Below are 56,841 nucleotides of genomic sequence, written 5' to 3'. Positions count from 1 at the left end.
CGCATCGCGCTGCTGCTGGACAAGGGCAGCTTCACCGAGGTCGAGCAGCTGCGCAGGCACCGCGCCACCGGCTTCGGCCTGGAGGACAAGCGCCCGTACACCGACGGTGTCGTCACCGGCTGGGGCACGGTCGAGGGCCGTACGGTCTTCGTCTACGCGCACGACTTCCGGATCTTCGGCGGCGCGCTGGGCGAGGCCCACGCCGCCAAGATCCACAAGATCATGGACATGGCGATGGCGGCCGGTGCCCCGCTGGTCTCCCTGAACGACGGCGCGGGCGCCCGGATCCAGGAGGGCGTCTCCGCCCTCGCCGGCTACGGCGGCATCTTCCAGCGCAACACCCGTGCCTCCGGTGTCATCCCGCAGATCTCGGTGATGCTCGGCCCGTGCGCCGGCGGCGCGGCCTACAGCCCCGCCCTGACCGACTTCATCTTCATGGTCCGGGACATCTCGCAGATGTTCATCACCGGACCGGACGTCGTCAAGGCCGTCACCGGTGAGGAGATCTCCCAGAACGGCCTCGGCGGCGCCGACGCGCACGCCGGTACGTCCGGGGTGGCCCACTTCGTCTACGACGACGAGGAGACCTGCCTCGCCGAGGTCCGCTACCTGCTGTCGCTGCTGCCCGCCAACAACCGGGAGCTGCCTCCGGCGGTGCGCTCCGGCGACCCGGCCGACCGGCTGGGCGAGGCCCTGCTCGACCTGGTGCCGGCCGACGGCAACCGCTCGTACGACATCCGGGCGGTGATCGAGGAGATCGTCGACGACGGCGAGCTGATGGAGGTGCACGCGGCCTTCGCCCCGAACATCGTCGTCGGCTTCGCCCGGGTCGACGGCCACGTCGTCGGCATCGTCGCCAACCAGCCCTCCGCCATGGCCGGGGTGCTGGACATCAAGGCCAGTGAGAAGGGCGCGCGGTTCGTCCAGTTCTGCGACTCCTTCAACATCCCGCTGGTCACCCTCGTCGACGTGCCCGGCTTCCTGCCGGGCGTCGACCAGGAGCACGAGGGCATCATCCGGCGCGGCGCCAAGCTGCTGTACGCGTACTGCAACGCCACCGTGCCGCGGATCTCGCTGATCCTGCGCAAGGCCTACGGCGGCGCGTACATCGTCATGGACTCCCGTTCCATCGGCGCCGACATCGCGCTCGCCTGGCCGACGAACGAGATCGCCGTGATGGGCGCCGAGGGCGCGGCCAACGTCGTCTTCCGCCGGGAGATCGCCGCGGCCGAGGACCCCGAGGCGATGCGCGCCCAGAAGATCGAGCAGTACAAGCGTGAGCTGGTGCACCCCTATTACGCGGCGGAGCGCGGACTCGTCGACGACGTCATCGACCCGCGGGAGACCCGCTCGGTGCTCAGCCGTTCCCTGGCGATGCTGGCCGGCAAGCACGCCGACCTCCCGCGCCGCAAGCACGGCAACCCACCCCAGTGAGCCGAGGAGAGACCGTGAACCGATCCGACCTTCCGCACCTGCTGCGCGTCGAGAAGGGCGACCCGTCCCCGGAGGAGATGGCGGCGCTGACCGCGGTGCTCCTCGCGCGCACGCTGACCGCGGGCGCCGAGCCGGACGATCTCGCCCGCCGCCAGCGGGCGGCCGCCCGCTGGCGGCGCCCCGAGCGGGTGACCGGCTTCGAGGGCGCGCGCACCTGGCAGCGCACCGCCTCCGGCGCCGCCTGACCCCACCCGGGCCCCGCGCCCGTACCCGCCGCCCCACCGGCCCCCCGCGCCCCGCGCCCGTACCCGCCCCCGCGCCCGGACCCGCCGCCCCACCGGCCCCCCACCGGCCCGGGCCGCCCCCGCACCACCAGCCCCTCCCACCCCTACCGACAGGAACCCGCATGTCCCTCACCGCCACCACCGACGACCTCGCGGTCCTCAGCCGCCGGGTCGCGGAGCTGACCGACCGCGTCGAGATCGCCGAGCTGTGCGACCGCTACACCGCGAACCTCGACAAGAACCGGGGCAGCGACGACTGGCTGCCCTCCGTCTTCACCGAGGACGCCCATCTGACCTTCCCGATGGGCGAGTACAAGGGGCTGGCCGGCCTCGCCGCGTTCCAGCAGATGGCCCGTACCACCTTCGAGCGGACCCACCACATCAGCGCCAACTACGCCATCCGCCTGGACGGCGACCGGGCCGAGGTCGCGGCCCACCTCACGGCGGTGCACGTACGCCGCCGGGAGGAGCCGGACGGCCACTTCGCCATCGGCGGCCACTACGACGCCGAGGTGGTCCGCACCCCGCAGGGCTGGCGGATCAGCAGGTTCGTCTTCGACCTCGTCTGGCGCGCGGGAGAGCCGCCCGCGGGCAAGGTCTGACCGCACATCCCAGGGGCGGCCGGGACACGGGACAGGGGACGTCCCGGCCGCCCCGCCATCCATCGACGACCGGACACACAAACGGGGGAGCGACACCGAGATGTCCACCACCAGAAGAGAACTCATCAAGCTCATGACCGTCACGGGGGGAGCCCTCGTCGGCGGTGGTGTGATGCTGGGCCGGGCCTACTCCGGCGAAGCGGCCGCGCCCGCCACCGGCGTCGCGGCCGCCACGGCGGACGCGACCTCCGCGGCCGCCGCGCCGGCCCCGATCGCCCCGAAGTTCCAGAAGGCGATGCCGCTTCCGCCCGTGCTGGCGCCGACGTCGACGACCACGACGTCCGACATCTACACCCTCGGCGTCAAACCGGCCACCGTGGAGATCCTCCCGGGACTGCGCACACCCCTGCTCACCTACGGCGGGATCTTCCCGGGTCCGACCATCAAGGCCCGCTCCGGCCGCCGGGTGGTGGTCAACCAGCGCAACACCATCGGCGCCGGCACCTCGATGCACCTTCACGGGGCGGTGGTCGACCCGCAGAACGACGGCGGGCCCATGGACCTGATCGCGCCCGGCGCGAGCCGTACGTACACCTACGACAACCGGCAGGTCGCCGCGACCCTGTGGTACCACGACCACGCGCACCACATGGAGTCGGAGCACGTCTACCGGGGCCTGGCCGGCCTCTACCTGATCACCGACGACAACGAGGCCTCGCTGCCGCTGCCCAGGGGTTCCTACGACGTCCCGCTCGTCATCCGCGACATCGGTCTGAACGCGGACGGCACCCTCCACTACAGCCACGAGTTCTCCTCCCGCTCGCAGCTCCTGGTCAACGGCGTGCCCCAGCCGTACTTCCAGGTGGCGGCGCGCAAGTACCGGCTGCGGGTGGTCAACGCCGCCAACCAGCGTCCCTTCGACTTCAGGCTCTCGGACGGCGGGGAGTTCACCCAGATATCCAGCGACCGGGGTCTGCTCGAGCGGCCGTACGTCACCACGAGCCTGCCGCTCTCCCCGGGGGAGCGGGCGGACATCGTGGTCGACTTCTCCCGCTACCGGGTCGGCACGAGCGTGGTTCTGGAGAACACGATGTTCGCCTCCGAGTCGACCGGGGAGGTGATGCGCTTCGACGTGGTCCGTACCGCCTACGACCCGAGCTCCGTGCCGTCCCGCCTCGCCGTGCTGCCGCCGCTTCAAGAGGCCCGTACGACCAGGGTGTTCACCCTTGACCTGGACGAGACGAACGGCAACAGCACCATCAACGGGCTGCTGTGGGACGAGAACCGCGTCGACACCACCGTGCGGCAGGGCACCACAGAGATCTGGGAGATCAGGAACCTCGACGGGTTCATCCCGCACAACTTCCACATCCACCTGGTGGACTTCAGGGTGCTGGACATCAACGGCGTGCCCCCGCGGCCGGGTGAGGCCGGTCTGAAGGACACGGTGCGGGTGCTGCCCGGCGAGACCGTACGGATCCTGGTGACCTTCGACGCCCCCTACACCGGCCGCTACTACTACCACTGCCATCTGATCGACCACTCGGCGATGGGCATGATGGCCAACCTCGACATCCTCCCCTGACTCGGCCTCACCGGGCCTGACCGTGCCTGACCAGGCATGGAGGATGCTCACGGCAGAAAAATGCAATGAGCGCTTTACTTTAGTGCAGTGCAGGAAGTATTTTACTCGGCATGAGCACTGAGTCGCTGGAACAAGAGGACGGGTCCGCGGACGCCGCCGAACGCACGGCCGGCGGGCGCGGCGGCGCCCTGACCCTGGCCAGTGTGCTGCTCGGTTATCTGGTCGTCCCGATGGCCATGTCCGGCACGAGCGTGGCGCTGCCGCGCATCGCCCAGGACCTCGGCGGCAGCGCCGGCGCGCTTCAGTGGGTGGTGACGGGGTACTTCCTCGCCGCCTCCTGCCTGATGCTCATCGCCGGGTCGCTCGGGGACCTCTTCGGCCGCCGCCGCGTCTTCCGGATCGGCGCCGCCGTCTACGGTCTGAGCACCCTGGGGGCCGCCGTCGCCGGCAACGTACTGGTGGTGGACGTGGCCCGCACCCTGTCGGGGGTGGGCGCGGCCGGCATCATGGCCGGCGGCGGCGCGATCCTGGCGGGCACCTTCCAAGGACCCGCCCGCACCCGGGCGTTCGCCGCCGTCGGCACCACCGTCGGCGTCGGCCTGGCCTTCGGACCGACCTTCTCGGGCTGGCTGGTCAGCGCCTTCGGCTGGCGCGTGATGTTCGTGGCCTTCGCCGTCGCGGGGCTGCTCGTCCTGCTCGGCACCGTCTTCATGACGGAGTCGAAGGCGGAGGTCCGGCCGCGGGTCGACCTGCCCGGCACCTTCGCCTTCATCACCGCCATCGTCGCCCTGATGTACGGCACCAACCAGGTCGCCCAGGCCGGCTGGACACACCCCAAGGTGCTCGGCTGCATCATCGGGGGCCTGGTCATGCTGGTGGTCTTCGTCCGGCTGGAGCGGCGCACCGAACACCCGGTGCTGGATCTGGCCCTGATCAAGAACCGGCCGTTCCTCGGCTGGCTGCTCGCCGCGCTGACCATCGCGGTCGGCACGGTCGGCGTGCTGGTCTACCTGCCGACCTATCTGCAAGGCGCCCAGGGCCTGGACGCCGGCAAGGCGGGCGCGGTCATGCTGGCCATGACCCTGCCGGTCCTCGCCGTACCGCCGCTGGCCGGAAAGCTGGTCAACGGAGGCACCTCGCCCCGCGTCCTGATCGTGTCGGCCATCGGGCTGCTGGCCGCGGGAAACGCCTGGATGACCGTACTGAGCCCGGACGCCACCACCCTGACGCTGCTGGGACCACTGCTGCTGATCGGCATCGGCAACGGCATGGCCGCCGCCCTGATCGACGCACAGGCCATGGAACACGTCGTACCGGAGCGCATCGGCATGGCCTCGGGACTCCTCAACAGCGCGCGCGGCGGGGCGAACGCCCTGGTGCTCGCGGTGTTCGGGGCCGCCCTGATCACCCTGATCCAGTCCGGGGTCGGCAGCCGGGAGCTGGCCGGCAAGGTCGCCGCGGGCAACCTCGAAGGCGGCCCGCACGCCCTGCTCGTGGAGCACTACACCGACGCCTGGCGGGTCGTGCTGTGGGCCGTCGCCGCCCTGTGCGCCGTCGCCGCGGTCACCGTCGCCGGACTCGTCCGCGCGCCGAAGCCGGCGGTCGCGGCGGCGGGCACGGCGGCGGGAACGGTGTGACGATGCGACAGATGACGACGGGGGACGGGCTGACCGTCTCCGCGCAGGGACTGGGCTGCATGCGGATGGGCGACAGCGCCCGTCCGGGCAGCACCGAGGAGGCCGCGGACGTCATCGGCCGGGCCCTCGACCTCGGCGTGACCTTCCTCGACACGGCCGACATGTACGACCGCGGCCACAATGAGGAGGTCGTGGGCAGGGCGCTGCGGGGCCGCCGGGACGAGGCCGTGCTCGGCACCAAGTTCGGTGTCGTGCGCGGCGACGGCGACAGCTTCGCCCTGCGGGGCGACGCGGCCTATGTCCGCCAGGCCTGCGAGGCCAGTCTGCGCCGGCTGGGCGTGGACACCATCGACGTGTACTACCTCCACCGCCGCGACCCCGCCGTGCCGATCGAGGAGACGGTCGCGGCGATGGCGGAGCTGGTGGCCGAGGGAAAGGTCCGGCACCTCGGCCTGTCGGCGGTCACCGGAGCGGAACTGCGGGCCGCCCACGCGGTGCACCCGATCGCGGTCGTCCAGTCCGAATGGTCGCTGTGCAACCGCGAGCTGGAGCGGATGGTGCCCGTCTGCGACGAACTGGGCGTCGGTGTGGTCTCGTACGCTCCGCAGGGCCGGGGGCTGCTGGGCGCCCGCCTCGACAGCGCCGGGGCAAGGCTGGCGGAGCTCGGCCCCCGCTATGCCGAACTGCCTTCCCTGCTACGGAAGATGGCCGACCGGCGAGGCGTAAGGCCCGGTCAGATCGCTCTGGCCTGGGTCCACCGGCAGACCGAGGTCTGGGGTCTGCCCGTCGTCCCGATCCCCGGCACCACCCGGCCGGAACACCTGGCGGAGAACGTCGCCGCCGCCGGCATCGAACTTGACGCCGAGGAGCTCGCGCTCCTCGACCTGGGCGTCACCGGCGCAGAGTCCGGCCAGCCGGCCCTGCGCAGTCATGGATGAGAAAGAACAGTCAAGGAGCCTTGCCATGTCTGATCAGAAGCTGAAGCTGGCCGTCATAGTCGGCAGTGTCCGCGAGGGCCGCTTCGGCCCGGTCGTCTCCCAGTGGTTCACCGAGCAGGCCACGCAGTACGGGCAGTTCGACGTCGAGGTCATCGACGTGGCCGAGCAGCCGCTGCCCCTGGTCCTCGGACCGGTCCCGCCGGCCATGGCGGCGCCCGAGGACCGTCCGGCCGAGCTGCTCCCGCTCGCCGCCAAACTGGAGGAGGCGGACGCGTTCGTGGTCGTCACCCCCGAGTACAACCACAGCTTCCCGGCGTCGCTGAAGAACCTCATCGACTGGCACTTCACCCAGTGGCGTGCCAAGCCGGTCGGTTTTGTCTCCTACGGCGGCGGCGCCGGCGGCGCCCGCGCGGTCGAGCAGCTGCGCCAGGTCTTCGCGGAGCTGCACGCCGTCACGGTCCGGGACTCGCTCGCCTTCTCCAACTACTGGGAGCAGTTCGGTGAGGACGGCTCGTGGCAGGCGGCGGAGGGCGCCGACGGTGCGGCCAAGATCCTGCTGGACCAGCTGAACTGGTGGGGCCAGGCCCTGCACGACGCGCGGGCCAAGGTGCCGTACGCGGCGGAGTGACCTCGCGGGAGGAATGAGCGACGGCCGGGGCGGATCTTCATGATCCGCCCCGGCCTTCTTTCGTGTTCGTGCCCCTCACGTCAAAAACATGCCAGCCGGTTTACAAGTTTGGTCTAGGCCATTGACGTACCGCCAAGCCGGTTTCTAGCGTCTCGCTTGCTTGTTCATGCGACCGCAACAGAACTGGGGGACACGGGGATGCCCACGACCATGCCGAGGCTCGGCGGAGCGGTGATGGCGCACCCCCGGCGACGGCGCGAGGCCGAGGCCATCGCGGCGCTCGCCCCCGGCGGCTTCCTCCGGGTCGTCCTCGACCCCGACCCGACCGGCCCGCCGACCGCCGTGCGCACCGCGGCCCTCGCCTGGAGCGCCGTCGCCCCCGGGGCGACCCACCACCTGGTGCTCGAGGACGACGTCCGGCTCGACCCGGGCTTCTTCGCGCACGTCCGGCGGGCCGCCCGCGCGTTCCCGGACGCCGCCGTCGCCTTCTACACCAACTGGAACTCGCGCAACGGCGCCGCCGTCCGGATGGCCGCCCTGGCCGGTGCCGACTGGGCCGAGGGCCTGGACGAGTACACCCCGTGCCTGGCCCTGATGCTGCCCGCGCCGGTGGCGCGCGGCTACCGCGCCTACGCCGACACCACGGGCGCCGGCTGGCCGTACGACGTACTGATGCACCGCTACCTCGCCTCGGCGGGTGTGCCTCTGTACCTCTCGGTCCCCAACCCCGTGGAGCACTCCGACATCCCGAGCGTGGCCGGCAACGCCGCCCACGGCCCGCGGCGCTCGGCCTGCTTCGCCGCCCCGGCCGCGACGGTGGGCGTCTCCGCTGCCGTGTCCGCGAACGGCGAGCGGGTCGCCCGGTTCGATGTCGTCCCCTTCTACAAGCACGGCGTCCCGCACTGCGCCGTCCGCCGGGAGAACTCCTGGGAGTACGTGGAGACCGAGCGTCAGCTGCGCCGCTGGGGCCTGGCCGAGTCCGCGTACCGGCCCCGCCTCCCGGCCGGCGAACCGCTCACCGCCGACGCCCGGGACGTCTGGCTCACCGGCTTCGCCATGGGATACGCCCTGCACGACGCGCCGTCCGTCACCGGCCTGTCCCGTCCCCACCTCGCCCTGCGCGCGCTGGAGAGCCTCTGGCCCGGCGGCCGCTGCGACGAACTCACCGCCGAGCGGATCACCGAGGACGGCCCCCGCATGCTCCGCCTCGCGTCCGCGGCCGTGGACGCGGGCCGCTCGTGCGCGCGCCGCCCCCGCCGCCCCGCGCCCCCGCGCCGCACACCGCTGACACTCCTGGCCGCCACCCCCACCCCGTTCACCGTCGCCGTCGCCGGATACCTCGAAGACCTGGGGCACCGCGTCGAGGTGCGCCCGGGCCGCACCGCACTGCCCCACGTCGCGGACGCCACCCACGTCGTCCACCTGACCGTCGACCCCGGCACCCCCGACGACCCCGCCCTCTTCGTCGAACTCCTCGCCGCCGCCGAGAAGTCGGGCGTCCGACACGTCGTCCTCGCCGGTACGGCGGAGCTCCGCGCCGGAGCGTCGGCGGTCCGTGGCGCCCGTAGCTCCACCGCCCCGGACCTGCACGTGCTGCGCATCGCCCAGCCCGTCGGTCCGCACGCCCCGGCCGACAGCCTCGTGGCCCGCTGGATCCGGCGGGCCTGGCGATCCCAGCCGCTGACCCTCCGGCCCGGGCGCGTCCACCGGCTCACCGACATCCGGGACATCGCCGCGGCGATCGACGAGGTGCTGCGCCTGCGGCCGCGCCCACCCGTCCTCGACATCGCCTCCGCCACCTACGGGGAGAGCGAACTCGCCGACCTGGTCTGCGCCGTGACCCGTCAGGTGCCGCGCACCGTCCGCTCTGTCCGCGACGTCCGCGAGGTCCGCGACGCCCGCGACGTCCGCACCGTCCGCGCCGACGCGGCGACCACCCCGGCGACATCCGCCCCGACCACCCCGCTCGCCCAGCGTGCACCCAGCCGGAAGGAATCGATATCCGTGGAGGACGGTATGCGGGCCTTCGCCCAGTACCTGGCGTACGACGGGGGGTGGCGCGCGTGAGGATCCTCATCGCGAGCCCGGAGCCCGACACCAGCGACTACGGCAACGGCGTCACCGCCCGGCGCTGGGCCCGGATCCTGACCGGCCTGGGCCACGAGGTCCGCGTCAGCCTCGCGTACGACGAGGCGCCGTACGACCTCCTTGTCGCCCTGCACGCCGGCAAGAGCGCCGAGTGCGTCCGGCTGTTCGCCGCCCGCCGGCCCGGCCTGCCCATCGTCATCGGCCTCACCGGCACCGACCTCTACCCCGACTTCGAGACCAGCGGGGTCGACCGCGCCGTCCTGGACCTGGCCTTCCGGTTCGTCACCCTGCAGGAGCTCGGCGCCCTCCAGCTTCCGCCGGAACTGCGGCACCGCGCCCGGGTCATCACCCAGTCCCTCCCCCCGGCCGTCGCCCCGGACGCCGCCTCCACCCCCCGTACCGACTGCTTCGAGATCGCCGTCCTGGCGCACGCCAGGCCGGTGAAGGACCCGCTGCTGCCGGCCCAGGCCGTACGCATGCTCCCGGCCGCCTCCCGCATCCGGCTCAGTCACGCCGGCGGCGCCCGCGACGACGGCATGCTCCGGCAGCTCACCGAGGAGTCCGCCGCCAACCCGCGCTACACCTGGCTCGGCCCGCTGCCCCGAGGCGAGGCGCTGTCCCTCCTCGCCCGCAGCCGGCTGCTCGTGCTCTCGTCCCGCCACGAGGGCGGGGCGAACGTCGTCACCGAGGCGCTCGCCCTCGGCGTCCCCGTCCTCTCCACCCGTATCCCCGGCTCGACCGGACTGCTCGGCGCGGACTACCCCGGCTACTACCCGGTGGGGGACGCGGCCGCCCTGGCCGCCGCGCTCACCGCCGCCGAGGAGAACCGGGACGGCTTCCTCGACCGGCTGCGCGCCCACTGCCGGGACCTGGCCTTCCTCGCCGACCCCGACCGGGAGCGGGACGCCTGGGCCGACCTGCTGGCCGAACTGCGGGCCGAGGTCCCGCCCGCGGCCGTCACCGCCTCCTGAACAACCTCCCAGCCCCTTCCGTACGAAAGGCGATCCGTGAAACTCAGAAACTCGGTACCGAAGGTCAACGGCAGCGGCGTCCACCGCGAGTTCACCGCGGCCCAGACCTTCGAGCGGGTACAGCCGCACCTGCGGCGCGCCGGCATCACGCGCGTGGCGGAGGTGACCTGGCTGGACCGGGTCGGCATCCCCGTCTACAACGCCATCGCCCCCCGCTCCAACGACATCATCTCCGTCTACAACGGCAAGGGCCTGACGCCCATCGACGCCAAGACGTCCGCCGTGATGGAGGCCATCGAGCGGTTCTCCGCCGGCCTCCCGATGCGCCCCGCCGTCATCGCCTCGTACGAGGAACTCCTCAAGGAGGGACGGGCGGTGATGAACCCGCGCGACAACCTCGTCGCCCTGTCGGCGCACTACCGCGACGACGCCCCGATCTCCTGGGTCGAGGCGTACGACCTGATCGGCGAGGAGACCGTCCTCATCCCGCAGGACTGCGCCGTCTACTCCCTCAGCTCCCACGAGATGCCCGCCTACGAGGTCAGCACCACCAACGGCCTGGCCTCCGGCAACAACTTCGAGGAGGCCGTCTGCCACGCGCTGACCGAGCTGATCGAGCGGGACTCGATGACCAACGCGGAGCTGGTCAGCAACCAGCTGTGCCAGATCCTGGAGAAGGGCCTGCTGTGCGAGGCCCAGCCGGAGGAGGTCACCCGCCACCTCAAGGAGCTGCACCCGCACGTCGACCCGGCCACGCTTCCCCCGCTCGCCCGCGAGCTGGTGGCGAAGTTCGCCGACGCCGACCTCGACATGCGGATCGTCCACATCACCTCGGACCTCGGCATCCCGAGCTTCCTGGCCGCCACGCACGAGGAGATCGGCCCCACGACCTCCAAGGGCCACGGCGGGTTCGGCACCCACCCCGACGCGGGCGTGGCCGTCATCCGCGCCATCACCGAATGCGCGCAGAGCCGGGCCGTCGACATCCAGGCCATGCGCGAGGACATCCGGCTGCCGGACGAGGAGGTGACGAAGTACCAGAAGCACGTCCAGCGGTCGTCCACCATCGACAAGGGCGCCTGGGCCTGGCGGCCCATGCACAAGCTGGTGAGCTTCGAGGACATCCCCTCCTGGCAGACCGCCGACGTCATGGACGACGTACGGCTCATCCTGGACCGCCTGCGCCGGCGCGGGATCGACCGCGCCTACGCCATCGACCTGTCACCGCCCGGCATCCCGGTCAAGGTCGTCCGGGTGATGGTCCCGCAGCTGGAGTCCTGGGCCGTGGACCACTGCAAGATCGGCGCCCGGGGGGCCGCCGCCTGGAACGAGGCGCTGGCCGAGCTGACGCGGCTCAAGCGCCACACACCGATCCGTACCGACGACCGTGAGGCGGTTTCCGCATGAGCAGCGCAGTGGTCTTCATCGGCCCCAGCATCAGCACGGAGGCGGCGGGCCTCGAACTCGACGCGGAGTTCGCGCCCCCGGTGCAGCGCGGCGACATCGGCCGGCTGCTGGCTCGCGAGGAGCCGCCCGCCGCGATCGGCATCGTGGACGGCAAGTTCCTGCAGAGCCTGTGCATCTCGCCCAAGGAGGTCCTCGCGGCCATCGACGCGGGCGTGAAGGTCTTCGGCTCCTCCAGCATGGGCGCCCTGCGCGCCGCCGAATGCGCGCCGTTCGGGATGGTCGGCGTGGGCAAGATCTTCGAGGAGTACCACTCCGGCCGGAACGACGACGATGACGACGTCGCCGTCGTCTACGACGAGAAGGGCCTCGGCGCGCTCTCCGAGCCGATGATCAACCTGCGGTTCGCCATCTCCGCGGGCCTTGTCCAGGAGGCGTTCACCCAGGACACCGCGGACCGCTTCCTGCGCATCGCCAAGGGGCTCTACTTCCCCCAGCGCAACACCCGCGCCGCGCTGATGCTGCTGCGCCGGGAGGTCTCGGCCGAGGAGCACGAGCGGATCTGCCGCTTCTTCGCCGAGGACGCCCCGGACACCAAGCGCGACGACGCCCTGGAGCTGCTGGCCCGGATGCGCGAGTACCTCGCGGCCCGCCCCGGCGCGCGCGTCTGACGCCGCCCACCCATCACCCGCGCGTTCCCGACGTACGCGTACGCCGACGCCGACGCCGACGCCGACACCGACACCGACACCGACACCGACACCGACACCGAGAGGAGCGAGCGATGCCGCCCGCCGACACGCTGGACCCGGCCTTCCACCCGCTGGCCTGCCAGAGCCCGGAGCAGCTGCAGGACTTCCTGGACAACGTCAAGGCCGCGACGGGTCAGGAGGTCCTGGGCACCCTGGAGTCCCTGACCATGACCGTCATGACCTCCATCGAGTAACGCCGGATGACGACCGAGATCCGGAGTCCGGGACAGACACCGTCCGCAGCCGAGGACGGCCTCTTCTCGCGCACCTACCTCCACTCCACCATCGGGTTCGCGTGTGTCATGTTCCTGATGGGGTTCGCGGCCCTGGCGCTTGTGACGACCATGCCGGTCGCCGTACGGGAGCTCGACGGACTGCGCTTCTACGCCCTGGTCTTCGGCGGCTTCGTCGCGGCCAGTCTGTTCGGCAGCGTGCTGGCCGGACAGCTCACCGACCGGTACGGTCCGCGCCGGCCGCTCCTGGCCGGCCTGGTCCTCTCCGTGGTGGGCCTGGTGATCGCCGGCAGCGCCACCACGGTGTGGCAGCTGGTCGCCGGCCGCGTCGTCGACGGGCTGGCCGCCAGCACGGTCACCGTGGCGGTCAACGTCACCATCGGTCGCACCTATCCGGCCGGCCTGCGGCCGCGCGCGCTCGCCCTGATGAGCACCTGCTGGATCATCCCCTCGCTGGCAGGACCGCCCGTCGCGGGCCTGGTCACCGAGTGGTACTCCTGGCGCTGGGTGTTCTTCGCCCTGGCCGTCCTCACCGCCGTCCCGGCCTTCTTCGCCTGGCGCGGGGCGCCGGACACCGGCAGCGAGGAGGCCGAGGGCCCCGGCCGGGCCGCCCCGGCGGCGGTGGCCGCCGTCGGGGCCGGTCTGCTGCAGTACGCCGCCTCCGCCTGGGACCTGTGGCATCTGCTCTTCGCCGTGGCCGGCGCGGCCCTCCTCCTCCCGGCCCTGCCCAGGCTCCTGCCCGGCGGCACCCTGCGGGCGGGCCGCGGGATCCCCTCGGTGGTCCTGCTGGGCGGCCTGGCGGCGGGAAGCTACTTCACGCTGGAGTCCTTCCTGCCGCTGATGCTGATCCGCGAACGCGGAGTGTCGGTGACGGCGGCGAGCATCATCTTCACGGCGGCGACCCTCACCTGGGCCGGTGCCTCCTGGCTGCAGGGTCACACCCTGTCGGCGCTGCCCCGCCACCGGCTGGTGGCCGGCGGTGCCGGCGCCGTCACCGCCGCCGCCCTGCTCGCGGTGGCCGGCGCGTCCGGCGGGGCTCCCGTCCTCCTCACCGGCGCCGCCCTGGCGGTCGCGGGCCTCGGCATGGGGGTGCTGCTGCCCAGCCTGACCGTCCTGGTCCTGGAGTACTGCCCCCCACGGGAGCAGGGGCGGTACTCCGCCGCCCTCCAGGTCGCCCAGGGCATCGGACAGGTGCTGCTGATGGGCCTCGCCGGGGCCCTGTTCAACGCCGGCTCCGGGCTGGGGGCCGGAGGCGGTGAGGCGTACACCGTCCCGTTCGCGGTCGTCCTCGCGGTGACGGCGGGCGCCTGCCTGCTGGCCCTGCGCGTCAGACCGCGCACAGCCCCGGACCAGCCGAACGTCCGCACCGACTGAACGACCGCACCGACTGAACGACCGCACCACCGCGTAGGACGAAGCGGCGGGCCCGAGTGACTCACCCGGGCCCGCCGCTTCGTCGTACGCGGTGACCACTCCGATCACCCCGACGACTCCGACCACCTCCGAACCCTCGTCCCAGAGACGGGGGTTCTTCGCGTTCCACCTGGAGGACCCCTGTGAACCGGCACCTGGACTGGGAAGGCTGCTTCAACACCCGCGACCTCGGCGGCATCCCCACCCGCGACGGCCGCACCACGGCCCGGGGCGCGCTGGTGCGCTCCGACGCCGTGCACCGGCTGACCGCGCGCGGCTGGCAGCGGCTGTGGGAGTACGGCGTCCGTACCGTCATCGATCTGCGCAACGCCGACGAGCCGGGGGAGGACGCCGCTCCCCGCCCGGCGGGCCTGACCACCCTGCGGATCCCCCTGCACCCCGCCGGGGCGGTCACCGACGGGATCTGGGGCCGCGGCACCCCGCTCGCCTACCGGGCGTTCCTCCGGGCCCACCCCGGGCAGACCGCCGCGGTCCTCGCCGCCGTCGCCGCCGCGAAGGAGGGCGGCGTCCTCTTCCACTGTGCGGTGGGGCGGGACAGGACCGGCCTGGTCAGCCTGGTGCTGCTCGCCCTCGCGGGCGTCTCGCCGGCCGAGATCGCGGCCGACTACGACCTGAGCGCCGACCGGCTCTCCCCGCTGTTCGCGGCGGTCGGCGAGCCCGACCCGCGGCATCGGCTCGCGGCGCTCCTCGCCCGGGAGGGAACCACGGTGCGCGGCGCGGTGGAAGCGGCGCTCGACTCCTTCGACCCCGAGGCGCACCTCGGCGCGGGAGGGCTGTCCGGACAGCAGATAGCCGCCGTCCGCACAAGGCTGACGGCGGCTTCCTGAAGCCTTCCGGCGGGGACCCCGAAGGCCCGGGCCCGGGTCACACGGTGGCGAGACCGAGGACGATCGGCGCGGCGGAGACCAGCAGCAGGATGATCGGGAACGGGGTGCCCTTGACGTCCTTGACGCGCAGGTGGGAGATCACGGCGCCGACGAAGTACAGGACGACGCCGATCGCGGCGGCGATGCCCAGGGGGCGGTACCAGATGCCGATCAGCAGGCCGGCCGCACCGGCGAACTCCGCGAGGGCCAGCAGCGGGTACCAGCTCTGCGGGACGCCGAGACGGGTCATGGTCTCGACGATGTCCTTGTCCTTGACGAGCTTGGACCGTGCGGAGAAGACGAGCATGAAGGAGATCAGGGCGGCGAGGACGACGTAGGCGATGAACATCTGGGGGCTCCCATTGTTGGTTGTCTGAGATGATTGAAGCGTATCAACGATTCGCCGATGCCGACAATATAGCGTCTGCTACGGTGTGGATATGGCAGCGGATGTGGAGATGGCAGCGGAGAAGAGAACGGGCGAGCCGACGGACCGGCTGGGCTTCCTCCTCGCCCACCACGGCGCGATCGCCGACAGGCGGGTGCGCGGTGCCCTCGGCGTGACGGGTCTGACCCCCCGGCACGCGATGACGCTGATGTACCTGGCGGACGGACCGGTGACCCAGCAGGCGCTGATCGAGGTCCTCGGCGTCGACCCGAGCGTGGTCGTCACCCTCCTCAACGATCTGGAGCGCGACGACCTGGCCCGGCGCCGCCGCGACCCCGCGGACCGGCGCCGCCACATCGTGGAGATCACCCCGGAGGGGACCACCGCGCTGAAGGCCACCGACGCCGCGCTCACCGCGGCGGAGGAGGAGCTCTTCGCCGACCTCTCCGCCAGGGACCGGACCGCGCTGCGCCGGCTGCTGACCCGGATCAGGACAGCGGCCGACGACTACGCCTGCGACTAGTAGCGGTAGTGGTCCGGCTTGTACGGGCCTTCGACGGGGACGCCGATGTAGGCGGCCTGCTCCGGGCGCAGGGTGGTGAGCTTCACGCCGAGTGCGTCGAGGTGGAGGCGGGCCACCTTCTCGTCGAGGTGCTTGGGCAGGACGTAGACGTCGGTGGGGTACTGCTCGGGCTTGGTGAACAGCTCGATCTGGGCCAGGGTCTGGTCGGCGAACGAGTTCGACATCACGAACGAGGGGTGCCCGGTGGCGTTGCCCAGGTTCAGCAGACGGCCCTCGGACAGCACGATGACCACCTTGCCGTCGGGGAAGGTCCAGGTGTGGACCTGGGGCTTGACCTCGTCCTTGACGATGCCCGGGATCTGGGCCAGGCCGGCCATGTCGATCTCGTTGTCGAAGTGGCCGATGTTCCCGACGATGGCCTGGTGCTTCATCCTGGCGATGTCGGACGCCATGATGATGTCCTTGTTGCCGGTGGTGGTGATGAAGATGTCGGCGGTCTCGACGACGTCGTCGAGGGTGGCGACCTGGTAGCCGTCCATCGCGGCCTGGAGCGCGCAGATGGGGTCGATCTCGGTGATGATGACGCGGGCGCCCTGGCCGCGCAGGGATTCGGCGCAGCCCTTGCCGACGTCGCCGTAGCCGAAGACGACGGCGGTCTTGCCGCCGATGAGGACGTCGGTGGCGCGGTTGATGCCGTCGATCAGGGAGTGGCGGCAGCCGTATTTGTTGTCGAACTTGGACTTGGTGACGGCGTCGTTGACGTTGATGGCGGGGAAGAGGAGGCGGCCTTCGCGGTGCATTTCGTAGAGGCGGTGGACGCCGGTGGTGGTTTCTTCGGTGACGCCGCGGATGTCGGCGGCCATCGCTGTCCAGTCCAGGGTGGTGGTCTTCAGCAGTTCGAGGATGACGCGGAGTTCGTCGTTGTCGGCTGTCGCCGGGTCGGGGACGGTGCCTGCCTTCTGGTATTCGACGCCTTTGTGGACGAGGAGGGTGGCGTCGCCGCCGTCGTCGAGGATCATGTTGGGGCCGGGGGCGTCGGGCCAGGTCAGGGCTTGTTCGGTGCACCACCAGTACTCGTCGAGGGTTTCGCCTTTCCAGGCGAAGACGGGGATGCCCGCGGCGGCGATGGCGGCGGCGGCGTGGTCCTGGGTGGAGTAGATGTTGCAGGACACCCAGCGGACCTGGGCGCCGAGGGCGACCAGGGTCTCGATGAGGACGGCGGTCTGCACGGTCATGTGCAGGGAGCCGGTGATCCGCGCCCCGGCGAGCGGCTGGGTGGCGGCGTACTCGCGGCGGATCGACATCAGGCCGGGCATCTCGTGCTCGGCCAGCGTGATCTCCTTGCGGCCGAACTCCGCCAGCGAGATGTCCGCGACCTTGAAATCCGTGAAACCGTCGAGATCGGGGCGGGGGAGAGTGTCAGCCGTGGGCTGCGAGGACATGCGTGCTCCTGAATGAATGCCGGATGTTCTGGTGGATCTCGACGGAAGCCGTCGAGCGGTTCAAGGTGATGTAGTGCAGCCCGGGTGCGCCCTCGGACAGGAGGCGCTCGGCCATGACCGTCGCGTACTCCACGCCGATGCGGTGACCGTCCGCCGGACTGTCACTCGCCGCCTCCAGGCGGGCCGCGAGCGCTCCGGGGAAACGGGCGTCGCTCAGCTCGGCGAAGCGTCTGATCTGGCGGAAGTCGGTCGCGGGCATGATCTCGGGGATGATCGGGGTGTCGCAGCCGGCCGCCGTCACACGGTCGCGCAGCCGCAGGTAGTCCTCCACGTCGAAGAACATCTGCGTGATGGCGTAGTCGGCACCCGCCCGGCACTTGGCCACGAAGTGGCGAATGTCCTCGGCCCATGAGGCCGAGCGCGGGTGGCGCTCGGGGAAGGCGGCCACGCCGACCCTGAAGTCCCCCAGATCACGGATGAGTTCGACAAGTTCGGACGCGTACCGCAGGCCGCCGGGGTGGGGGACCCAGGCGCCCTTGGGGTCGCCGGGCGGGTCGCCGCGCAGGGCGAGGACGTCACGGATCCCCGCGTCGGCGTACCGGCCGATGATCTGACGCAGCTCGGCGACCGTGTGCCCGACGGCGGTCAGGTGGGCCACCGGGCGCAGGGTGGTCTCGGTGGCGATGCGGTGGGTGACGTCGATCGTCCGGTCACGGGACGAGCCGCCGGCGCCGTACGTCACCGAGACGAAGTCCGGCGCGAGCGCCTCCACTCGGCGGATCGCGTCCCACAGGGTCCGCTCGCCGGCGTCCGACCGGGGAGGGGAGAACTCGAAGGAGAAGGTCGGGGCCTGCGAGGGGTTCATCGTCGGCCTCCCGCGTTGAAGTAGCTGGCTTCGGGGTGGTGGACGACGATCGCGTCCGTGGACTGCTCGGGGTGGAGCTGGTACTCCTCCGACAGCTGGACCCCGATGCGTTCGGGCCGTAGCAGGTCGGCGATCTTCGCGCGGTCTTCGAGGTCGGGGCAGGCGGGGTAGCCGAGGGAGTACCGGCAGCCCTGGTATTCGGTGCGGAGCATTCCCTCGATGCCGGCCGGTTCCATGGCGCCCGCGATGCCCCACTCGGCGCGTACCCGTGCGTGCCAGTACTCGGCCAGTGCTTCGGCCAGCTGCACGGACAGGCCGTGGAGTTCGAGGTAGTCGCGGTAGTGGTCGGCGGCGAAGAGCTTCGCGGTCTCCTCGCCGATCCGGGAGCCGACGGTGACGACCTGCAGGGCGAGGACGTCGACCTCTCCGGAGTCCTCCGGGCGGAAGAAGTCGGCCAGACACAGGCGGCGGCCCCGCTGCTGGCGGGGGAAGGAGAAGCGGGTCCGCTCGCCGCCGTCCTCGTCCAGGACGATCAGATCGTCACCCTTGGAGACGCAGGGGAAGTAGCCGTGGACCACGGCCGCCTCCAGAAGGCGGCCGGTCTGGAGCCGCTCCAGCAGACCCCGCAGCCGAGGCCTGCCCTCCGCCTCGATCGTGGCCGCGTCCTTCAGACCCCACTGCCCCTTGAACAGCGCCGTCTCATCCAGCCAGGACGCGTACTCCTTCAGCTGGATACCCTTCGTGACACGCGTGCCCCAGAAGGGGGGCGTGGGTATGGGGTTGTCGGTGGCGACGTCCGAACGGCCGCCCGGCTCCGGCTCGTTGATCTCGATCGGTGTGTCGCGTTTCGGTACTCGGCGCTGCTTCAGCTCGGGAAGTACGGCTCCGGGCACCCCGCGCTTGATTCCCATGAGGGCGTCCATGAGGCGCAGGCCCTCGAAGGCGTCCCGGGCGTAGCGGACCTCGCCCTGATAGATCTCGTGCAGGTCCTGCTCGACATAGGCCCTGGTCAGGGCGGCGCCGCCGAGGATGACGGGGAAGCGGCCGGCGAGACCGCGGCCGTTGAGCTCCTCCAGGTTCTCCTTCATGATCACCGTGGACTTGACCAGCAGACCGGACATCCCGATCACATCGGCCCGGTGCTCCTCGGCCGCTTCCAGGATCGCGGAGACGGGCTGCTTGATCCCGATGTTGACCACGTTGTAGCCGTTGTTGGAGAGGATGATGTCGACGAGGTTCTTCCCGATGTCGTGGACATCGCCCCGGACGGTGGCGAGCACGATCGTGCCCTTGCCGTCGTCGTCGGTCTTCTCCATGTGCGGTTCGAGGTAGGCCACGGCGGTCTTCATGACCTCGGCGGACTGGAGCACGAACGGCAGCTGCATCTGACCCGAGCCGAAGAGCTCGCCGACGACCTTCATGCCCTCCAGGAGGGTGTCGTTGACGATGTCCAGGGCGGCACGGGTCGTGAGGGCCTCGTCGAGGTCGGCCTCCAGGCCGTTCTTCTCGCCGTCGATGATGCGTCGCTGGAGGCGCTCGTCGAGCGGGAGGGCCATCAGCTCCTCGGCACGCCCCGCCTTCATCGACTTCATGTTGACGCCCTCGAACAGCGCCATCAGCTTCTGCAGCGGGTCGTAGCCCTCGGAGCGCCGGTCGTAGATGAGATCGAGGGCGGTGGTGACCTGCTCCTCGTCGAAGCGGGCGATCGGCAGGATCTTGCTCGCGTGCACGATCGCCGAGTCCAGACCCGCCTTCACACACTCGTCGAGAAAGACGGAGTTGAGCAGAACCCGGGCCGCCGGGTTGAGACCGAAGGAAATGTTCGACAGACCAAGCGTCGTCTGCACATTCGGCCGGCGGCGCTTGAGCTCGCGGATCGCCTCGATCGTCGCGATGCCGTCCTTGCGGGACTCCTCCTGCCCGGTGCAGATCGTGAAGGTGAGGCAGTCGATCAGGATGTCCGACTCGTCGATACCCCAGTTGCCGGTCAGGTCCTCGATCAGCCGCTCGGCGATGGCGACCTTGTGCTCGACCGTCCGGGCCTGGCCCTCCTCGTCGATCGTCAGCGCGATCAGCGCCGCACCGTGCTCCTTCGCGAGCGCCGTGACCCTCGCGAACCGGGACTCCGGGCCGTCACCGTCCTCGTAGTTGACGGAATTGATGACCGCCCGGCCGCCGAGCTTCTCCAGACCTGCCCGCAATACCTCGACCTCGGTGGAGTCCAGCACGATCGGCAGCGTCGAAGCGGTCGCGAAACGGCCCGCCAGCTCCGCCATGTCCGCGACACCGTCACGCCCCACATAGTCCACGCAGAGGTCGAGCATGTGCGCGCCCTCACGGATCTGGTCGCGGGCCATCTCCACACAGTCGTCCCAGCGGCCCTCCAGCATCGCCTCACGGAACTTCTTCGAACCGTTGGCGTTCGTCCGCTCCCCGATCGCCATATACGCCGTGTCCTGCCGGAACGGCACATGCGAGTACAGCGAGGAAGCTCCCGGCTCGGGCCTAGGCTCGCGGACGGCCGGGGTCAGGTCGCGGACCCGCTCGACGACCTGGCGCAGGTGCTCCGGGGTGGTACCGCAGCAGCCGCCGACGAGCGAGAGTCCGTACTCGCGGACGAAGGTCTCCTGGGCGTCGGCCAGTTCGGCCGGCGAGAGCGGATAGTGGGCGCCGTCCTTGCCGAGGACGGGCAGTCCGGCGTTGGGCATGCAGGAGAGCGGGATACGGGAGTGGCGGGCGAGATAGCGCAGGTGCTCGCTCATCTCGGCCGGGCCCGTGGCGCAGTTCAGACCGATCATGTCGATGCCCAGCGGCTCCAGGGCGGTCAGCGCCGCCCCGATCTCCGAACCCAGCAGCATCGTGCCGGTGGTCTCCACCGTCACGGAACAGATCAGCGGTACGTCGAGGCCCAGCGCGTCCAGGGCGCGGCGGACGCCGATCACCGACGCCTTCGTCTGCAGCAGATCCTGCGTCGTCTCCACCAGCAGCGCGTCCGCGCCGCCGGCGAGCATCCCCTCGGCGTTCCGCTGGTAGGCGTCCCGCAGGGTGGTGTACGGAGCGTGGCCCAGCGTCGGCAGCTTCGTACCCGGACCCATCGAACCCAGGACCCACCGCTGCCGCCCGGTCGAGGCGGTGAACTCGTCCGCGACCTCCCGTGCGATCCGCGCCCCCGCCTCGGACAGCTCGTGGACGCGCTCCGGGATGTCGTACTCGGCCAGCGCCGCGAAGTTCGCGCCGAAGGTGTTCGTCTCGACGCAGTCCACGCCCGCGGCGAAGTACTCCTCATGCACCGAGCGGACGATGTCCGGCCGCGTGACGTTCAGGATCTCGTTGCAGCCCTCCAGCTGCTCGAAGTCCTCCATCGACGGATCCTGTGCCTGGAGCATGGTGCCCATGGCTCCGTCGGCCACGACCACGCGGGTCGCGAGTGCCTCGCGGAGGCGGGCGGCGCGAGTCCGGCTGTCGGCGGAAGGGGGTGGCGACGAGGCCATGGGTGAGCTCCCTGGGATGCGACGGCTGTCGGCTTGGTCAGCTAGGTCAGCTTGGTCGGCTTGGTCGGCGAAAGTGGTGGCGGGCGGGTTCACTGCCCCTCCCGCCGCCGCACCAGCGCCGCGTGGGCGACGGCGAGCGGGATCAAGAGGCAGGCGGAGATCAGGTTGAGCGCGCCGTAGCCGCCGACCGCGACGACCAGGCCGGCCAGCGCCCCGCCGACGCCCGCGACGACGCTCATCACCAGGTCGGACAGGCCCTGTACGGACGCTCTCGCGTGCTCGGCGACGGAGTCGGTCAGCAGCGCCGAGCCGGCGACGATCCCCGCCGACCAGCCCAGGCCCAGGACGAAGAGTCCAGCCGCGCTCTGCGCATGGTTCGGGCCGGCGGTGCCCGCCAGCAGCGCGGCGGCCGCGAGCAGTGCCATGCCGAGGGCGATCACCGGCAGCGGGCCGAGGGTGTCGCTGAGCCGGCCCATGACGGGTGCGAAGGCGTACATGCCCGCCACGTGCCCGCTGATGACCAGGCCGATGAGCTCGATGCCGGCGCCGTGGCCCGCCAGATGCACCGGAGTCATGGCCATCACCGCCACCATCACGGTGTGCGTCACGGCGAGCGCCGCGAGCGCGAAACGGGCCCGCGAGGAGCCGGCGTTCGCGATCAGCGCGGCCCGCGGGTTCCGGCTCTCGGCGGCCGGCTCGACGGGGGCGAGGGCCCGCGCAGTCAGCAGCGGGTCGGGGCGCAGGAGGACGCCGATCACGCCGGCCGCGACGAGGAAGACCACCGCGGCCCACAGGAACGGCCCGGCGGCCGCCGGCAGACCGAGCGGGGTGACACTGCGGCCGGCCGGCGCGGACACGTTGGGGCCGATGACCGCTCCGACGGTCGTGGCCCACACCACGACGGCGATGGCCCGGCCCCGGCGCTCCGGCACCGCCAGGTCGGCGGCGGCGAACCGGGCCTGCAGGTTGGCGGCGGAAGCCGCCCCGAAGCCGGCCATGCCCACCAGCAGCAGCGTGAAGCTGTCGAGCGCGGCCGCGGCGACCACGATCGCCGCGCCGACGGAGCCGCAGAGGTAGGCGACGACCAGGCCGACGCGGCGGCCGTACCGGTTCATCAGCGCCCCCAGGGGCGCGGAGCCAAGAGCGGTCCCCGCCACCACGGCGGTGGGGGCAAGACCCGACAGGGCGGCGCTGCCGCCGATCTCCTGCGCGAGTACGGCGGCGAGCGCGATTCCGGTCGCCACACCGAGGCCGCCGAGAACCTGCCCGGCCACGAGCACGCCGGTCACCCGCCGCCGCAGGGCGGGCAGATCCCGCTCGGACACGGCAGCAGCCGGACCGGAGGTCGTCTCGGGCTTCTTGAGGCCCGCCGAGGTTTTCGCCACCGCCGCAGTGTGCCCGTGGAAACCGCCTGAAACAGCGGGCCCGGTCTGTTCTGCTGCAACTCCTGACAGAGATTTCGTAATCGAAGACGGACCCGACGCCCGCTTGACCTGACTTGAGCCTCGCCAAAGCTTTGAGTCCGACGGCCCGGGTCCGACCACCCAGGGCCCCTGTACCCCGGACGGGCGGCACTGCGATCATTTCTCCAGGACTGGGCAAGCGCTGGGAGGAGACCGACCGTGGTCGTGCCGCACACCGATCCGTCCGCGGCGGCCACGGCCGACGCGGTGGCCGTCGCCGCCCGGCTGGCCGCCCCCGGAGCGCCCTTCGCCGTCGAGGACGGTGTGTACGTCGAGGGCCCCCGCACACTGCGCGAGTTCGTCGAGGCGACCTGGGCGTACGGCGACCGGCCGTTCCTGGTGTCCGAGGACGGGGTGCTGACCTACCGGGCGTTCTTCGACGCCGCCTGCGGACTGGCCCGGCGCTTCGTCGACGACCACGGGCTGCGCCCCGGGGACCGGGCCGTCGTCGCGATGCGGAACCACCCCGAGTGGCAGATCGCCTTCTGGGCCGCCCAGCTCGCCGGCCTCGTCGCCGTCCCCCTCAACGCCTGGTGGACCGAGGAGGAGTTCTCCCACGCCCTCGACGACTGCACGCCCGGGATCCTTCTCGTCGACGGGGAGCGGGCCGGGCGGGTCGAGCGCTGGGCGCGCGAGCACCGGGTGCCGGGCATCGTCTTCCACCCCGAGACCCACCCCGAGTCCCGCCCCGGGTTCCACCCCGAGTCCCGCCCCGGGTTCCACCCCGAGTCCCGCCCCGAGACCGGGGCGCGGCTCCCGGACGGCTTCCGGGTCTACGCACCCGACACCGATCCGTACCTCGGTCCGCCGCCCGTCGAGGTCCTGCCCGAGCACGACGCCACCATCATCTACACCTCCGGGACCACCGGACGCCCCAAGGGCGCCGTCGCCACCCACCTCGCTCAGGCCGGGGCGGCGATGAACCCGCGGTACTACGCCGCCGCTTCCGCCCTCGGCCGCGGCACCGTCCCCGGCCAGGGCCCCACGCCCGTGTCGCTGACGACGTTCCCGTTCTTCCACGTCGCCGCGTTCACCTCCTTCTACTCCGTCATGGCCGCCGGCGGCTCCCTCGTCCTGATGCGGAAGTGGGACCCGGCCACGGCCCTGGAGCTGATCCGGCGCCACGGCGTCACGCACTACGCCGGCGTGCCGACGACCGCGCTCGGCCTGCTCGACCTCGCCGAGCGCGTCGGCGATCCCCTGACGAGCCTCGTCATGCTCAACACCGGCGGCGCCGCCGCCCCGCCCGAGATCGTCGCCCGGCTCACCGCCGCGTACGGCGAGCGTGTCGAACCGCGCAACGGGTACGGACTGACCGAGACCTGCGGCGGCGTGCTGGCCAACTTCGGCGCCGAGTACCGCGCTTACCCGACGAGTGTGGGGCGGCCGACCCCGGCCACCGAGGTGCGGATCGACCGGCCCGACGCCGACGGGATCGGCGAGCTGTGGCTCCGGGGCCAGTCTCTGGTCCGCGGCTACTGGGGCGACGAGGCCGCCACCCGTGAGGCCTTCACCGAGGACGGCTGGTTCCGCACCGGCGACCTCGCGCGGATCGTCGACGGCCGCGTGACCGTCGTCGACCGGCTCAAGGACATGGTGATCCGGGGCGGCGAGAACGTGTACTGCGCCGAGGTCGAGGCCGTCCTCCACGACCACCCCGACGTGGCGGACGCGGCTGTCCTCGGCGTACCGCATCCCGCCCTCGGCGAGGAGGTCGCGGCCGTGCTGCGGCTGCGGGAGGGGGCGGCCGTCACCGTCGAGGAGCTGCGGGCGCACGTCGGGGCGCGCCTTGCCGCCTTCAAGGTGCCCGCCCACGTCCACGTACGGCAGGAGGAGTTGCCCCGGAACGCGACCGGGAAGGTCCTCAAGCGCGAGCTCAGGGAACAGCTCAGGGAACAGCTCACGGACCAGCTCAGGGAACAGCTCACGGAGCGGGTCAGGTCCGCGTGACGCGGACGCGGTAGGCGCCCTTGTCGTCCTCGTCCACCACCGTGATCCGGATGCCGTTCGTCCGGTCCGTGAAGGTCTCGCCCGGCCGGTACGGCGCGTCCGACAGCTCCGCGTGGACGTTGGGCCTCCGGGTGCAGCCGCCGCTGTCCCGGTCGCTGTCCGACACGGTGATGGGGCCGTGCCCGGTGTCCACGTCCGACTCGACCCGGTAGATCAGGACGCCGGGCTCGCAGACGGCCTCGTCGTTGCCGTCCCGGGTGCGGACCTCGACGGCGTACCCCGACTGCTCCGACAGCGGTACGAAGGCGAGTTTCCGGCCACCCTTGGTGGCCAGCGGGGTCAGCGTGTACTCGCTGGTGCCGGTCCTCGACGCGCAGCCGATCTGGTCGTCGTCGAGCCAGCCGAGCTTCCACTTGTGCCAGCCGAGGAAGTCGTTGTTGGCCCCCCAGTCCTCGGACATGATGTCCCAGTGCCCGACCGTGCCGCCGCCGTCGACGGTGTAGAGGTCGGGCAGTCCGAAGACGTGGCCGTTCTCGTGCGGCAGGACCCGGTAGCCGGTCTCGGCGTAGGTGCCGGAGCCGTCGTCCTGGCGGCTGTAGACGAAGGACGTGTTGGAGAGCGGGACGCCGTCCGCGTAGGGCGCCTCCGCGTTGCCGGAGAAGGTGACGGACAGGACGGTGTCCAGGGCCGAGGGCCCGGCGTTCGGGGTGACCAGGATGTTCACCAGGTCGTACGCGCTGAAGTCCACCTTCGCGTCGGCGGACTTCACGATGTCCTCGACGAGCCCGCGGTAGCCCGGTTCGTACGGAGAGCCGCGCTCTATCCCGTACGAGGAGAAGGCCTGCGGCATCCGCAGCCAGTCGGGTATCGGGGCCTCGGGGGTGTAGTGGAGGCGCCCGTACGAGCTGGTGCGGAACCACTCGGAGGTCTTCGGGAAGAACTCGCCCAGGCGGCCGAGGGCCGTGCCCTCCCCGGGCGCGTCCGGGAAGTCGATCATCAGGTTGAGGGCCTTGATCCGGCCGGTGGAGCGGACGTATCCGGGGGCGGTGGGCAGCCCCTCCGACATCTGCACACCCATCGTCGTCGCGATCCTGCACGGAGCGAGCGGCGCCTCACCGGGAGCGGAGGCGACCGGTCCCGCCGAGACGGGGGCGGGCCCGGGGAGGCTCGTGCTTGCGGTGGCCAGGGCGGCGAGCGCGAGGGCCGCCACCGCGCCCAGGGCGAGGGGTCTGCGTATCCGCCGGCGGGTCTGCTGCATGCGGTCGCCTCTCTGATCGCTCTGTCCGATCAGCCTGTGGCGGCCGCTCCGGGGGCGCGCGCCGGATTGGACCGATCGTGGGAATCCGGCCGACGGCAGTCCTGTGGCCCAGGTCACAGTGGAAGCGGGAAATAACCGGGGACTCCCTCCCCGTTTACGCCTGTGTTCGAGGAAGTGGGGACTCGCTCCCCGGATATCCGAGGTCCGCGAAGACGTGGACGCGAAGACGTGAAGGAGGGCCGGCGTGAACATCACCGCCGACGCCACGGCCGGCGCCACCGCCGACGCCACCGCCGACGCCACGGCCGACGCCACGGCCGGCGCCACCGCAGCTACGGCAGCGGGCGCCGCGCCCGCCCGCCGCCCGCTCCGCCCGCGCGCCGACGCCCTGCGCAACCGCGAGCGGATCGTGACGGCGGCCCGCGAGATGTTCGTCGAGTTCGGCCCTCAGGTGCCGCTCGACGAGATCGCGCGCCGCGCCGGAGTCGGGAACGCCACGCTCTACCGCAACTTCCCCGAGCGCGCCGACCTCGTCCAGGAGGTCGTCCTGTCCGTCATGGCCCGCACCACCGACCTGGCGGCGGAGGCGACAGCGGAGGAGAGCGACACCTTCGAGGCGCTGCGCCGCTTCACCCATGCCGCGGCCGACGAGCGGATCGGCGCCCTGTGCCCGATGCTCGACGGCGCCTTCGACCGCGACCACCCCGAACTGCGCGCCGCGCGCGAGTGCCTGGAGGAGGCCGTGCAGGGCCTCGTCGACCGCGCGCAGCGGGCGGGCCGGCTCCGTGCGGACGTCGGCGTCGGCGACCTGCTGATCGCCGTCTCCCAGCTGACCCGCCCCCTGCCGGGCACCGCCTGCGTGAACATGGACCGCTTCGTCCACCGCCATCTGCAGCTGTTCCTGGACGGCCTGGAGGCGCCCGCGCGCTCCGTGCTGCCCGGCTCGGCCGCCACCCTGGAGGACCTGCGGAGGGACTCCCGCCCGGCGTGACCCCACCCCGATCCAGCACCCTGACTCTTCCGTAACTCCCTTACCCCGTACGTCCGTTCTTTTCCCTTACGCACCAAGAGGTGGCTACCCCCATGCCCGAAACAGATCCCAGGCGCTGGAAAGCGCTGGTCTTCATCGCCCTCGCCCAGCTGATGGTCGTGCTGGACGCGACGATCGTGAACATCGCGCTGCCCTCCGCCCAGCAGGACCTCGGGATCTCGGACGGCAACCGGCAGTGGGTCATCACGGCCTACGCGCTGGCCTTCGGCGGACTCCTGCTCTTCGGCGGCCGCATCGCCGACCTGTGGGGCCGTAAGCGCACCTTCGTGGTGGGTCTCATCGGCTTCGCCGCCGCCTCCGCACTGGGCGGCGCCGCGACCGGCGAGGCGATGATGCTCGGCGCCCGCGCGCTCCAGGGCGCCTTCGGCGCGCTGCTCGCACCGGCCGCGCTTTCGCTGCTCGCGGTGATGTTCACCGACGGCAAGGAGCGCGCCAAGGCCTTCGGCATCTACGGCGCGATCGCCGGTGGCGGCGGCGCCGTCGGCCTCATCCTCGGCGGCTTCCTCACCGAGTACCTGAACTGGCGCTGGACCTTCTTCGTCAACATCCCGTTCGCGATCATCGCCGCCGTCGGCGCGTACTTCGTGATCCGTGAGCCGGCCGGCGGCCGCAACCGCTCGCCGCTCGACATCCCGGGCGTGGTCCTCTCCACCCTCGGCCTGGTCACGCTCGTCTACGGCTTCACCCGCGCCGAGTCCGAGGGCTGGTCCGACGCGACGACGGTCGGTCTCTTCGTCGCCTCGGCGGTGCTGCTCGCCGCCTTCGTCCTCACCGAGTCGAGGGTGAAGTCCCCGCTGCTGCCGCTGCGCGTCCTGACCGAGCGCAACCGCGGCGGTGTGTATCTCTCGCTGGGTCTCGCCGTCATCGCGATGTTCGGCCTGTTCCTCTTCCTCACCTACTACCTGCAGATCGTGAAGGGGTACTCGCCGGTCAAGACCGGCTTCGCGTTCCTGCCGATGATCGTGGGCATGATCACCGGATCGACCCAGATCGGTACGCGGCTGATGACGCGGGTTCCGCCGCGCTGGCTGATGGGCCCGGGCTTCTTGACCGCCGGTGCCGGCATGCTGCTGCTCACGCAGCTGGAGGTCGACACCTCGTACGCCGGTCTCATCCTCCCGGCCCAGCTGCTGCTCGGCCTCGGCATGGGTACGGCCTTCATGCCGGCCATGTCGCTCGCGACGCACGGCGTCGACCCGCGGGACGCCGGTGTGGCCTCCGCGATGGTCAACACCTCGCAGCAGGTCGGCGGCGCCATCGGTACGGCCCTGCTGAACACGATCGCCGCCTCGGCCACCACCGCGTACCTCACCGACCACGCGGCCGGTGCCACCACCCCGGCCGCCCAGAAGCTGCTGGCGCTCCAGGGCATGGTCGAGGGTTACGCGGCGGCCATCTGGTGGGCGGTCGGCATCCTGGTCGTCTCGGCCCTGATCGCCGTCACCTTCATCAACACCGGGAAGCCGGGCGGCGGGCCGGTGGCCGGCTCGGCCACGGGTGACGGCTCCGGTGCGGGCGCGGGCTCCGGTGAGGGTGTGGGCGTCGAGGACGAGGTGAAGATCCCCGTCATCGCGCACTGACCGTTTCAGGCGACGCCGCGCCGCGCCGTGATCTGCCCTGGCTCCTCAGCGGAGCCAGGGCAGATCCGCGTGCGGGTCCGAGGGCTGGAGCCCCTCGGCCATCACCTTCATGATCTCGCCGAGCTGCTCCACCTGCCGGGGCGTGAGCCGGTCGAACATCGCCTGCCGTACGGCGGCGACATGGCCGGGCGCGGTCCGCTCCAGGACCGCGTACCCCTCGTCCGTGAGGTACGCGAACTGCCCGCGCTTGTCGGAGGGGCAGTCCTCGCGCAGCACCCAGCCGTTCTTCTCCAGGCGCGCGACCGCGTGCGAGAGCCGGGAGCGGGTGATCTTCGCCCCCTTGGCCAGCTCGGTCATCCGCAGCCGCCGCCGGGGCGCCTGGGAGAGCTGGACGAGCAGCCCGTAGTAGACGTGCGGCATCCCGGCGTCGCGCTGCAGCTGGCGGTCGAGGTGGTCCTCGAGGAGGGTGGTGGCATGGAGGTACGCGCGCCAGACGCGCTGTTCCTCGTCGCTGAGCCAGCGGGGTCCGTCGGTGGGTGCCATGGTCATGTATCTATCCTATGGCCCATCCTTGAAAGTTGAACTACGTCGGGTCTAAGCTCGTCATGTCAGGTGGGCTTGAATATTCAATGAATCTTCAATGAGTCTTCGGCTCGACGATGCTGCACGTCAGGAGGCGGTCGTCATGGACGCCACGCTCGCACGGATGCCCGCTCTCTACCTCTCCCACGGCGCCCCGCCGCTCGCCGACGACCCGCTGTGGCCCGCCCAGCTCGCCGCCTGGTCCGCCGACCTGCCCCGGCCGAAGGCGATCCTGATCGTCTCCGCCCACTGGGAGGAGGCCCCGCTCGCCCTCGGCGCGACCGAGACCGTCCCCCTCGTGTACGACTTCTGGGGCTTCCCCGAGCACTACTACCGCGTGCGGTACGGCGCGCCCGGCGCGCCCGAGCTGGCGGCGTCGGTGCGCAAGCTGCTGCAGGGGCCCGGCACGCCGGTGCAGGACATCCCCGACCGGGGCCTCGACCACGGGGCCTACGTGCCGCTGGTCGAGATGTTCCCCGACGCCGACATCCCCGTCCTCCAGATCTCCATGCCCACCCTCGATCCACGGCGGCTGATGGACATCGGCCGCAGGCTCGCGCCCCTGCGGGACGAGGGCGTCCTGATCGTCGGCAGCGGCTTCTTCACCCACAACCTGGCCGCGCTGCGGCACGTCGGGGAAGGGGTGCCCGGCTGGTCGGCGGAGTTCGACGACTGGGGCCGCCACGCCCTGGAGGCCCGGGACGTGGACGCGCTCCTCGACTTCACGCACAAGTCCCCGGCGGGCCGGCTCGCCCACCCGCGCACGGAGCACTTCGCGCCGCTGTTCGTCACCCTGGGCGCGGCGGAGGCGGCGGGAGACCTGGACGACGGACGCAGCGTGATCGACGGCTTCTGGATGGGCCTCGCCAAGCGGTCGGTCCAGTTCGGCTAGGCCTCTCGGCCAGGCCTCTCGGCTAGGCCTCTGGGCTCGGCTTCGCGGCGGGCCCGAGGTCGGCGGGCCCGAGGCGCTTCTCGTACCAGGCCACGTCCCAGTACCGGCCGAACTTCCGGCCCACCTCTCCGTACGTACCGATGTGGCGGAAGCCGAACCGGGCGTGGAGGCGGGCCGAGGGCTCGTTCGGCAGTGCGATGCCGGCGTAGGCGCGGTGGACGTCCTCGCCGGCGAGCGCCTCGAAGAGCGCTCCGTAGAGCAGCGTCCCGACGCCCCGTCCGGCGGCGTCGGGGGAGAGGTAGACGCTCACCTCCACGGAGGTGGAGTACGCCGGCTTGGGGCGGAAGGCGCTGCTCGCCGCCGGCAAGGCCTCTCCCTAGGCCTCTGGGCTCGCCTTCGCGGCGGGCCCGAGGTCGGCGGGCCCGAGGCGCTTCTCGTACCAGGCCACGTCCCAGTACCGGCCGAACTTCCGGCCCACCTCTCCGTACGTACCGATGTGGCGGAAGCCGAACCGGGCGTGGAGGCGGGCCGAGGGCTCGTTCGGCAGCGCGATGCCGGCGTAGGCGCGGTGGACGTCCTCGCCGGCGAGCGCCTCGAAGAGCGCTCCGTAGAGCAGCGTCCCGACGCCCCGTCCGGCGGCGTCGGGGGAGAGGTAGACGCTCACCTCCACGGAGGTGGAGTACGCCGGCTTGGGGCGGAAGGCGCTGCTCGTCGCGTACCCGAGAATGCCGCCATCGGTTTCTTTCCGGTCGTTCCGGACATGATGAGCAACCAGGAGGCGGTGCGGGCCGTCTTCAGGGTGGGAGCGGAGCCAGGGAAGCCGCTGCTCCGGTGTGAAGGGTTCCGTGTCGAAGGTGATCGCGGTCTCGCGGACGTAGTGGTTGTACAGCTCCGTGAGCGACGCCAGGTCGCCCTCCGTGCCCGGCCTGACCTGCACCTCTGTGTGTTCGGACAGCATGCGACCCCCCTCGAAGGCGGCACAGGGTACTGCATGATCGCGAAAATCGATGTGTCGCGTGGGAATTCTGTCCTGATTCCAGTCGTTGTTTCCGTCGGATGCAGGGCACCCGTAAGGGTGTCGCGACCTACTCAGCAAGGGAGCACGCATGGCAACCCGTGCCGTCGCCCGTCGTTCGTCCGCCACCAGCGGTGGCAGCAGCGCGCGGGCAAGCAGCGTTCGCGCCGTGGGCGGGGAGATCGCCGACCGCGACCTGGTCGGCATGTACCTCGACGAGATCGCGCGCACCCCCCTCCTCGACGCCGCCAAGGAGGTCGAGCTCTCCCAGGACATCGAGGCGGGTGTGTACGCCCGGCAGATCCTCGACGGCACAGTGACATCAGCCGCTGCCGGGACGGGGGCCGGCGAGGCGGGCGGCGGCGCGTCCCGCGAGGAGCTCGAAGCGCTGGTCGCCGCGGGTGAGCGTGCCAAGGACCTCTTCATCAAGTCCAATCTGCGACTGGTCGTCGCGGTGGCCCGCCGCTACCCCCGCAGCGGACTTCCGCTCCTCGACCTGATCCAGGAGGGGAACGCCGGCCTGGTCCGCGCGGTCGAGAAGTTCGACTACGCCAAGGGCTTCAAGTTCTCCACGTACGCCACGTGGTGGATCCGTCAGGCCATCACGCGCTCCATAGCCGACCAGTCCCGCACCATCCGGCTCCCCGTCCACCTGGTGGAGGAGCTCGGACGGATCCGTCGCGTCCAGCGCGAGTTCAACCGGGAGAAGGGCCGTGAGCCGGAGCCGGCCGAGATCGCGGCCGAGCTGGGCTCGACCCCGGAGCGGGTCGTGGACGTCATGGACTGGGCGCGCGACCCGGTCTCGCTCAACATGTCGGTGGACGACGAGGGCGAGACGCAGTTCGGCGACCTGCTGGAGGACACCTCGGCGGTCTCGCCCGAGCAGTCCGTCATGACGCTGCTGCGCAGCGAGGAGCTCGACGATCTGATCGACAAGCTCGACCACCGTACGGCGTCCATCATCCGCATGCGGTACGGCATCGAGGACGGCCGGGAGCGCACGCTGACGGAGGTCGGCAAGGAGCACGGCCTGACGCGCGAGCGGATCCGCCAGATCGAGAAGCACGCACTGCTGGAACTGAAGAAGATGGCCCGCGACACCGGCTTCGACGCGGTCGCCTGAGGACCTGGTCCGGAGGATCCGGTCTTGAGGGCGCCGGGCCCGGGGCGCTCGGCCTCCCGGGCCCGGCACCCACTCAGGCCTTCGTCGCCTCCGTTCGTGGCCCCGCCGCCGAATTGAGGCGGGCCGACAGCTCCCGCACGTAGGTGATCAGCTGATCCGGCCCGTGGATCGTGAAGTCGCAGTCGACCAGGGCCAGCCTGAGGGCCAGCCACTCGACGGAGTCGGCGGCCCGCGCCCGCAGTCGGCAGGTGTCCGCCGTGACCGCGGTCGGCGGCAGGTGGGAGGGCAGCCGCGCCGCCACGAACTGGGCGGGGGCCGCGAAGCTCACGTCCAGATCCAGCTCCGGCTGGGCACGGGACATCGAGCCCGTCAGGACGGCCGCCGCCCCGCCCGTCGGCAGCTCCCGGGCCGTGTACCGCGCCCCCGTCGCGAACGGGTCGGACACCCGGTCCACCCGGAACGTCCGCCAGTCCGACCGCTCCAGGTCGTACGCCACGAGGTACCACCGCCACCCCGTCGACACCAGCCGGTACGGCTCGACGAGCCGCTTCGACTCGGTGCCGTCGCCGGCCCGGTAGCCGAACCGCACCTTCTCCCGCGCCGTCACCGCCCCCGCGAGCGTCGTCAGCGTCTGCGGCGCCACCGTCGCGCCGTCCCCGCGCGTCAGCGGGATCGTCGCGTTCTGCAGGGTGGAGACCCGGTGCCGGAGCCGGGACGGCAGCACCTGCTCCAGCTTCGCCAGCGCCCGTACGGACGCCTCCTCCACCCCCTCGATCGCGTGGCCCGCCCCCGCCCGCAGGCCCACCGCGATCGCCACCGCCTCCTCGTCGTCGAGGAGCAGCGGGGGCATCGCCGCCCCCGCGACCAGGCGATAGCCGCCCACGGCGCCGCGCGAGGCCTCCACCGGATACCCGAGGTCCCGGAGTCGGTCGATGTCCCGGCGGATCGTGCGCGGTGAGACCGCGAGCCGTTCGGCCAGTTCGCTGCCCGGCCACTCGCGCGGCGTCTGGAGGAGCGAGAGCAGATTCAGTAGGCGTGCCGGAGTGTCCGTCATGAGTCCCAGCATGCCGTTCATCTAGGACATGACCTGACCTATACGGCCTCTAGTTTCGTCATATGAGTTCACACGACGCCGTCACGGAGGCGGCCACCGACCGCAGACGATGGATCGCCCTCGCCATCGTCATGACCGCCGCTTTCATGGATCTGGTCGACGCCACGATCGTCAACATCGCGATCCCGAGCATCGAGCGCGATCTCGGCGCCTCCTTCGGCCACATCCAGTGGATCACCGCCGGCTACGCCCTCGCGTTCGCCGCCGGCCTGATCACGGGCGGTCGGCTCGGTGACATCTACGGCCGCAAGCGGCTCTTCCTCCTCGGCACCGCCGGCTTCACCGTCGCCTCGGCGCTCTGCGGCTTCGCGGTCGGCCCGGAGATGCTGGTCGCCTCCCGCCTGCTCCAGGGCGCGGCCGCGGCGATGATGGTGCCGCAGGTCCTGTCGATCGTCCACGTCACCTTCCCCGCCCACGAACGCGGCAAGGTCTTCGGCCTGTTCGGCGCGATCATCGGCCTGGGCGCGGTCTCCGGACCGCTGCTCGGCGCCCTGCTCACGCAGTGGAACATCGCGGGCCTGGAGTGGCGGCCGATCTTCCTCATCAACCTGCCGGTCGGCATCGCGGGTCTGCTCCTGGGCCGGAAGTTCATCATCGAGTCCAAGGCCCCGAAGGCGCTCCGTCTCGACCTGGTCGGCGTGCTGCTCGTGACGCTGGCACTGCTGATGCTCATCTACCCGCTGACGCGGGGCCGGGAGCTGGACTGGCCGCTCTGGGGCCACCTCTGCATGGCCGGCAGCCTCGTCGTCTTCGGCGTCCTCGTCGCGTACGAGAAGTACAAGACGAGGAAGGACGGCTCCCCGCTGGTCGAGCTGTCACTGTTCCGGGTGAAGAGCTTCGCCGCGGGCATCGCGGTGCAGCTGACCTTCGGTGTCGTGATGGGCATCTTCTTCCTGGTCTGGACGCTGTACATGCAGATCGGGCTCGGCTGGACCCCGCTGAGGGCGGGTCTGACGGGGGTGCCGTTCTCGATCGCCGTCTCGACGGCGGCCGGTCTGTCGGTGCAGAAGCTGGTCCCGCGCTTCGGCCGGAAGGTGCTCCAGGCGGGCGCGCTGACGATGGCGGCCGGTGTGCTGCTCTACATCTGGGTGGCCGGGCGGTACGGCACGGACATCCACACCTGGCAGATGATCCCGCCGCTGGTCGTCATGGGCCTGGGCATGGGCCTGATCGTCGCCCCGCTGACGGACGCGGTCCTCTCCGACGTACCGCGCGAGCACGCGGGCTCGGCCTCGGGCCTCATCAACACGACCGGGCAGATGGGCAACGCGCTCGGGCTCGGCCTGGTCTCGGTCGTCTTCTACGGAGTGATCGACGAGGAGCGTCTGGCGCGGGTGCCGGGCGAGGTGGGGGCGGCGTTCACGGACGCGTTCCAGAACGCGCTGGGGTGGGCGGTCGCGGTGCTCGCCGGGATCTTCCTGGTGATGTTCGCGCTGCCGAAGAAGCCGAAGCAGCACGTGGAGGGCGCGGAGGAGTCGGCGGTCGAGCCGGTCGAGCCGGTCGAGCCGGTGCGTGAGGAGCCTGCTCTCGCCCACTGAGCGCCGACGCCGAAGCCGACGCCGACGCCGGTGCTGGCGACAGCGACAGGGCCCGGCCTGGGGATCACCCCGGGCCGGGCCCTGTCGTATGCCCAGGTCTGTTTACTTTCCGGACATACGGACGTAGCCTGCTGCTGAAACCACAGGTTCGGGCATGGAACGGACGTAAAACCACATGTACGCACCGGAGCGACAGCAAGAGATCCTGCGGCTCGCCCGCGAGAGCGGACGCGTGGACGTCCTCTCCCTCGCCGAGGAGTTCCAGGTCACCGCCGAGACCGTCCGGCGCGACCTCAAGGCCCTCGACCGGGCCGGGCTCGTCCGCCGGGTGCACGGCGGGGCGATACCGGCCGGGCGGCTCGACTTCGAGCCCGACCTCGCCGAGCGCGAGTCCACCGCCGCCGACGAGAAGGACCGCATCGTCCAGGCCGCCCTCGGCGAACTCCCCGAGGAGGGAAGCGTCGTCCTCGACGCCGGGACCACCGTCTCCCGCCTCGCCGCCGGCTTCCCCCTCGAATGCGGGCTGACCGTCGTCACCCACGCCCTGCCCGTCGCCGCGCGCCTCGCCGACCACCCCGGCATCGACCTCCACCTCGTCGGCGGCCGCGTCCGCCACCGCACCCGCGCCGCCGTCGACGCGTGGGCGCTGCGCGCGTACGGAGAGATCCGCGCCGACGTCGCCTTCCTCGGTGCCAACGGCTTCTCGCCCGAACACGGTCTCACCACCCCCGACCTCGCCGAGGCCGCCGTCAAGCGGGCCGTGATCGCGTCCGCCCGCCGGGTCGTGCTGCTCGCCGACTCGGCCAAGCACGGCGAGGAGCACTTCGCCCGCTTCGGCGACCTCACCGACGTCGATCTGCTCATCACCGACAGCGGGCTCAGCCCCGAGGACGCCGCGGCGATCGAGGCCGCGGGAACGGAAGTCGTACGCACATGATCCTCACCGTCACCCCGAACCCGTCGCTGGACCGGACGTACGAGGTACCGGCCCTGGAACGCGGCGAGGTGCTGCGGGCCTCCGCCGAACGCATGGATCCCGGCGGCAAGGGCGTCAACGTCTCGCGCGCCGTCGCCGCCGCCGGGCACCGCACCGTCGCCGTCGTCCCGCTCGGCGGGGCGCCCGGCGCGCTCGTCGCCCAGCTCCTCGCCGAACAGGGCATCGAGGTCGCCCCGGTGCCGGTCGCCGGACACACCCGTTCCAACATCGCCCTCGCGGAGCCGGACGGAACGCTGACGAAGGTCAACGCGCCGGGTCCTGAACTCACGTCGGACGAGTCGGAGACCCTGCTGTCGACCGTGGGCGCGTACTCCCCGGCCGCGGACTGGATCGCCTGCTGCGGCAGCCTGCCACGGGGGCTCGCACCCGAGTGGTACGCCGAGCTGGTCACCCGCGCCCACGGCGCGGGGGCCCGGATCGCGCTCGACACCTCGGGCCCCTCGCTCCTCGCGGCCCTCGCGGCCCACCCGGACGTCGTCAAGCCCAACGCGGACGAGCTGGCGCAGGCCGTCGGCCGCCCGCTGGCCACGGTCGGCGACGCGGTCAAGGCGGCGGAGGAGCTGCGGGAGCGGGGCGCGGGCGCGGTCCTCGCGAGCCTGGGCGCGGACGGCCAGCTGCTGGTCTCCGGCGCCGGCACCTGGTACGCCACCGCGGCCGTGGACGTCGTCCGCTCCAACGTGGGCGCCGGTGACGCGTCTTTGGCCGGCTTCCTCGCGGCGGGCGGTGAAGGCCCCGACGCGCTGGCGGCGGCGGTCGCGCACGGCGCGGCGGCGGTCGGCCTGCCGGGGAGCGAGATGCCGAGCCCGGCCCACCTGAACCCGTCGGCGGTCACGGTGACCGCGGACGTTCCCCTCGACCGAGTACTCAGCGAGCAAGGGAGCCCGCGATGAGCAAGATGATCACCGCGGACCTGGTCGACCTCGACCTGTCCGCCGGCACGAAGGAAGCGGCGGCCCGCTCGCTCGCGGAGCGCATGGTCGCGCTCGGCCGGGTGACCGACCTCGACGGCTTCCTCGCGGACGTCGCCGCCCGCGAGGCCCAGATGCCGACCGGCCTCGACGGCGGCATAGGCATCCCGCACTGCCGCAGCCCCCACGTCGTCGCCCCGACCCTCGCCTTCGGCCGCGCCCCCCAGGGCATCGACTTCGGCGCCCCTGACGGCCCGGCGGACCTGATCTTCCTGATCGCGGCCCCCGCAGGAGCGGACGACGCCCACCTGACGATCCTCTCCTCCCTGGCCCGCCGCCTGATGAACGCGGACTTCACGACGGCCCTGCGCGCCACGACCTCCCCCACGGACGCGGCCTCCCTCATCTCGGGCGAGGAGCCCCCGACGCCGGCGCCTTCCCAGGAAGCGGCACCTGCGGGAATCGCGTCGGCTTCGCCCGGCGCCGAGGCAGCGGAGGCTGGGGCCGGAGCCCCGGCCCTTGGGGCTGACGCCCGGTCCGCCGGGGCTGAGGTCCCGGCCGTCGGGGCCGACGCTTCGGCGGGGGCGCCCGAGTCCGGCACGGGGGCCGACGCCCCGACCCCTGGGGCTGGTGCCCTGCCCACCGGGGTCGACGCGCAGGCCGGGGCGCACGAGTCCGGCACCGGAGCCGAGGCCTCGACCCCCGGGGCTGACGCCCTGCCCACCGGGGCTGATGCCCCGCCCCCCGGGGCCGACGCTTCGGCAGGGGCGCCCGAGTCCAGCACGGGGGCCGTGGTCCCGGCCACCGGGCCGGACTCCCCGGCTTCGGCGGGAGCGGCGCCTTCGGTCAGCGCGCCCGCCGCGGCGGCGGAAGGTGCCGACGGATCGTCCGCCCCGTCAGCCACGGCCGACAGCGAGGCGGCGGTCTCCGGAGGCGAGGGCCCGGCTGACGGGGGAGGCCCCAGCGACGGCGGTCGGCCGGGATTCCGAATTGTCGCCGTCACCTCCTGCCCCACCGGGATCGCGCACACCTACATGGCCGCCGAGTCCCTCGAGAAGGCCGGCCGTGCCGCCGGGGTCGAGGTCGTCGTCGAGACGCAGGGGTCCGCCGGGTTCGCCCGGCTCGACCCCGCCGTCGTCGCCGCCGCCGACGGCGTGATCTTCGCGCACGACGTCCCCGTACGGGAGAAGGAACGCTTCGCCGGGAAGCCGACCGTCGACGTCGGCGTCAAGGCCGGCATCAACCGGCCCGCCGCACTCATCGACGAGGTCCGCGCCAAGGCCGAGCGCGGCGAGACCACCGAGCCCGCCAGGCCCGGCACCCCGGTCGAGAACGCCGGCCAGGCCGGTGAGGGCTACGGCACCAAGCTCCGTAAGTGGCTGATGTCCGGCGTCAGCTACATGGTCCCGTTCGTCGCCGCCGGCGGTCTCCTCATCGCCCTCGGCTTCGCCATCGGCGGCTACGCCATCGACAAGGCCCCCTCCGTCGCCGAGCACTTCGCATGGGGCCAGGCCGACAGCTGGGCCGCGCTGCTCTTCCAGATCGGCGGGCTCGCGTTCAGCTTCCTCGTCCCCGTCCTCGCCGGGTACATCGCCTACGGCATGGCCGACCGGCCCGGTCTCGTCCCCGGATTCGTCGGCGGCGCCATCGCGCTCACCATCAACGCCGGTTTCCTCGGCGGTCTCGCCGCCGGCCTCATCGCGGGCGGCACCGTCCTCGCCATCCAGAAGGTGAAGGTGCCCGCGCCCCTGCGGGGCATCATGCCGGTGGTGGTGATCCCGCTGCTCGCGTCGATCGTCGTCGGCTTCCTGATGTTCCTGGTGGTCGGCAAGCCGATCGCGAGCCTCCAGAAGGCGATGACCGACTGGCTGTCGGGCCTGTCCGGCGCGAACGCGGTCATCCTGGGCGTGATCCTCGGCCTGATGATGTGCTTCGACCTCGGCGGCCCGGTCAATAAGGTCGCGTACGCCTTCGCCGTCGGCGGTCTCGCCAACCCCAACGAGGGTTCGCTCAAGGTCATGGCCGCCGTGATGGCCGCCGGCATGGTGCCGCCGCTCGCGATGGCGCTGGCCACGGCCGTCCGGGGCAGGCTCTTCACCCGGACCGAGCGGGAGAACGGCAAGGCAGCCTGGGTCCTCGGCGCCTCGTTCATCAGCGAGGGCGCCATCCCGTTCGCCGCGGCCGACCCGCTGCGGGTCATCCCCTCGGCGATGGCGGGCGGCGCGGTCACCGGCGCCCTGTCGATGCTCTTCGAGTGCACCCTGCGGGCCCCGCACGGCGGCGTCTTCGTGATCCCGCTGATCGGCAACCCGCTGCTCTACCTGCTGGCGATCCTCGCGGGCACGGTCGTCAGCGCGGGCCTGGTGATCCTCCTGAAGGGCGCGCGCAGGCCGGTCCCGGGCGCGGCGGAGGAGCAGCCTCAGGCCGGGACGAAGGTGGCCGTGGCGGCCTGACCCCACTGAAAAGGGCGGTGCGCATCAGCGCACCGCCCCTCAGCGGAATCAGGTCACTTCTTCGCCTTGGCGGCGTGGTTCACCGTGCCGGACTTCTTCTGCTGAGCCATGAACCTGTTGGCGCTGTTGGTCGCCGTGGCGGCGCCGTTCGGGTCAGTCAGCTGGACCCACTCACCGTCGGAGCAGTCGAGCGAGAACGGCTGACCACCGACCTCCTCGCACCGGAACTCCCACACCTCTCCGGCGGTGGTGGCCACCTCGACCGAGATGAGGTTGGCCTGCTCGGCGATGGAGACGGCACACGCTTCGCCCTCCGCGGTCTCCGGGAGGTCCGGGAGGTTGGTCCAGTCGAACTCCGTGACCGTGGACTGCAGGTCCCGGATGCCGACGGCCACGTCACCGTTCTCGACCATGGCCTTGTACTCGCGGCTGGCCTGGCCTCGGGTGGCGTCGATGTCGATACAGGTCGCCGGTCCGGGCGGGCCCTGCTCGCCCTGCGGTCCGGGCGGACCTGCCGGTCCCGCAGGGCCTGCCGGTCCCGCAGGACCCTGCGGTCCAGCCGGTCCGGGCGGACCCGCCGGGCCCGGCTTGCCGTGCGGCTTGCAGTCGCCGCCCTGCATGCTGCGGGACTGCGAGGCGCCCCTGGCGGCCTCGGCCATCTTCAGCTTGCCGTCGACGTACTCCTTGAGCTGCTCGTGCGGCGGCGGACCGTCCTGGTGGTGCGCCGGCGGACCGTCCGGGCAGTGTTCGGGCGTCGGGCCTGCGGCGTTCACGCCCGCGGGCTGACCCGGGGTCTGCGCGGCGGCGGCGGGGCCGGCGATGCCTGTGAGGACGAGGGCGAGCGAGGCGACGGCACCGCCGGAGAGCCAGGCGCTGCGCCGGGCGAGCGGGCCCAGTGAGGACCTGGTCCTGAGATCAGGACGCATACGTGTGCTCCTTCAATAACCGGACTAACCGGATCGAGCGATGATGTGGAAGCCTGTTCGGGGCTTCCCTAGGGGTCATCGGATCGCGATTGCAACGCCTTGAGCCCAGCGCGGAGTTATCAACTCCCTGGCCCACGTCCGCCACCGAATGGACGCGTACACGGGGGCGAACCTTGGACCCGGTCCCGGCGTGCCGCATTCGGGGCGCGGGGCCCTGTTCGTATGGTCGCGCGGGCATGAGGTCACCCCGACCCGACCGCCGGGAGTGGTGTTGCCGTGAAGCCGTCGATCTGCCTCGGCATGATCGTCAAGAACGAGGCACGCGTCATCGAGCGGCACGCCCGGGGCCGGGCCGACCACCTGCTCCTGCTGGCGATGCCCGACCTGCCCGAGGCCTACCGCCGCCAGACCGAGATCAACCGGGGCTTCGCCGCCCGACGCCTCACCCCGGCCCCGCGCCCGCCGGCCACCCGCTAGGGGCTGCCCGGCCTGATCCGCCGGACAGCCCCAGAGGGCTGCCCGGCTCGCACCGGGCCGCCGTTCACCTCACCCGGGCGCGGTGCTCCATCGCCTCGCGCGCCGCGTCCTCGTTCTCGTACACCTCGCACATGTGCCGGCCGTCCGGTGTGGCCGTGTGCTCCACCTCCCACAGGCTCAGCTCGCCGCCGTCGAGCAGCAGGAACGCGTGCTCGTAGAGCGTGAATCCGGCGTCCCGGCCGCCGCTCTCCATCGCACACGGGCGTCCGAACGCCTGTGTGATGTGGTGGGCGAACGCCACCCGCAGCCGCCGCGCCGTCTCCTCGCCCGGCCGGTTCGCGTTCTCCGCGCGCCGCAGCACGCGGCGCGCGTGGTCCGCCGAGTTGTCCGGCACGTACATCCGGGGCTGCGTCGGTATCGGACGGGAGAGCAGGGCGCTCAACAGCTCCAGGTCCGCGTCCTCGTCGAAGTCCGGTCCCGACACGGGCTCCGCGCCCCAGCCCGGGTCGAGGGCGGCCGGCAGGCGGGACGCGGCGAGCCGGGCCTCCGCCTCCTCGGCGTACACCTCGTGCTGCGGGCCGCCGTCCCGGCCGGAGTTGTGCACCAGCTCCCACAGGCTGAGCGCGGTGCCGTCGGCCAGCAGATAGGTGTGGCGGTGGGTGGTGCGGTGCAGCGTCGCGCTGTGGTGCGAGGAGTGCAGAGCACTGGAGTGGGCGAGCGCCGTCTCCAGGCGCTCCACCGTGCTGTCGGGCAGATCGAAGGAGTTGAGCGCCCGGCCGAGGAGCCGCTCAACGTGCGTCTCGGTCGTCTCGTACGGATCGTGAGGATCCCGCGGATCGTTCAAAAGGGTCTCCAGGCCGTCGCCGCATGTCACTTGGTGCTTGCTTAACGTAGTCCCTGGGTCCGACATCGTGTCCGGCGTTCGGCAAAACGGAGCGGGCGCGCGGGAAGTTCCCGCCACCCGGCACCTCGCCCGGCACCCCGCCCGGCCCCCCCTTTTCGGTCAACTCCCTTCGGTCTTACGGGAGTCGGTGGCGCGATCCGGGCCGTACAGCTCCCGGTACGAGGGAAAGTGCCCGGCCGGGCCCGCGACGCCCTCCGCGGTGTCCAGGACCGCCCGGACGATCGCCCGGGTCACCGTGTCCGCGCCCGCCGCCAGGACGTCGTTCAGGGCGAGCGGGCCCGCTTCCGCCGGCAGCTCCCGTTCCCCGGTCGCGAGGGCGAAGACGGTGTCCCCGTCGTTGAGGAGGTGCACCGGGCGGACGGCGCGCGCGATGCCGTCGTGCGCCGTGCCCGCGAGCTTCTGCGCCTGCGCCCGGGTGAGCGCGGCGTCGGTGGCGACGACCGCGAGCGTGGTGTTCAGGGGAGGCGCGGGGGACGTGGCCAGGGCCTCGGCGAGCCGCCGCCGCGCCGCCTCGTGGACGGCCGGCTCCGGGTACTCGGGGCGGCCCTGGAAGTACCGCCCGTACAGCACGCCCGTCTCCGGATCGACCGCCGAGCCGACCGCGTTGACCACGACCAGGGCGCCGACCGTGACACCCGACGCCAGGACCGTGCTCGCCGTACCGATCCCGCCCTTGAGCCCGCCGACCACGGCGCCGGTCCCCGCGCCGACCGCGCCCGTCTCCACGCGCGCGTGGAGCCCGGTCGCCGCCGCGGCCTCCACCGCCGCCCGCCCGGTGCCCGCGTCCGGGCGGGCCGTGAAGTCGCCGCCCCTGCCGAGGTCGAAGACGCAGGCGGCGGGGACCACGGGGACCACGTGCGAGGGGTCGGGCCCGACGCGTACCCCCCGGCCGCGCTCCTCCAGCCAGGCCATCACGCCGGCCGCCGAGTCCAGTCCGTACGCGCTGCCGCCGGTCAGGACCACGGCCTCGATCCGCTGGACGACGTTGCGCGGGTCGAGCGCGTCGGTCTCCCGGGTGCCGGGGCCTCCGCCGCGTACGTCCACGGCCGCCACGGCCCCGCCCGGCGGGGCGAGGACCACGGTGGTGCCGCTGAGAGCCCCGGGCCCCGCCACGCGCGCGTGCCCGACCCGGAGACCGGTGACGTCCGTGAGCCCGTCGCGCGGTCCGTCGTACGGTTCCTCACGTCGTCCCTCATGCTGTGTCATGAACCCTGCGTACCACGGCTAACCCGGCTTCCGGGTGGCGGGAACGCGGGCGGCCAGGGTCACGCCGACCGCCACCGTCGCCGCCGCGACGACACCCGCCGCCAGGACCGCCCAGCGGCCCGCGAACGAGCACATGAGGATCGCGAGCGACGAGAGGGGCAGGACGAGCTGCTGCGCCGTCCCGACCTTGAAGTAGCGGGCGTGCAGCGCCCAGACGGACATGAGGAAGAGCGCGGCCGGGATCGTCACCGCCGAGGAGGCGGCGAGCGTGGAGATGTGGGCCTTGCCGACGGCCTGTTCGACGGCGATCTCGATGCCGGCGCCGATCGCCGCGGCGGAGGCGAAGATCAGATAGTGGCCGTAGCCCCACAGGAATCCCTGCCGGTTGGAGACGAGCCGGTCGTGGGCGGGCACGACGAAGTAGATCCACCAGGCGGCGAAGACGATGAGCAGGCCGCCGGCCGCGATCGGGAGCAGCTCGCCGAGCGCGTCGTTCTCGCCGACCCCGGACTTCACGGCGACGGTGGCCGCCGCGACCGTCTCGCCGAGCACGATGATCGTGAACAGGCCGTAGCGCTCCGCGATGTGGTGCGGGTGCCACTGCGTGGTCGCGTCCTTCTCCGCGTACACCGGTACGGCCATCTCGGCGATCACCATGACGAGGAAGATCCAGGGGCGGGCGGGCTCGGGCGCGAGGATGAGCGCCGTCCAGCCGATCTGGCAGAGCAGGACCCCGGCCGCGTACCGGCGGCACAGGGTGCGCTCGGCGGGGGAGGCGGCGTGGTGGGCGGCGCGCAGCCACTGGGTGGCGAGGGCACACCGCATGACGAGGTAGCCGAGCCAGACGACCAGGAAGTCGTGGTCCTGGAAGGCGCGCGAGACGCCGGCGGCGAGGACGAGGACGCCGGCGATCTGTACGAGGGTGACGACGCGGTAGAGGACGTCGTCGTTGTCGTAGGCGGAGGCGAACCAGGTGAAGTTCATCCAGGCCCACCAGATCGCGAAGAACACCATCGCGTAATCGACGATGCCGTCGGCGGTGTGGGCCTCGGCGACGGCGTGCACGAGCTCGACGCCGGCCTGGGCGACGGCGACGACGAAACAGAGGTCGAAGAAGAGCTCGAGCGGGGTCGCGGCACGGTGCGCCTCGTCGCGTGAGCGCGCGGTGAGGGGCAGGAACGGTTGCGTCATGCGCCCCAGCACAGCAGAGCCGCCGGGCACCCGGAGTGATCGGCGCACCGCGCCGCAGGACCGGCTCCTACGGGCCGGCGCCTGAACGCCATCCGAGGGACTCCCTCACTCAGCCGGTCCGTAAAACGGGCTGAAGCATGACATACCCTCCTACGGTGACCGGGTGACCGAGCCACCGCAGACCCCCGAGGCCGTCCTCCAGAGCCCCGCCGCCGTGCGCCGGCGCGGCACCCTCGCAGGGGCCCTCGTCTCCGCGCTGCTGATCCTCGCGATCGTCCTCGGCAGCCGGCTCCTGCGCGACTTCGACTCGGCGCTCCTTCCGTACGCCGTCGCCACCGTCTTCCTCGCCTTCGGTGTCGCCTACCGGTACACCGTCTGGATCTCCGCCCCGGGCGCCCGCCGCCTCTTCACGCAGGGCTGGCGCTCCTTCTTCTCGGCCGCCAACTTCCGCCGCGCGCCCACCGCCCTGCCGAAGATGATCGCCACCTATCTCGGCCTCCAGAAGTTCCTCGGCGCCCGCTCCCACGCCCGCTGGGCCGCCCACCAGCTCATCTTCTGGGGCTGCGTGCTGGCCGCGGCGATCACCTTCCCGCTCACCTGGGGCTGGTTCACCTTCACCTCCGGCAGCAGATCCGGACCCGGCTACGAGATGCGGATCTGGGGCTTCAAGGTCCTCGGCTTCGACTCGCTGAACATCGTCGGCTGGCTGATGTTCCACGGCCTCGACATCGCCGCCGTCCTCGTCATCCCCGGCGCCTCCTACTTCCTGTGGCGGCGGATGAAGGACCGCGGAGCCATCACCGGCCAGCGCTTCGCCTACGACCTGGTCCCGCTCATCGCCCTGATCGTCATCTCCGTGACCGGTCTCCTGCTCACCTTCTCCTCGATCTTCCTGCACGGCGGCGGATACGAGTTCCTGGCGATCCTGCACATGGTGTCGGTGGTCTTCACCCTCATCTACATCCCCTTCGGGAAGTTCTTCCACATCGTCCAGCGGCCCGCGGCCGTCGGCATGCAGCTGTTCAAATACACCTCCCGCTCCCAGGACGACCAGGTCATGGCCTGCCGCCGCTGCCGGGAACCCATCGACACCACCCCCTACGTCGAGAACCTCCGGGGCACCATGCGCGACCTCCGGCTCGGCTTCGACGCATGGGCCGAGTACTGCCCCCGCTGCAAACGCGTCCTGCGCGGCAACGCCTACCTCACCCACGTCAAGAAGGGCTTCAAGTGACGCAGCCGCAGGTGGGGCAGGACCACCACCGACTCCCTCTCGACCCCTCCATCGCGCCGCCCGGCACCCGCGCGTTCCGCGACGCCGGAGGCATCCCGGCCGACCGCTGGCACGCCGACCAGAACGGCGAGACGCTCGTCCCCACCCACTGCTGCTTCTGCGGCGTCCAGTGCGGCATGTATCTCCGTGTCGACGGCGGCGGCAAGGTCTTCGGCGTCGAACCCCGCAACCACGACATCAACCGGATGCGGCTCTGCCCCAAGGGCATCAACGCCTACCAGCAGGTCAACCACCCCGACCGGCTCACCGCCCCCCTGATGCGCCGCACCCGCGACGAGCCCTTCCGCGAGGCGAGCTGGGAGGAGGCCCTCGACTTCACCGTCTCCGAGATCCGCCGCATCCAGACCGCGTACGGCAACGACGCCTTCGGACTCCTCGGCGGAGCCAGCCTCTACTCGGAGAAGACGTATCTCGTCGGCAAATTCGCCCGGGTCGCCCTGAAGTCGAGACACGTCGACTACAACGGACGTCTCTGCATGGTCTCCGCCGCCGGGGCCAACAAACTCGCCTTCGGCATCGACCGGGCCGGCAACCCCTTCTCCGACATCCTCCTCACCGACTGCCTGCTCATCGCCGGCTCCAACGTCGGCGAATGCTTCCCCGTCCTGACCCAGTACCTGTGGGGAGCGCGGGACCGCGGCGCCACCCTGATCGTCGTCGACCCGCGCGAGACGGCCGTCGCGCGTACCGCCGACCTTCATGTGGCCCTGAAGCCCGGCACCGACTCCGCCTTCTTCAACGCCGTCCTGCACGTGATCGTCGCCGAAGGCCTCACCGACGAGGCCTACCTCGCCGCCCACGCCACCGGCTGGGACGAGGTGAGGAAGACCGTCGCCGACTATCCGCCCTCCCGGTCCGCCCGGATCTGCGGCGTCCCCGAGGAACAGATCGTCCGCACCGCCCGGATGTTCGCCGGCGCGGACAAGGCCATGGCCTGGCACGCCCGAGGCGTCGAACACCACTCCCAGGGCGTCGAGAACTGCCTGACGATCATCAACCTGTGCACCGCCACCGGGAACATCGGCAGGCCCGGCGCCGGCTACGGCACCCTCACCGGCCAGGGCAACGGTCAGGGCGGCCGCGAACACGGCCAGAAATCCGACCTGCTGCCCGGCGGCCGCTCGATCGGCGACCCCGAGCACCGCCGCCAGATCTGCGAGATCTGGGGCATCGAGGAGTCCGAACTCCCGCCCGCCGGCACCTCCATGATGGAGATGGTCTGGCAGATGGAGCGCGGCGAGATCCGCGGACTGATCGGCATCTGCAACAACCCCTTCGTCTCCCTCCCCAACTACGCCACCGTGAAGCGGGGCTACGACACCACCGAGTTCCACGCCCAGTTCGACTTCTTCCTCTCCGAGACCGCCGCCAACGCGCACGTCGTCTTCCCCGTCACCGTCTGGGCCGAGGACGAAGGTGTGATGGCCAACGCCGAGGCCCGGGTCGTCAAGCACAACAAGGCCCAGGAACCACCCGCCGGGGTACGCACCGACACCTGGGTGATCTGCGAACTCGCCAAACGCCTCGGCGTCGGCGACAAGTTCGACTTCCCGGACTCCCGCTCGGTGTTCGAGGAGCTGCGCGTCGCCTCCGCCGGGACGGTCAACGACTACTACGGCATCACCTACGAACGCCTGGAGGAGACCGGCGGCATCGCCTGGCCCTGCCCCTCCCTCGACCATCCGGGCACCCCCCGCCTCTTCGAGGACGGCAGGACCTACCACCCCGACGGCAGGATCCATATGCAGGTCGTCGAATGGCACCCGCCCATGGACCCGTACAGCGAGGAGTACCCCCTCTCCCTCACCACCGGCCGCACCGTCGCCCACTTCCTCTCCGGCAACCAGACCCGCCGCCTGGGCGCCCTCGTCGAACAGACCCCCCGGCCCTGGGTCGAGGTCCACCCCTCCCACGGCTTCCGCAACGGCGACCCCGTCCGCGTCGTCACCCGCCGCGGCAGCGAGGTCTTCCCCGCCCTGGTCACCGAGGCGATCCGCCCCGACACCGTCTTCGTGCCGTACCACTGGCCCGTGCCCACCGCCGCCAACGCCCTCACCGTCGACGCGCTCGACCCCCGGTCCAAGATCCCCGAGTACAAGGTCTGCGCCGCGAAGATCGAGGCTGCCGACCACGTCGACGAGGTCCCCGCACCACCGACCGCCCCCGGCCGGCTCGCCTACCCGGAGACCCAGGTCTCCCGCCGCGACCCGCTGCCCCCCACGTCCCCGCAGGGCCGTGGCACCTCGGAGAGGAGCTGACGCCGCACATGATGGGCCGCACGATCTTCATCGACCCCGGGCGCTGCATCGGCTGCCAGGCGTGTGTCTCCGCCTGCCGCGAGTGCGACTCGCACCGCGGCAAGTCGATGATCCACCTCGACTATCCCGACGAGGGCCACTCGGTCGCCTCCCTTCCCACGGTCTGCATGCACTGCGAGGACCCGGTCGCCCCCTGCGCCGAGGTCTGCCCCGCGGACGCGATCCTGGTCACGGCCGACGGAGTGGTGCAGCAGGCCGACACCACCCGCTGCATCGGCTGCGCCAACTGCGTCAACGCCTGCCCCTTCGGCGTCCCGAAGATCGACCTCCAGGCGAAGCTGCAGATGAAGTGCAACCTCTGCTACGACCGGACCGCCTACGGCCTCGCCCCGATGTGCGCCACCGTCTGCCCGACCGGCGCCCTCTTCTACGGCACCCTCGAAGAGCTCAGGGCCGAACGCCCCGGCGTTGAGGTCGCCGACTCCTTCACCTTCGGCTCCACCACCGTCTCCACCGGAGTGGCGATGGTCGTCCCCGCCGACAAGGTCCGGTGGCCGGTCCCCGGCGGCCTTCCCGTCGTGGAGATCAACGGGGTGGCCGTCCGATGAGCGTCACCGAACAGCCCCCCTCCGGCGACGGACCCGCGGCGCCCGACGCCGCCCAGGACGCCCTGCACGACCGCATCGCCGCCGACTCCCTGACCACCCGGCGCGACTACCTCCGGATCGTCACCACCGTCTCCGGCGGCCTGGCCGTCGGCGGCATCGGGGTCGCCGCCGGCATCCTGCACAGGCACGGGGACGGCGACGGGACGCCCCGGCCGAAGAAGATCGCCGACCGGCTGCCACCCGGCGAGGCCCTCGCCTTCCGCTACCCCGAGCAGGAGGACCGGGCGGTCGCGATCCGCCTGGACGACGGCACACTCGCCGGCTACTCGGCCGTCTGCACCCACCTCGCCTGCGCCGTGCTCTGGCGCAGGGACCGGGGCAGCGAGGGCGAGCTGTACTGCCCCTGCCACGAAGGGGTCTTCGACGCCCGTACGGGAGAGGTGACCGCGGGTCCGCCGCCGCGGCCGCTGCCGAAGGTACTGCTGGTGGAGGAGGCCGACGGCAGTGTATGGGCCGTGGGCACCACCCGCTCCGGGGAGAGCGTCCAGGACGGCCTGTGCCGTCAGCTCGGCGCGGAACGACCGGACCTGGCCGAGCGCCTCGACTGCCCGGCGGTCTCGGCGAGGGCCCGCGGAGCGAGGAGCGAGCGGACATGACCGACACCCCGTTCCCGAGGGACCCCGAAGCCCCCCGCCGCGAACCCGAGGCCGAGGTGCCGGTCCGCCCGGCGTACACCCCCGGCAGCGCACAGCCCCGCCTGAACCGCCCCGTCCACGAGCGCTATCCGCAGATCCGGCCCACCAGCGGCTACGGCGACCCCCGGATCCGCCACACGGGTCCGGGTCCGGGCGCCGGTACGGAGCAGGAGCCCGAGCGCTCCTCCAGACTCACGGCGCGTCTCGTCCTGGCTTCGACGGTCGTCGTTGGCCAGCTGTGGGGGCTCACGGTCGTGGTCGACGAGTGGATGGCCGGCGACACCGCGACGGCCTGGTGGGGAGCGGGCTTCCTGGTCCTGTCCTTCCTCGTCGTGCTCGGACTGTGGCTGCTCGACCCGAAGGACCGCTGAACCTTCCGGACCCGCCAAGAGCCCAGATCAGGGGGGTACGGCCGGGAACTACCGGCGTACCCTGAATATATGAGCACCGCCCCCGCCCACGGACCGCGAGACGCGAAGCAGTCCGGCCGTGATCCACATCCCGCATCCACCCCTCGGCCGGCACTGATCTTCGACGATCCGCTGGACCAGCAGTCCGCGGACGACACGGACCGCGGGTGGGGCGAGCGGCCTCCGGGCGGCGACAGCGCCGCCGATCTCGCGCGCTTCCTGGATGAGAAGCCGCCGCACCACCTCTGACGCCGGCGCGAGCCGTCGGCTAGGGGGTGGAGTGCGTCCCCGCCCCGGCGCCCGAGCTCGGGCCGCGCTGGGCGACCAGGTGGTCGCGGATCTCCTTGAGCACCTCCAGCTCGCTGACCTCCATGGTCTCCTTGACGCCTTCCCGCGCCTTCTCCGCGTCCGCCCGCCTGGCCAGGTACTTCGCCATCGGCAGGACCATCAGGAAGTAGACGACGGCCGCGGTGATCAGGAAGCTCAGCGTGGCGCTGAGGACCAGGCCCCACTCGATCTGGATGCCCTGCACCTCGCCGTTCACGACCTGGCAGGTGCCCTTCAGGCAGGACTTGTAGCCCTCGAGGTCCTTGGTACCGAAGGCACCGACCACCGGGCTGATGACACCCTTGACCAAGGCGTTGACGATGTTGGTGAACGCGGCTCCGATCACGACCGCGACCGCCAAGTCGATCACATTGCCGCGCATGAGGAAGGCCTTGAAGCCCGCCATCACGCTTTCCTTCTTCGGGGTCACCCGGGTGCCTTTCGTCGCGTGTGCAGTAGGTGGAGTCATTACGCCGTGAACGGCGCAGAGGCGTCCAATCCGTACACACGGGACGGTGACCCGGCAGGCACTCCGTGCGAATCAGCACAGCGTCACCGCCAGTCGGGACGTGACACCCGCACCGGCCAGAGCCGTCGCCGTCGGCCGTGGAACGGAGAGGACGACCAGCGCCCCACCGTCCGGACGAGTCTCGCCCTCCGGCGGAACTTCGTCCACTCGGGCGCCCGCGGCGACCACGCGCGCCGTCACGCTCCCGCCCATCGGTGAGTGGGGCGCGGCGATCACGTCGACCCGGTCGCCGGGCCGCAACAGCCGTACCGTCGCCGCGTCCGCGATCCGCACCGGAGCCGACACCAGGCGCACCGGTGCGGCCCGGCGCTGCTCCTTCACCGCCGCTCGCGGCGGCGGGTCCGCGGACACCTCGCCCGACCCGCCGGCCACCGCGAGCGCGGCCGCGGCCATCGTGAGGATCGCGGCCGGCGCCCGCCGCCTGCGCCCGAGCGCCCGGCGCAGCCGCTGCCGCCCGCCCCGTACCCGTAACGGCTCGAACCGCGGAACCGCGCACCCCTCGGGCAGAGACGCGGGGGAGTGCGTGGGGCGGGACACGGGAGAGGACTGGAAGTGCGATTGCGAGTGCGAGTGCGAGTGGGAGTGGGAGCGCGTGGGGTGCGAGGGGGAGGTCGTCATCGCGAACACCGCCTGTCGGGAGCCGATTGCCGTCCCCCGGACCGTCCGGAGAACCGCTTCCACCTTCCCGGCTCCGCGCCCGTCCCGCTCGCGCCTGTGGATCAGTCGCCGCCTGTGGACAACTTCCCCACCCCTCAGGGGGATTTACGGAAGCTCGATCCCCAGGTCCCAGCCGTCGTGCGCATGCGTGCACAGGCAGTCCCGGTCGGCCGTGTCGGGCAGCGCGCCCACCGCGTCGAATAGCACCTCCCGCAGCCGTCCGACGTTCTCGCCGAACACCCGCAGAACCTCGGTGTGCGACACGCCCTCGCCCGTCTCCGCGCCCGCGTCCAGGTCCGTGACCAGCGCGAGCGAGGTGTAGCAGAGTCCCAGCTCCCGGGCGAGGACCGCCTCCGGGTGCCCGGTCATCCCCACCACCGACCAGCCCGCCGCCGCGTGCCACCGGGACTCGGCCCGGGTCGAGAACCGCGGCCCCTCGATGACGACCATCGTGCCGCCGTCGACCGCGTCCCAGCCCCGTCCGCGCGCCGCCTTCAGGGCCACCCGCCGCCCGTCCGGGCAGTAGGGGTCGGCGAAGGTGGTGTGCACGACGTTCGGGACCGCTCCGCCCCAGGCGTCCGGCAGCGGCTCCCCGTCGAAGTACGTCTGCGCGCGGGTCTTCGTACGGTCGACCAGCTGGTCCGGTACGAGCAGGGTGCCGGGCCCGTGCTCCTCCCGCAGGCCGCCCACCGCGCACGGTCCGAGCACCTGCCGTACGCCCACCGAGCGCAGCGCCCACAGGTTGGCGCGGTAGTTGATCCGGTGCGGCGGCAGCGTATGGCCGCGGCCGTGCCGGGGCAGGAACGCGACCTGCCGTCCCGCGACCTCGCCCAGGAAGAGCGAGTCGCTCGGGGCGCCGTACGGGGTGTCCACGGACACCTCCGTCACGTCCTCCAGGAAGGAGTAGAACCCCGAGCCGCCGATCACACCGATGTCCGCGAAAGCGTTGGTCGCCATGACGGTCACACTAATGGCCGCCGCGAACGCCGGAAGCCCTACCGCGACGGCGGCAGGGCTTCCGGAAAGACTTGGCCAGGTCAGGCGGTCAGGCGGCCGAGCTGGAGCTCGTCGACGTCGACGCCGTGGACGAGCTCGACGAAGCGGCCGGCTTCGCGTCCGAGGAGGACGACGAAGAGGCGGTCGTCGACTTGGACGTCGAGGCGGGCGAGCTGCTGGACGAGGAGCCGCGGCTGTCGTTCCGGTAGAAACCGGAACCCTTGAAGACGATGCCGACCGCCGAGAACACCTTCTTCAGGCGTCCCTTGCAGGCCGGGCACTCGGTCAGCGCGTCATCGGTGAACTTCTGCACCGCCTCGAGGCCCTCGCCGCACTCGGTGCACTGGTACTGGTAGGTCGGCACTTGTCTTCCTCCTGGCACTCACACTCATCGAGTGCTAACGACGATCCATAGTGACGTATTCCGCCGGATCAGTCCACCGTCACCGGCACTCGGTGACCGATCCCACGTGTCCCACGTGCCGCGACCCGTCCCGCCGCGCGCGGCAGCAGCCGGGAACGCAGCGCCACCAGAGTGGCCAGGGCGAGCGCGGTGCCCACCAGCGGCACCAGGAATCCGGTGCTCGCGCCGTGCTCGTCGGCCAGCTGTCCGGCGACCGTCACGGCCGCGGCCTGGCCCAGCGCCACCGCGCCCGTGAGCCAGGTGAAGGCCTCGGTACGGGCGGAGGCCGGGACCAGGGTCTCGACGATGGTGTAGCCGGTGATCAGGGCCGGGGCGATGCACAGGCCGACGATCAGACCGAGGGCGCCGAGCAGCAGCACGGAGTGCGCGGACCAGAGCAGCGAGGCGGCCGCGGTGAGTCCGGCGTAGCCCAGGATCAGGCGGCGGCGGGGGCCGATCTTCCAGGCGACGGCGCCGCACGCGATGCCGGCGAGCATGTTGCCCGCGGCGAAGATCCCGTACAGCAGACCGTTGGCGCCGGGGTTGCCGATCTCCTGGGAGAACGCGGTCAGCGAGACCTGCATGCCGCCGAAGACCGAGCCGATGCCCAGGAAGGCGATGGCCAGGACGCGGACGCCCGGGATGGACAGCGCGGAGACGCGCGGCTGGGACGCGTTCGCGGCGATCGTGCCGTGAGCGGGCTGGGTGGCGCGCTGGGCGGCGAAGAACAGGCCGCCGAAGAGCGTGAGCGCCGCTTCGGCGATCAGACCGGCCGCCGGGTGCACGCCGGTGCAGAGCGCGGTCGCGAGGACCGGGCCGACGACGAAGGTGAACTCGTCGGTGACCGACTCGAAGGCCGCGGCGGTCGGCATCAGCGGCGAGTTCTCGAGCTTGGCGGCCCAGCGGGCCCGGACCATCGGCCCGACCTGCGGGACGGACGCACCGGCCGGTACGGCCGCGAGGAACAGGGCCCACATCGGGGCGCCGGTCAGGGCGAGCACCACGAGCAGGGAGACGGCGGCGGAGTGGATGAGGACGCCGGGAACCAGTACGGCGCGCTGGCCGAAGCGGTCGGCGAGCTTGCCGCTCTGCGGGGCGAACAGCGCCATCGAGACGCCGGTGGCGGCGGCGACGGCGCCGGCGCTGCCGTACGAGCCGGTGGTGTGCTGGACGAGGAGGACGATGCCGATCGTCAGCATCGCGAACGGCTGCCGGGCGGCGAAGCCGGGCAGCAGGAAGGAGAGGGCTCCGGGGGTACGGAGGAGCCGGCCGTAACCGGCGGCCCGCTTGCCGGCCTTGCGGGCGCCGGCCTTGTCGGCCTGGCCGCCGTTGCCGGCCGTGTAGGCCTTATCGGTCTTCTCGGCCTTGCGGGGGGCCTGCACCTGCGTCTTGTTCTGCGCCTGGGCCCTGCCCTGCGCCTGCGTCTTGCCCTGCGTCGCGCCGTGCGCCTGCGCCTGGCCCGTCGTCGTGCTGTTCTCCTGGGACGCGCGAGACGTGTCAGAAGTGACCGTGGACACCACGGTCCTTGCCTTTCTGCCGCCTGGTAGCGCGCCCGTGCACGGTGGTGCGGGTGCCGCCGAGAGCTGTCCTCATGCGCGGAACTGCGGTAGATACCGGGCCCCACTGGGAGGGCGCCGCGGCCGCCATACGGTCGCGCCAGCTCTGCGTCAGGCAGAGTTGGTTCGATCTAGTGTGCCTTCATGGTACAGGGAAGGGCGTCTTCCCGCCTGGGAAAACGCCCACCTGTCGCAATCCATGCCTGTGATTAACCGGACGTTCGTCTCCGCGTTCCCTTTTTCCGCAGGTGCCGGGGTGGCGCTGCCACCGCCGTGGCGCCACCGGTGCCGAGCCAGCCGGCCAGCTTTCCGCCCTGTCCGACGGCGCGCAGCCGCCGCTCGGTGGCGTCCCGTACCGGATCGGTCGCGACGACGAGCAGCTCGTCCCCGCGCCGCAGCACGGTCGCCGGACCCGGTACGAAGCTCTTGTCGTCCCGTACGACGAGGGTGACCGCCGCCCCGGGCGGCAGCCGCAGCTCCGCGACCTCCACGCCGTGCATCTTGGAGCCGGGCGGGACGGCGACCGACAGCAGGTGTCCGCGCAGCCGCTCCAGCGGGGCCGACTCGACCCCCAGGTCGGCCGCCTCCGAGGGGTCGCCCAGCTTCAGCGCCTTCGCCAGCCAGGGCAGTGTCGGGCCCTGCACCAGCGTGTAGACCACGACGAGGATGAAGACGATGTTGAAGACCCGCTGGCTGCCCTCGATCCCGGACACCATCGGGATCGTGGCGAGGATGATGGGGACCGCTCCGCGCAGGCCGGCCCAGGACATCAGGGCCTGCTCCTGCCAGGGGATACGGAACGGCACCAGACTGACCAGGATCTCCATCGGCCGCGCCACCATCGTCAGGACCAGGCCGATGACGATCGCCGGCCAGAAGTCGCCGACCAGCTCGCTCGGCGTGACCAGCAGACCGAGCAGGACGAACATGCCGATCTGGGCGATCCAGCCGAGTCCCTCGGCGAAGCCGCGGTTGGCCGGCGCGTGCGGGAGCTTGGCGTTGCCGAGGACCATCGAGGCCAGGTAGACGGCGAGGAAGCCCGAGCCGTGCGCCATGGCACCGGCCGCGTACGCCACCACGGCGATGGCCATGACGGCGATCGGATAGAGGCCGGAGGCGGGCAGGGCCACGTGCCGCAGGCCGAAGGAGCCGAGGAAGCCGACCGCGAGGCCGATGGCGGCGCCGATGGCCAGTTCCAGGATGATCGTGCCGACCAGGACGTACCAGGAGTCGACCGGTCCGACGGTCGAGAAGGCCACGACGAGGATCACGACGGGGGCGTCGTTGAAGCCGGACTCGGCCTCCAGGACACCGGTCACGCGCGAGGGCAGCGGGACCTTGCGCAGCACGGAGAAGACGGCGGCGGCATCCGTCGAGGAGACGACCGCGCCGATGATCAGCGCCTGGCGCCACTCCAGGCCCACCAGATAGTGGGCGGCCGCGGCCGTGATGCCCACGCTCACCGCGACGCCGACGGTCGACAGGACGACCGCCATCGGCAACGCGGGTTTGATCTCCTTCCACTTGGTGCCCAGGCCACCCTCGGCCAGGATCACCACGAGTGCGGCATAGCCGATCACCTGGGTCAGTTCGGCGTTGTCGAAGGCGACGTTGCCGATGCCGTCCTGCCCTATGGCGACCCCGATCCCGAGATACAGCAGCAGGCTGGGGAGCCCGCTCCGGGACGAGATCCGCACCGCCGCGACAGCGATGAGCAGCACGAGCGAGCAGATGAGCAGGAGTTCGTTGAGCTGGTGGACAGTCAGTGGCCGATCCTTCCCCTCGCATGCAGCCGGATCGTTCCTCCAGCAGCCGACACTTCGTTACCTTACCTAATCTTTAACGCTTTCTTGACGCCTTCTTTGTGCACCGGTCCCGTCCGGCGGAGGTCCCGCACCGGCCCGGCGGCGGTCCCTCTTACCGGCACCGCGTCCAGGCGCCCACGGCGCTGCGCCTAAGGTTGCTCCCGTACTCCAGGACCACCCTGCCCCTCGAAGGACAGCGATGCCCTCCAACACGACCGCGCCCCACGCCAAGAAGAAGGGGCGACGCGCCCGCCTGATCCTCCTCGTCCTGGTCCTCGCACTGGTCGGGGGCGTCGGGTACGGCGGGTACTGGGGCGTCAGCACCGTCCGGGGCTCGTTCCCGCAGACCACGGGCACGATCCGGCTCGACAAGCTCTCCGGCGAGGTGGAGGTCAAGCGCGACGCCTACGGCGTTCCGCAGATCTACGCCGACACCGAGGCCGACCTCTTCCGCGCCCAGGGCTTCGTCCAGGCCCAGGACCGCTTCTACGAGATGGACGTCCGCCGCCACATGACGTCCGGCCGGCTCGCCGAGATGTTCGGCAAGAGCCAGGTCGGCACCGACGCCTTCCTGCGCACGCTGGGCTGGCGTCAGGTCGCCCAGCAGGAGTACGACAAGGTCCTGTCGGCGGAGACGAAGAAGAACCTCCAGGCGTACGCGGAGGGCGTCAACGCCTATCTGAAGGACCGGGACCCCTCCGACGTCTCGGTCGAGTACGCGGCGCTCGCCTTCTCCCAGGACTACGAGATCGAGCCCTGGACGCCGGTCGACTCGGTCGCCTGGCTCAAGGCGATGGCGTGGGACCTGCGCGGCAACATGAAGGACGAGATCGACCGCTCCCTGATGACGAGCCGGCTGAGCGCCGCGCAGATCAAGGAGCTCTACCCGAAGTACCCGTACGACCTGCACCAGCCGATCGTCGACGGCACCGGCACCGGCACCAACGGCTCGTCCGACGGTTCCAGCTCCGACACGGACGGCTCCACGGACGGCTCCACGGACGGCTCCTCCAACGGGTCGCAGAGCGGCTCGCAGAACGACGCCCTCCAGGGCATGCAGTCCCAGCTCGGCGCGCTCTCCGACTCGCTCGACGAGATCCCCGCGCTGCT

General features: G+C 71.7%; 51 protein-coding genes and 1 pseudogene (2 of these 52 cut by a window edge). 32 read left to right on the top strand and 20 right to left on the bottom strand.

Going from position 1 to position 56,841, the window contains the following annotated elements:
• The 14 genes from ACF06X_RS23580 to ACF06X_RS23515 form a co-directional block, all read left to right on the top strand.
• Positions 1 to 1,434, top strand: partial view of an acyl-CoA carboxylase subunit beta gene (locus tag ACF06X_RS23580; protein WP_392289426.1) — the 3' portion only. The gene continues 138 nt to the left of window position 1, outside the view; only the last 1,434 of its 1,572 coding nucleotides appear in the window; its start codon lies beyond the left edge, outside the window; its stop codon occupies positions 1,432 to 1,434.
• A gap of 14 nt (positions 1,435 to 1,448) precedes the next feature.
• Complete coding sequence (locus ACF06X_RS23575; RefSeq protein WP_392289254.1) at positions 1,449 to 1,679, top strand: acyl-CoA carboxylase subunit epsilon; 231 nt, start codon at positions 1,449 to 1,451, stop codon at positions 1,677 to 1,679.
• A 161-nt stretch (positions 1,680 to 1,840) separates the two neighbouring features.
• A complete protein-coding gene (locus ACF06X_RS23570) occupies positions 1,841 to 2,320 on the top strand; it encodes a nuclear transport factor 2 family protein (RefSeq protein ID WP_392289253.1) in 480 nt (159 codons plus the stop codon).
• A gap of 100 nt (positions 2,321 to 2,420) precedes the next feature.
• Positions 2,421 to 3,905, top strand: coding sequence for a multicopper oxidase family protein (locus tag ACF06X_RS23565; RefSeq protein WP_392289252.1), 1,485 nt, complete (start codon positions 2,421 to 2,423; stop codon positions 3,903 to 3,905).
• Positions 3,906 to 4,015: 110 nt separating this feature from the next.
• Complete coding sequence (locus ACF06X_RS23560) at positions 4,016 to 5,542, top strand: MFS transporter (protein ID WP_392289251.1); 1,527 nt, start codon at positions 4,016 to 4,018, stop codon at positions 5,540 to 5,542.
• 11 nt (positions 5,543 to 5,553) lie between these two features.
• On the top strand, positions 5,554 to 6,480 hold the full coding sequence (locus ACF06X_RS23555; RefSeq protein WP_392289250.1) for an aldo/keto reductase: 927 nt from the start codon (positions 5,554 to 5,556) through the stop codon (positions 6,478 to 6,480).
• Between the two features lie 25 nt (positions 6,481 to 6,505).
• On the top strand, positions 6,506 to 7,108 hold the full coding sequence (locus tag ACF06X_RS23550; RefSeq protein ID WP_392289249.1) for an NADPH-dependent FMN reductase: 603 nt from the start codon (positions 6,506 to 6,508) through the stop codon (positions 7,106 to 7,108).
• Between the two features lie 198 nt (positions 7,109 to 7,306).
• Positions 7,307 to 9,175 carry an NAD(P)-dependent oxidoreductase gene (locus tag ACF06X_RS23545; protein ID WP_392289248.1) on the top strand — a complete coding sequence of 623 codons (1,869 nt, stop codon included), beginning with the start codon at positions 7,307 to 7,309 and terminating at the stop codon, positions 9,173 to 9,175.
• A complete protein-coding gene (senB, locus tag ACF06X_RS23540) occupies positions 9,172 to 10,167 on the top strand; it encodes a selenoneine biosynthesis selenosugar synthase SenB (RefSeq protein WP_392289247.1) in 996 nt (331 codons plus the stop codon). Before ACF06X_RS23545 ends, senB begins: the two co-directional genes overlap by 4 nt.
• Positions 10,168 to 10,203: 36 nt before the next feature.
• Positions 10,204 to 11,574, top strand: coding sequence for a YcaO-like family protein (locus tag ACF06X_RS23535; RefSeq protein WP_392289246.1), 1,371 nt, complete (start codon positions 10,204 to 10,206; stop codon positions 11,572 to 11,574).
• The gene (locus ACF06X_RS23530) at positions 11,571 to 12,242 is read left to right on the top strand and encodes a TfuA-like protein (protein WP_392289245.1); all 672 of its coding nucleotides are present in this window, start codon (positions 11,571 to 11,573) and stop codon (positions 12,240 to 12,242) included. Before ACF06X_RS23535 ends, ACF06X_RS23530 begins: the two co-directional genes overlap by 4 nt.
• A gap of 113 nt (positions 12,243 to 12,355) precedes the next feature.
• The gene (locus ACF06X_RS23525) at positions 12,356 to 12,517 is read left to right on the top strand and encodes a hypothetical protein (RefSeq protein WP_392289244.1); all 162 of its coding nucleotides are present in this window, start codon (positions 12,356 to 12,358) and stop codon (positions 12,515 to 12,517) included.
• A gap of 6 nt (positions 12,518 to 12,523) precedes the next feature.
• Entirely contained in the window at positions 12,524 to 13,930 is a 1,407-nt protein-coding gene (locus tag ACF06X_RS23520; RefSeq protein WP_392289243.1) for an MFS transporter, read from the top strand.
• Between the two features lie 182 nt (positions 13,931 to 14,112).
• A complete protein-coding gene (locus ACF06X_RS23515) occupies positions 14,113 to 14,817 on the top strand; it encodes a tyrosine-protein phosphatase (RefSeq protein ID WP_392289242.1) in 705 nt (234 codons plus the stop codon).
• A 37-nt stretch (positions 14,818 to 14,854) separates the two neighbouring features.
• Here the strand turns inward: ACF06X_RS23515 and ACF06X_RS23510 are convergent, their stop codons facing one another.
• Positions 14,855 to 15,205, bottom strand: a complete 351-nt coding sequence (locus tag ACF06X_RS23510; RefSeq protein WP_392289241.1) for a DoxX family protein — start codon at positions 15,203 to 15,205, stop codon at positions 14,855 to 14,857.
• Between the two features lie 91 nt (positions 15,206 to 15,296).
• Here ACF06X_RS23510 and ACF06X_RS23505 point away from each other — a divergent pair, with 91 nt between their 5' ends.
• Positions 15,297 to 15,767, top strand: a complete 471-nt coding sequence (locus ACF06X_RS23505) for a MarR family winged helix-turn-helix transcriptional regulator (protein WP_392289240.1) — start codon at positions 15,297 to 15,299, stop codon at positions 15,765 to 15,767.
• Here the strand turns inward: ACF06X_RS23505 and ahcY are convergent.
• From ahcY to ACF06X_RS23485, 4 genes are all read right to left on the bottom strand, one after another.
• Positions 15,764 to 17,209, bottom strand: coding sequence for an adenosylhomocysteinase (gene ahcY, locus ACF06X_RS23500; RefSeq protein ID WP_392289239.1), 1,446 nt, complete (start codon positions 17,207 to 17,209; stop codon positions 15,764 to 15,766). The genes ACF06X_RS23505 and ahcY overlap by 4 nt on opposite strands.
• Positions 17,187 to 18,074: a methylenetetrahydrofolate reductase [NAD(P)H] gene (gene metF / locus ACF06X_RS23495; RefSeq protein ID WP_392289238.1), complete on the bottom strand. Its 888-nt coding sequence runs from the start codon at positions 18,072 to 18,074 to the stop codon at positions 17,187 to 17,189. Before metF ends, ahcY begins: the two co-directional genes overlap by 23 nt.
• Positions 18,071 to 21,565, bottom strand: a complete 3,495-nt coding sequence (gene metH / locus ACF06X_RS23490) for a methionine synthase (RefSeq protein ID WP_392289237.1) — start codon at positions 21,563 to 21,565, stop codon at positions 18,071 to 18,073. Before metH ends, metF begins: the two co-directional genes overlap by 4 nt.
• An 89-nt stretch (positions 21,566 to 21,654) precedes the next feature.
• Positions 21,655 to 22,950, bottom strand: coding sequence for an MFS transporter (locus tag ACF06X_RS23485; RefSeq protein WP_392289236.1), 1,296 nt, complete (start codon positions 22,948 to 22,950; stop codon positions 21,655 to 21,657).
• A gap of 243 nt (positions 22,951 to 23,193) precedes the next feature.
• Here ACF06X_RS23485 and ACF06X_RS23480 point away from each other — a divergent pair, with 243 nt between their 5' ends.
• Positions 23,194 to 24,978 (top strand): class I adenylate-forming enzyme family protein, encoded by a 1,785-nt coding sequence (locus tag ACF06X_RS23480; RefSeq protein WP_392289425.1) that lies wholly within the window; start codon positions 23,194 to 23,196, stop codon positions 24,976 to 24,978.
• Here the strand turns inward: ACF06X_RS23480 and ACF06X_RS23475 are convergent.
• On the bottom strand, positions 24,965 to 26,236 hold the full coding sequence (locus tag ACF06X_RS23475) for a M6 family metalloprotease domain-containing protein (protein WP_392289235.1): 1,272 nt from the start codon (positions 26,234 to 26,236) through the stop codon (positions 24,965 to 24,967). The two genes, ACF06X_RS23480 and ACF06X_RS23475, sit on opposite strands and share 14 nt — an antisense overlap.
• 388 nt (positions 26,237 to 26,624) lie before the next feature.
• On the opposite strand from ACF06X_RS23475, the gene ACF06X_RS23470 reads away from it, so the two are divergent.
• Both ACF06X_RS23470 and ACF06X_RS23465 read left to right on the top strand, forming a co-directional pair.
• Entirely contained in the window at positions 26,625 to 27,227 is a 603-nt protein-coding gene (locus ACF06X_RS23470) for a TetR/AcrR family transcriptional regulator (RefSeq protein WP_392289424.1), read from the top strand.
• Between the two features lie 92 nt (positions 27,228 to 27,319).
• Complete coding sequence (locus ACF06X_RS23465) at positions 27,320 to 28,867, top strand: MFS transporter (RefSeq protein WP_392289234.1); 1,548 nt, start codon at positions 27,320 to 27,322, stop codon at positions 28,865 to 28,867.
• Between the two features lie 45 nt (positions 28,868 to 28,912).
• Here the strand turns inward: ACF06X_RS23465 and ACF06X_RS23460 are convergent, their stop codons facing one another.
• Positions 28,913 to 29,416, bottom strand: coding sequence for a MarR family winged helix-turn-helix transcriptional regulator (locus tag ACF06X_RS23460; RefSeq protein ID WP_392289233.1), 504 nt, complete (start codon positions 29,414 to 29,416; stop codon positions 28,913 to 28,915).
• A gap of 136 nt (positions 29,417 to 29,552) precedes the next feature.
• Here ACF06X_RS23460 and ACF06X_RS23455 point away from each other — a divergent pair, with 136 nt between their 5' ends.
• Complete coding sequence (locus tag ACF06X_RS23455) at positions 29,553 to 30,341, top strand: dioxygenase (RefSeq protein ID WP_392289232.1); 789 nt, start codon at positions 29,553 to 29,555, stop codon at positions 30,339 to 30,341.
• A 22-nt stretch (positions 30,342 to 30,363) separates the two neighbouring features.
• Here the strand turns inward: ACF06X_RS23455 and ACF06X_RS23450 are convergent.
• A pseudogene (locus ACF06X_RS23450) lies at positions 30,364 to 30,702 on the bottom strand (GNAT family N-acetyltransferase); the annotation flags it as partial.
• Positions 30,703 to 30,717: 15 nt separating this feature from the next.
• Positions 30,718 to 31,299, bottom strand: a complete 582-nt coding sequence (locus tag ACF06X_RS23445; RefSeq protein WP_392289231.1) for a GNAT family N-acetyltransferase — start codon at positions 31,297 to 31,299, stop codon at positions 30,718 to 30,720.
• A 148-nt stretch (positions 31,300 to 31,447) separates the two neighbouring features.
• Between ACF06X_RS23445 and ACF06X_RS23440 the strand changes: the two genes are divergently transcribed.
• Complete coding sequence (locus ACF06X_RS23440; protein ID WP_392289230.1) at positions 31,448 to 32,479, top strand: RNA polymerase sigma factor RpoD/SigA; 1,032 nt, start codon at positions 31,448 to 31,450, stop codon at positions 32,477 to 32,479.
• Between the two features lie 73 nt (positions 32,480 to 32,552).
• Here the strand turns inward: ACF06X_RS23440 and ACF06X_RS23435 are convergent, their stop codons facing one another.
• Complete coding sequence (locus ACF06X_RS23435; RefSeq protein ID WP_392289229.1) at positions 32,553 to 33,533, bottom strand: helix-turn-helix transcriptional regulator; 981 nt, start codon at positions 33,531 to 33,533, stop codon at positions 32,553 to 32,555.
• A gap of 62 nt (positions 33,534 to 33,595) precedes the next feature.
• On the opposite strand from ACF06X_RS23435, the gene ACF06X_RS23430 reads away from it, so the two are divergent.
• From ACF06X_RS23430 to ACF06X_RS23415, 4 genes are all read left to right on the top strand, one after another.
• On the top strand, positions 33,596 to 35,131 hold the full coding sequence (locus ACF06X_RS23430) for an MFS transporter (protein ID WP_392289228.1): 1,536 nt from the start codon (positions 33,596 to 33,598) through the stop codon (positions 35,129 to 35,131).
• 175 nt (positions 35,132 to 35,306) lie between these two features.
• On the top strand, positions 35,307 to 36,068 hold the full coding sequence (locus ACF06X_RS23425) for a DeoR/GlpR family DNA-binding transcription regulator (RefSeq protein WP_392289227.1): 762 nt from the start codon (positions 35,307 to 35,309) through the stop codon (positions 36,066 to 36,068).
• Positions 36,065 to 37,018 (top strand): 1-phosphofructokinase, encoded by a 954-nt coding sequence (gene pfkB, locus ACF06X_RS23420; RefSeq protein WP_392289226.1) that lies wholly within the window; start codon positions 36,065 to 36,067, stop codon positions 37,016 to 37,018. The genes ACF06X_RS23425 and pfkB overlap by 4 nt, the downstream gene beginning before the upstream one ends.
• Positions 37,015 to 39,489 carry a fructose-specific PTS transporter subunit EIIC gene (locus ACF06X_RS23415; RefSeq protein WP_392289225.1) on the top strand — a complete coding sequence of 825 codons (2,475 nt, stop codon included), beginning with the start codon at positions 37,015 to 37,017 and terminating at the stop codon, positions 39,487 to 39,489. The genes pfkB and ACF06X_RS23415 overlap by 4 nt, the downstream gene beginning before the upstream one ends.
• A 53-nt stretch (positions 39,490 to 39,542) precedes the next feature.
• On the opposite strand, the gene ACF06X_RS23410 is transcribed toward ACF06X_RS23415, so the two are convergent.
• On the bottom strand, positions 39,543 to 40,415 hold the full coding sequence (locus ACF06X_RS23410; RefSeq protein WP_392289224.1) for a hypothetical protein: 873 nt from the start codon (positions 40,413 to 40,415) through the stop codon (positions 39,543 to 39,545).
• A gap of 276 nt (positions 40,416 to 40,691) precedes the next feature.
• Here ACF06X_RS23410 and ACF06X_RS23405 point away from each other — a divergent pair, with 276 nt between their 5' ends.
• Complete coding sequence (locus tag ACF06X_RS23405) at positions 40,692 to 40,892, top strand: hypothetical protein (RefSeq protein ID WP_392289223.1); 201 nt, start codon at positions 40,692 to 40,694, stop codon at positions 40,890 to 40,892.
• 64 nt (positions 40,893 to 40,956) lie between these two features.
• On the opposite strand, the gene ACF06X_RS23400 is transcribed toward ACF06X_RS23405, so the two are convergent.
• The 3 genes from ACF06X_RS23400 to ACF06X_RS23390 form a co-directional block, all read right to left on the bottom strand.
• Positions 40,957 to 41,802: a DUF6227 family protein gene (locus tag ACF06X_RS23400; RefSeq protein WP_392289222.1), complete on the bottom strand. Its 846-nt coding sequence runs from the start codon at positions 41,800 to 41,802 to the stop codon at positions 40,957 to 40,959.
• A 93-nt stretch (positions 41,803 to 41,895) separates the two neighbouring features.
• Complete coding sequence (locus tag ACF06X_RS23395; RefSeq protein WP_392289221.1) at positions 41,896 to 43,002, bottom strand: P1 family peptidase; 1,107 nt, start codon at positions 43,000 to 43,002, stop codon at positions 41,896 to 41,898.
• Positions 43,003 to 43,020: 18 nt separating this feature from the next.
• Entirely contained in the window at positions 43,021 to 44,193 is a 1,173-nt protein-coding gene (locus ACF06X_RS23390; protein ID WP_392289220.1) for a low temperature requirement protein A, read from the bottom strand.
• Between the two features lie 163 nt (positions 44,194 to 44,356).
• Between ACF06X_RS23390 and ACF06X_RS23385 the strand changes: the two genes are divergently transcribed.
• From ACF06X_RS23385 to ACF06X_RS23360, 6 genes are all read left to right on the top strand, one after another.
• A complete protein-coding gene (locus ACF06X_RS23385; protein WP_392289219.1) occupies positions 44,357 to 45,427 on the top strand; it encodes an MFS transporter in 1,071 nt (356 codons plus the stop codon).
• A complete protein-coding gene (locus tag ACF06X_RS23380) occupies positions 45,424 to 47,745 on the top strand; it encodes a molybdopterin oxidoreductase family protein (RefSeq protein ID WP_392289218.1) in 2,322 nt (773 codons plus the stop codon). Before ACF06X_RS23385 ends, ACF06X_RS23380 begins: the two co-directional genes overlap by 4 nt.
• 8 nt (positions 47,746 to 47,753) lie before the next feature.
• Complete coding sequence (locus tag ACF06X_RS23375; protein WP_392289217.1) at positions 47,754 to 48,353, top strand: 4Fe-4S dicluster domain-containing protein; 600 nt, start codon at positions 47,754 to 47,756, stop codon at positions 48,351 to 48,353.
• On the top strand, positions 48,350 to 49,009 hold the full coding sequence (locus ACF06X_RS23370; protein WP_392289216.1) for a ubiquinol-cytochrome c reductase iron-sulfur subunit: 660 nt from the start codon (positions 48,350 to 48,352) through the stop codon (positions 49,007 to 49,009). Before ACF06X_RS23375 ends, ACF06X_RS23370 begins: the two co-directional genes overlap by 4 nt.
• Positions 49,006 to 49,419, top strand: a complete 414-nt coding sequence (locus ACF06X_RS23365) for a hypothetical protein (protein ID WP_392289215.1) — start codon at positions 49,006 to 49,008, stop codon at positions 49,417 to 49,419. Before ACF06X_RS23370 ends, ACF06X_RS23365 begins: the two co-directional genes overlap by 4 nt.
• Before the next feature lie 69 nt (positions 49,420 to 49,488).
• Positions 49,489 to 49,707, top strand: coding sequence for a hypothetical protein (locus ACF06X_RS23360; RefSeq protein ID WP_392289214.1), 219 nt, complete (start codon positions 49,489 to 49,491; stop codon positions 49,705 to 49,707).
• 19 nt (positions 49,708 to 49,726) lie between these two features.
• Here the strand turns inward: ACF06X_RS23360 and mscL are convergent, their stop codons facing one another.
• From mscL to ACF06X_RS23330, 6 genes are all read right to left on the bottom strand, one after another.
• Complete coding sequence (gene mscL, locus ACF06X_RS23355) at positions 49,727 to 50,215, bottom strand: large conductance mechanosensitive channel protein MscL (RefSeq protein ID WP_392289213.1); 489 nt, start codon at positions 50,213 to 50,215, stop codon at positions 49,727 to 49,729.
• A gap of 111 nt (positions 50,216 to 50,326) precedes the next feature.
• Entirely contained in the window at positions 50,327 to 50,851 is a 525-nt protein-coding gene (locus tag ACF06X_RS23350) for a hypothetical protein (protein ID WP_392289212.1), read from the bottom strand.
• A 225-nt stretch (positions 50,852 to 51,076) separates the two neighbouring features.
• Positions 51,077 to 51,928 carry an S-methyl-5'-thioadenosine phosphorylase gene (locus ACF06X_RS23345; RefSeq protein ID WP_392289211.1) on the bottom strand — a complete coding sequence of 284 codons (852 nt, stop codon included), beginning with the start codon at positions 51,926 to 51,928 and terminating at the stop codon, positions 51,077 to 51,079.
• Positions 51,929 to 52,016: 88 nt separating this feature from the next.
• Positions 52,017 to 52,331 carry an FmdB family zinc ribbon protein gene (locus tag ACF06X_RS23340; protein WP_392289210.1) on the bottom strand — a complete coding sequence of 105 codons (315 nt, stop codon included), beginning with the start codon at positions 52,329 to 52,331 and terminating at the stop codon, positions 52,017 to 52,019.
• 68 nt (positions 52,332 to 52,399) lie between these two features.
• Positions 52,400 to 53,887 carry an MFS transporter gene (locus ACF06X_RS23335; protein ID WP_392289209.1) on the bottom strand — a complete coding sequence of 496 codons (1,488 nt, stop codon included), beginning with the start codon at positions 53,885 to 53,887 and terminating at the stop codon, positions 52,400 to 52,402.
• A 248-nt stretch (positions 53,888 to 54,135) separates the two neighbouring features.
• Entirely contained in the window at positions 54,136 to 55,692 is a 1,557-nt protein-coding gene (locus ACF06X_RS23330) for a potassium/proton antiporter (protein WP_392289423.1), read from the bottom strand.
• Between the two features lie 238 nt (positions 55,693 to 55,930).
• On the opposite strand from ACF06X_RS23330, the gene ACF06X_RS23325 reads away from it, so the two are divergent.
• On the top strand, positions 55,931 to 56,841 hold the beginning of the coding sequence (locus tag ACF06X_RS23325) for a penicillin acylase family protein (RefSeq protein ID WP_392289208.1). Its footprint extends 1,834 nt past the window's final position; the window shows 911 of its 2,745 coding nt (coding positions 1-911); the start codon lies at positions 55,931 to 55,933; its stop codon lies off the right edge, out of view.

Source organism: Streptomyces sp. NPDC015346, from assembly GCF_043078785.1.
Taxonomy (GTDB): Bacteria; Actinomycetota; Actinomycetes; order Streptomycetales; family Streptomycetaceae; genus Streptomyces.
Note: the sequence above shows the minus strand (reverse complement) of the source record. Positions and strands in the feature narration are given on the sequence as shown.

What these genes read in the sequence shown, in the direction of transcription:
- ACF06X_RS23520 (WP_392289243.1), top strand. Translation starts at nt 12,524, where the DNA reads ATGACGACCGAGATCCGGAGTCCGGGACAGACACCGTCCGCAGCCGAG.
- ACF06X_RS23415 (WP_392289225.1), top strand. Translation starts at nt 37,015, where the DNA reads ATGAGCAAGATGATCACCGCGGACCTGGTCGACCTCGACCTGTCCGCC.
- ACF06X_RS23505 (WP_392289240.1), top strand. Translation starts at nt 15,297, where the DNA reads ATGGCAGCGGATGTGGAGATGGCAGCGGAGAAGAGAACGGGCGAGCCG.
- ACF06X_RS23570 (WP_392289253.1), top strand. Translation starts at nt 1,841, where the DNA reads ATGTCCCTCACCGCCACCACCGACGACCTCGCGGTCCTCAGCCGCCGG.
- ACF06X_RS23425 (WP_392289227.1), top strand. Translation starts at nt 35,307, where the DNA reads ATGTACGCACCGGAGCGACAGCAAGAGATCCTGCGGCTCGCCCGCGAG.
- ACF06X_RS23465 (WP_392289234.1), top strand. Translation starts at nt 27,320, where the DNA reads ATGCCCGAAACAGATCCCAGGCGCTGGAAAGCGCTGGTCTTCATCGCC.
- ahcY (WP_392289239.1), bottom strand. Translation starts at nt 17,209, where the DNA reads ATGTCCTCGCAGCCCACGGCTGACACTCTCCCCCGCCCCGATCTCGAC.
- ACF06X_RS23555 (WP_392289250.1), top strand. Translation starts at nt 5,554, where the DNA reads ATGACGACGGGGGACGGGCTGACCGTCTCCGCGCAGGGACTGGGCTGC.
- ACF06X_RS23545 (WP_392289248.1), top strand. Translation starts at nt 7,307, where the DNA reads ATGCCCACGACCATGCCGAGGCTCGGCGGAGCGGTGATGGCGCACCCC.
- ACF06X_RS23365 (WP_392289215.1), top strand. Translation starts at nt 49,006, where the DNA reads ATGACCGACACCCCGTTCCCGAGGGACCCCGAAGCCCCCCGCCGCGAA.
- ACF06X_RS23395 (WP_392289221.1), bottom strand. Translation starts at nt 43,002, where the DNA reads ATGACACAGCATGAGGGACGACGTGAGGAACCGTACGACGGACCGCGC.
- metH (WP_392289237.1), bottom strand. Translation starts at nt 21,565, where the DNA reads ATGGCCTCGTCGCCACCCCCTTCCGCCGACAGCCGGACTCGCGCCGCC.
- ACF06X_RS23430 (WP_392289228.1), top strand. Translation starts at nt 33,596, where the DNA reads ATGAGTTCACACGACGCCGTCACGGAGGCGGCCACCGACCGCAGACGA.
- ACF06X_RS23375 (WP_392289217.1), top strand. Translation starts at nt 47,754, where the DNA reads ATGATGGGCCGCACGATCTTCATCGACCCCGGGCGCTGCATCGGCTGC.
- ACF06X_RS23345 (WP_392289211.1), bottom strand. Translation starts at nt 51,928, where the DNA reads ATGGCGACCAACGCTTTCGCGGACATCGGTGTGATCGGCGGCTCGGGG.
- ACF06X_RS23510 (WP_392289241.1), bottom strand. Translation starts at nt 15,205, where the DNA reads ATGTTCATCGCCTACGTCGTCCTCGCCGCCCTGATCTCCTTCATGCTC.
- ACF06X_RS23560 (WP_392289251.1), top strand. Translation starts at nt 4,016, where the DNA reads ATGAGCACTGAGTCGCTGGAACAAGAGGACGGGTCCGCGGACGCCGCC.
- ACF06X_RS23525 (WP_392289244.1), top strand. Translation starts at nt 12,356, where the DNA reads ATGCCGCCCGCCGACACGCTGGACCCGGCCTTCCACCCGCTGGCCTGC.
- ACF06X_RS23360 (WP_392289214.1), top strand. Translation starts at nt 49,489, where the DNA reads ATGAGCACCGCCCCCGCCCACGGACCGCGAGACGCGAAGCAGTCCGGC.
- ACF06X_RS23440 (WP_392289230.1), top strand. Translation starts at nt 31,448, where the DNA reads ATGGCAACCCGTGCCGTCGCCCGTCGTTCGTCCGCCACCAGCGGTGGC.
- ACF06X_RS23550 (WP_392289249.1), top strand. Translation starts at nt 6,506, where the DNA reads ATGTCTGATCAGAAGCTGAAGCTGGCCGTCATAGTCGGCAGTGTCCGC.
- pfkB (WP_392289226.1), top strand. Translation starts at nt 36,065, where the DNA reads ATGATCCTCACCGTCACCCCGAACCCGTCGCTGGACCGGACGTACGAG.
- ACF06X_RS23445 (WP_392289231.1), bottom strand. Translation starts at nt 31,299, where the DNA reads ATGCTGTCCGAACACACAGAGGTGCAGGTCAGGCCGGGCACGGAGGGC.
- ACF06X_RS23400 (WP_392289222.1), bottom strand. Translation starts at nt 41,802, where the DNA reads ATGTCGGACCCAGGGACTACGTTAAGCAAGCACCAAGTGACATGCGGC.
- ACF06X_RS23410 (WP_392289224.1), bottom strand. Translation starts at nt 40,415, where the DNA reads ATGCGTCCTGATCTCAGGACCAGGTCCTCACTGGGCCCGCTCGCCCGG.
- ACF06X_RS23460 (WP_392289233.1), bottom strand. Translation starts at nt 29,416, where the DNA reads ATGACCATGGCACCCACCGACGGACCCCGCTGGCTCAGCGACGAGGAA.
- ACF06X_RS23475 (WP_392289235.1), bottom strand. Translation starts at nt 26,236, where the DNA reads ATGCAGCAGACCCGCCGGCGGATACGCAGACCCCTCGCCCTGGGCGCG.
- ACF06X_RS23455 (WP_392289232.1), top strand. Translation starts at nt 29,553, where the DNA reads ATGGACGCCACGCTCGCACGGATGCCCGCTCTCTACCTCTCCCACGGC.
- ACF06X_RS23390 (WP_392289220.1), bottom strand. Translation starts at nt 44,193, where the DNA reads ATGACGCAACCGTTCCTGCCCCTCACCGCGCGCTCACGCGACGAGGCG.
- metF (WP_392289238.1), bottom strand. Translation starts at nt 18,074, where the DNA reads ATGAACCCCTCGCAGGCCCCGACCTTCTCCTTCGAGTTCTCCCCTCCC.
- ACF06X_RS23435 (WP_392289229.1), bottom strand. Translation starts at nt 33,533, where the DNA reads ATGACGGACACTCCGGCACGCCTACTGAATCTGCTCTCGCTCCTCCAG.
- ACF06X_RS23565 (WP_392289252.1), top strand. Translation starts at nt 2,421, where the DNA reads ATGTCCACCACCAGAAGAGAACTCATCAAGCTCATGACCGTCACGGGG.
- ACF06X_RS23530 (WP_392289245.1), top strand. Translation starts at nt 11,571, where the DNA reads ATGAGCAGCGCAGTGGTCTTCATCGGCCCCAGCATCAGCACGGAGGCG.
- ACF06X_RS23370 (WP_392289216.1), top strand. Translation starts at nt 48,350, where the DNA reads ATGAGCGTCACCGAACAGCCCCCCTCCGGCGACGGACCCGCGGCGCCC.